Origin of the sequence: Kitasatospora phosalacinea (genome assembly GCF_030268885.1) — a bacterium.
GTDB lineage: Bacteria > Actinomycetota > Actinomycetes > Streptomycetales > Streptomycetaceae > Kitasatospora > Kitasatospora phosalacinea_C.
In genome coordinates this window covers 170,503-226,352 of record NZ_BSSA01000001.1, presented here as the reverse complement: position 1 = coordinate 226,352, position 55,850 = coordinate 170,503, and the positions used below count along the sequence as shown (strand labels likewise).

At 75.0% G+C, this 55,850-nt stretch carries 51 protein-coding genes (2 of these 51 only partly in view); 21 read left to right on the top strand and 30 right to left on the bottom strand.

Annotated elements, in window-relative coordinates:
- Together QSK52_RS00930 and QSK52_RS00925 are read right to left on the bottom strand one after the other, a co-directional pair.
- Positions 1-1,314: the 5' portion of a hypothetical protein gene (locus QSK52_RS00930; RefSeq protein WP_285732353.1), read on the bottom strand. The gene continues 570 nt to the left of window position 1, outside the view; only the first 1,314 of its 1,884 coding nucleotides appear in the window; it begins with the start codon at positions 1,312-1,314; its stop codon lies beyond the left edge, outside the window.
- Between the two features lie 268 nt (positions 1,315-1,582).
- A complete protein-coding gene (locus QSK52_RS00925; RefSeq protein ID WP_285732351.1) occupies positions 1,583-3,133 on the bottom strand; it encodes a lipase maturation factor family protein in 1,551 nt (516 codons plus the stop codon).
- Between the two features lie 241 nt (positions 3,134-3,374).
- On the opposite strand from QSK52_RS00925, the gene QSK52_RS00920 reads away from it, so the two are divergent.
- Both QSK52_RS00920 and QSK52_RS00915 read left to right on the top strand, forming a co-directional pair.
- Complete coding sequence (locus QSK52_RS00920) at positions 3,375-4,349, top strand: EamA family transporter (protein ID WP_285732349.1); 975 nt, start codon at positions 3,375-3,377, stop codon at positions 4,347-4,349.
- Between the two features lie 160 nt (positions 4,350-4,509).
- Positions 4,510-5,598 (top strand): sugar ABC transporter substrate-binding protein, encoded by a 1,089-nt coding sequence (locus QSK52_RS00915; RefSeq protein ID WP_285732347.1) that lies wholly within the window; start codon positions 4,510-4,512, stop codon positions 5,596-5,598.
- Here QSK52_RS00915 and QSK52_RS00910 read toward each other — a convergent pair.
- Positions 5,592-6,872, bottom strand: a complete 1,281-nt coding sequence (locus tag QSK52_RS00910) for an MFS transporter (protein ID WP_285732346.1) — start codon at positions 6,870-6,872, stop codon at positions 5,592-5,594. The two genes, QSK52_RS00915 and QSK52_RS00910, sit on opposite strands and share 7 nt — an antisense overlap.
- A gap of 236 nt (positions 6,873-7,108) precedes the next feature.
- On the opposite strand from QSK52_RS00910, the gene QSK52_RS00905 reads away from it, so the two are divergent.
- Positions 7,109-7,600: a hypothetical protein gene (locus QSK52_RS00905; RefSeq protein WP_285732344.1), complete on the top strand. Its 492-nt coding sequence runs from the start codon at positions 7,109-7,111 to the stop codon at positions 7,598-7,600.
- 42 nt (positions 7,601-7,642) lie between these two features.
- On the opposite strand, the gene QSK52_RS00900 is transcribed toward QSK52_RS00905, so the two are convergent.
- The gene (locus QSK52_RS00900; protein ID WP_285732342.1) at positions 7,643-8,554 is read right to left on the bottom strand and encodes a DMT family transporter; all 912 of its coding nucleotides are present in this window, start codon (positions 8,552-8,554) and stop codon (positions 7,643-7,645) included.
- Positions 8,555-8,598: 44 nt separating this feature from the next.
- Between QSK52_RS00900 and QSK52_RS00895 the strand changes: the two genes are divergently transcribed.
- From QSK52_RS00895 to QSK52_RS00885, 3 genes are all read left to right on the top strand, one after another.
- A complete protein-coding gene (locus QSK52_RS00895; protein WP_285732340.1) occupies positions 8,599-10,014 on the top strand; it encodes a PLP-dependent aminotransferase family protein in 1,416 nt (471 codons plus the stop codon).
- A gap of 269 nt (positions 10,015-10,283) precedes the next feature.
- Positions 10,284-11,216 (top strand): 1-phosphofructokinase family hexose kinase, encoded by a 933-nt coding sequence (locus QSK52_RS00890; protein ID WP_285732337.1) that lies wholly within the window; start codon positions 10,284-10,286, stop codon positions 11,214-11,216.
- Positions 11,213-11,938: an alpha/beta hydrolase family protein gene (locus QSK52_RS00885; RefSeq protein WP_285732336.1), complete on the top strand. Its 726-nt coding sequence runs from the start codon at positions 11,213-11,215 to the stop codon at positions 11,936-11,938. The genes QSK52_RS00890 and QSK52_RS00885 overlap by 4 nt, the downstream gene beginning before the upstream one ends.
- Positions 11,939-12,013: 75 nt before the next feature.
- Here the strand turns inward: QSK52_RS00885 and QSK52_RS00880 are convergent, their stop codons facing one another.
- On the bottom strand, positions 12,014-12,295 hold the full coding sequence (locus tag QSK52_RS00880; RefSeq protein WP_285733392.1) for a MerR family transcriptional regulator: 282 nt from the start codon (positions 12,293-12,295) through the stop codon (positions 12,014-12,016).
- Positions 12,296-13,012: 717 nt separating this feature from the next.
- On the opposite strand from QSK52_RS00880, the gene QSK52_RS00875 reads away from it, so the two are divergent.
- The 4 genes from QSK52_RS00875 to QSK52_RS00860 all read left to right on the top strand — a co-directional run bounded on the left by QSK52_RS00875 (position 13,013) and on the right by QSK52_RS00860 (position 16,292).
- Complete coding sequence (locus QSK52_RS00875; protein ID WP_285732333.1) at positions 13,013-13,231, top strand: hypothetical protein; 219 nt, start codon at positions 13,013-13,015, stop codon at positions 13,229-13,231.
- 145 nt (positions 13,232-13,376) lie between these two features.
- Positions 13,377-14,336, top strand: a complete 960-nt coding sequence (locus tag QSK52_RS00870) for an ROK family protein (RefSeq protein ID WP_285732331.1) — start codon at positions 13,377-13,379, stop codon at positions 14,334-14,336.
- A 303-nt stretch (positions 14,337-14,639) separates the two neighbouring features.
- A complete protein-coding gene (locus tag QSK52_RS00865; RefSeq protein WP_285732329.1) occupies positions 14,640-15,467 on the top strand; it encodes a helix-turn-helix domain-containing protein in 828 nt (275 codons plus the stop codon).
- Positions 15,468-15,527: 60 nt separating this feature from the next.
- Entirely contained in the window at positions 15,528-16,292 is a 765-nt protein-coding gene (locus tag QSK52_RS00860; protein ID WP_285732327.1) for a class I SAM-dependent methyltransferase, read from the top strand.
- Positions 16,293-16,384: 92 nt separating this feature from the next.
- Here QSK52_RS00860 and QSK52_RS00855 read toward each other — a convergent pair whose 3' ends face one another.
- The 5 genes from QSK52_RS00855 to QSK52_RS00835 form a co-directional block, all read right to left on the bottom strand.
- The gene (locus QSK52_RS00855) at positions 16,385-16,981 is read right to left on the bottom strand and encodes an NADPH-dependent F420 reductase (protein ID WP_285732325.1); all 597 of its coding nucleotides are present in this window, start codon (positions 16,979-16,981) and stop codon (positions 16,385-16,387) included.
- 42 nt (positions 16,982-17,023) lie between these two features.
- A complete protein-coding gene (locus QSK52_RS00850; RefSeq protein WP_285732324.1) occupies positions 17,024-17,857 on the bottom strand; it encodes an inositol monophosphatase family protein in 834 nt (277 codons plus the stop codon).
- A 248-nt stretch (positions 17,858-18,105) separates the two neighbouring features.
- The gene (locus QSK52_RS00845; RefSeq protein WP_285732323.1) at positions 18,106-19,026 is read right to left on the bottom strand and encodes a LysR family transcriptional regulator; all 921 of its coding nucleotides are present in this window, start codon (positions 19,024-19,026) and stop codon (positions 18,106-18,108) included.
- 95 nt (positions 19,027-19,121) lie between these two features.
- Positions 19,122-20,114 (bottom strand): YdcF family protein, encoded by a 993-nt coding sequence (locus QSK52_RS00840; protein ID WP_285732322.1) that lies wholly within the window; start codon positions 20,112-20,114, stop codon positions 19,122-19,124.
- Positions 20,115-20,186: 72 nt separating this feature from the next.
- Positions 20,187-22,250, bottom strand: coding sequence for an MDR family MFS transporter (locus QSK52_RS00835; RefSeq protein WP_285732319.1), 2,064 nt, complete (start codon positions 22,248-22,250; stop codon positions 20,187-20,189).
- A 110-nt stretch (positions 22,251-22,360) separates the two neighbouring features.
- Here QSK52_RS00835 and QSK52_RS00830 point away from each other — a divergent pair, with 110 nt between their 5' ends.
- A complete protein-coding gene (locus QSK52_RS00830) occupies positions 22,361-22,888 on the top strand; it encodes a SigE family RNA polymerase sigma factor (RefSeq protein ID WP_285732317.1) in 528 nt (175 codons plus the stop codon).
- Positions 22,889-22,952: 64 nt separating this feature from the next.
- Positions 22,953-24,173 carry a hypothetical protein gene (locus tag QSK52_RS00825; RefSeq protein WP_285732315.1) on the top strand — a complete coding sequence of 407 codons (1,221 nt, stop codon included), beginning with the start codon at positions 22,953-22,955 and terminating at the stop codon, positions 24,171-24,173.
- A gap of 22 nt (positions 24,174-24,195) precedes the next feature.
- Here QSK52_RS00825 and QSK52_RS00820 read toward each other — a convergent pair whose 3' ends face one another.
- Both QSK52_RS00820 and QSK52_RS00815 read right to left on the bottom strand, forming a co-directional pair.
- Positions 24,196-25,938 carry a serine/threonine-protein kinase gene (locus QSK52_RS00820; protein WP_285732313.1) on the bottom strand — a complete coding sequence of 581 codons (1,743 nt, stop codon included), beginning with the start codon at positions 25,936-25,938 and terminating at the stop codon, positions 24,196-24,198.
- Positions 25,939-26,129: 191 nt separating this feature from the next.
- Positions 26,130-27,059, bottom strand: a complete 930-nt coding sequence (locus QSK52_RS00815; RefSeq protein ID WP_285732311.1) for a helix-turn-helix domain-containing protein — start codon at positions 27,057-27,059, stop codon at positions 26,130-26,132.
- A gap of 91 nt (positions 27,060-27,150) precedes the next feature.
- Here QSK52_RS00815 and QSK52_RS00810 point away from each other — a divergent pair, with 91 nt between their 5' ends.
- The gene (locus tag QSK52_RS00810; RefSeq protein ID WP_285732308.1) at positions 27,151-28,164 is read left to right on the top strand and encodes a LacI family DNA-binding transcriptional regulator; all 1,014 of its coding nucleotides are present in this window, start codon (positions 27,151-27,153) and stop codon (positions 28,162-28,164) included.
- Between the two features lie 118 nt (positions 28,165-28,282).
- Here the strand turns inward: QSK52_RS00810 and QSK52_RS00805 are convergent, their stop codons facing one another.
- Positions 28,283-28,720 carry an ATP-binding protein gene (locus QSK52_RS00805; RefSeq protein WP_285732306.1) on the bottom strand — a complete coding sequence of 146 codons (438 nt, stop codon included), beginning with the start codon at positions 28,718-28,720 and terminating at the stop codon, positions 28,283-28,285.
- Between the two features lie 206 nt (positions 28,721-28,926).
- Here QSK52_RS00805 and QSK52_RS00800 point away from each other — a divergent pair, with 206 nt between their 5' ends.
- Positions 28,927-29,097 carry a hypothetical protein gene (locus tag QSK52_RS00800; protein WP_285732303.1) on the top strand — a complete coding sequence of 57 codons (171 nt, stop codon included), beginning with the start codon at positions 28,927-28,929 and terminating at the stop codon, positions 29,095-29,097.
- Between the two features lie 220 nt (positions 29,098-29,317).
- Complete coding sequence (locus tag QSK52_RS00795; RefSeq protein ID WP_285732301.1) at positions 29,318-29,797, top strand: hypothetical protein; 480 nt, start codon at positions 29,318-29,320, stop codon at positions 29,795-29,797.
- 84 nt (positions 29,798-29,881) lie between these two features.
- On the opposite strand, the gene QSK52_RS00790 is transcribed toward QSK52_RS00795, so the two are convergent.
- On the bottom strand, positions 29,882-30,364 hold the full coding sequence (locus tag QSK52_RS00790; RefSeq protein WP_285732299.1) for an Lrp/AsnC family transcriptional regulator: 483 nt from the start codon (positions 30,362-30,364) through the stop codon (positions 29,882-29,884).
- Between the two features lie 111 nt (positions 30,365-30,475).
- Between QSK52_RS00790 and QSK52_RS00785 the strand changes: the two genes are divergently transcribed.
- Positions 30,476-31,627 carry a trans-sulfuration enzyme family protein gene (locus QSK52_RS00785; RefSeq protein WP_285732298.1) on the top strand — a complete coding sequence of 384 codons (1,152 nt, stop codon included), beginning with the start codon at positions 30,476-30,478 and terminating at the stop codon, positions 31,625-31,627.
- A 5-nt stretch (positions 31,628-31,632) separates the two neighbouring features.
- On the opposite strand, the gene QSK52_RS00780 is transcribed toward QSK52_RS00785, so the two are convergent.
- The 5 genes from QSK52_RS00780 to QSK52_RS00760 form a co-directional block, all read right to left on the bottom strand.
- On the bottom strand, positions 31,633-32,451 hold the full coding sequence (locus tag QSK52_RS00780) for a DUF1028 domain-containing protein (RefSeq protein ID WP_285732297.1): 819 nt from the start codon (positions 32,449-32,451) through the stop codon (positions 31,633-31,635).
- Between the two features lie 224 nt (positions 32,452-32,675).
- Entirely contained in the window at positions 32,676-32,987 is a 312-nt protein-coding gene (locus QSK52_RS00775) for a GNAT family N-acetyltransferase (protein WP_285732296.1), read from the bottom strand.
- Between the two features lie 18 nt (positions 32,988-33,005).
- Entirely contained in the window at positions 33,006-33,635 is a 630-nt protein-coding gene (locus QSK52_RS00770) for an FMN reductase (protein WP_285732295.1), read from the bottom strand.
- Positions 33,632-34,723: an LLM class flavin-dependent oxidoreductase gene (locus tag QSK52_RS00765; RefSeq protein ID WP_285732294.1), complete on the bottom strand. Its 1,092-nt coding sequence runs from the start codon at positions 34,721-34,723 to the stop codon at positions 33,632-33,634. The genes QSK52_RS00770 and QSK52_RS00765 overlap by 4 nt, the downstream gene beginning before the upstream one ends.
- A gap of 66 nt (positions 34,724-34,789) precedes the next feature.
- The gene (locus QSK52_RS00760; RefSeq protein WP_285732293.1) at positions 34,790-35,341 is read right to left on the bottom strand and encodes a PadR family transcriptional regulator; all 552 of its coding nucleotides are present in this window, start codon (positions 35,339-35,341) and stop codon (positions 34,790-34,792) included.
- A 273-nt stretch (positions 35,342-35,614) separates the two neighbouring features.
- Here QSK52_RS00760 and QSK52_RS00755 point away from each other — a divergent pair, with 273 nt between their 5' ends.
- Positions 35,615-36,493 carry a S1 family peptidase gene (locus tag QSK52_RS00755; protein WP_285732292.1) on the top strand — a complete coding sequence of 293 codons (879 nt, stop codon included), beginning with the start codon at positions 35,615-35,617 and terminating at the stop codon, positions 36,491-36,493.
- An 82-nt stretch (positions 36,494-36,575) separates the two neighbouring features.
- On the opposite strand, the gene QSK52_RS00750 is transcribed toward QSK52_RS00755, so the two are convergent.
- A complete protein-coding gene (locus QSK52_RS00750; protein ID WP_285732291.1) occupies positions 36,576-38,582 on the bottom strand; it encodes an NADPH-dependent 2,4-dienoyl-CoA reductase in 2,007 nt (668 codons plus the stop codon).
- A gap of 97 nt (positions 38,583-38,679) precedes the next feature.
- Between QSK52_RS00750 and QSK52_RS00745 the strand changes: the two genes are divergently transcribed.
- Positions 38,680-39,072 (top strand): RNA-binding S4 domain-containing protein, encoded by a 393-nt coding sequence (locus QSK52_RS00745; RefSeq protein ID WP_285732290.1) that lies wholly within the window; start codon positions 38,680-38,682, stop codon positions 39,070-39,072.
- 26 nt (positions 39,073-39,098) lie between these two features.
- Here the strand turns inward: QSK52_RS00745 and QSK52_RS00740 are convergent, their stop codons facing one another.
- Positions 39,099-39,593, bottom strand: coding sequence for a hypothetical protein (locus QSK52_RS00740; RefSeq protein ID WP_285732289.1), 495 nt, complete (start codon positions 39,591-39,593; stop codon positions 39,099-39,101).
- Between the two features lie 176 nt (positions 39,594-39,769).
- Here QSK52_RS00740 and QSK52_RS00735 point away from each other — a divergent pair, with 176 nt between their 5' ends.
- Complete coding sequence (locus QSK52_RS00735) at positions 39,770-40,183, top strand: YchJ family protein (protein ID WP_285732288.1); 414 nt, start codon at positions 39,770-39,772, stop codon at positions 40,181-40,183.
- A gap of 43 nt (positions 40,184-40,226) precedes the next feature.
- Here QSK52_RS00735 and QSK52_RS00730 read toward each other — a convergent pair whose 3' ends face one another.
- Both QSK52_RS00730 and QSK52_RS00725 read right to left on the bottom strand, forming a co-directional pair.
- Positions 40,227-41,258, bottom strand: a complete 1,032-nt coding sequence (locus tag QSK52_RS00730; RefSeq protein WP_285732287.1) for a GNAT family N-acetyltransferase — start codon at positions 41,256-41,258, stop codon at positions 40,227-40,229.
- Positions 41,259-41,278: 20 nt separating this feature from the next.
- Positions 41,279-42,211 (bottom strand): polysaccharide deacetylase family protein, encoded by a 933-nt coding sequence (locus QSK52_RS00725; RefSeq protein WP_285732286.1) that lies wholly within the window; start codon positions 42,209-42,211, stop codon positions 41,279-41,281.
- A 245-nt stretch (positions 42,212-42,456) separates the two neighbouring features.
- On the opposite strand from QSK52_RS00725, the gene QSK52_RS00720 reads away from it, so the two are divergent.
- Together QSK52_RS00720 and QSK52_RS00715 are read left to right on the top strand one after the other, a co-directional pair.
- Positions 42,457-44,946 carry an ATP-dependent Clp protease ATP-binding subunit gene (locus QSK52_RS00720; protein WP_285732285.1) on the top strand — a complete coding sequence of 830 codons (2,490 nt, stop codon included), beginning with the start codon at positions 42,457-42,459 and terminating at the stop codon, positions 44,944-44,946.
- A gap of 98 nt (positions 44,947-45,044) precedes the next feature.
- A complete protein-coding gene (locus tag QSK52_RS00715; protein ID WP_285732284.1) occupies positions 45,045-45,689 on the top strand; it encodes a hypothetical protein in 645 nt (214 codons plus the stop codon).
- Between the two features lie 47 nt (positions 45,690-45,736).
- Here the strand turns inward: QSK52_RS00715 and QSK52_RS00710 are convergent, their stop codons facing one another.
- The 7 genes from QSK52_RS00710 to QSK52_RS00680 all read right to left on the bottom strand — a co-directional run.
- Positions 45,737-46,849: a PRC and DUF2382 domain-containing protein gene (locus QSK52_RS00710; protein ID WP_285732283.1), complete on the bottom strand. Its 1,113-nt coding sequence runs from the start codon at positions 46,847-46,849 to the stop codon at positions 45,737-45,739.
- A gap of 148 nt (positions 46,850-46,997) precedes the next feature.
- Positions 46,998-47,237, bottom strand: coding sequence for a hypothetical protein (locus tag QSK52_RS00705; RefSeq protein ID WP_285732282.1), 240 nt, complete (start codon positions 47,235-47,237; stop codon positions 46,998-47,000).
- A 40-nt stretch (positions 47,238-47,277) separates the two neighbouring features.
- Positions 47,278-48,630, bottom strand: coding sequence for a DUF2252 domain-containing protein (locus QSK52_RS00700; RefSeq protein ID WP_285732281.1), 1,353 nt, complete (start codon positions 48,628-48,630; stop codon positions 47,278-47,280).
- Positions 48,631-48,734: 104 nt separating this feature from the next.
- Positions 48,735-50,141 (bottom strand): dihydrolipoyl dehydrogenase, encoded by a 1,407-nt coding sequence (gene lpdA, locus QSK52_RS00695; RefSeq protein ID WP_285732280.1) that lies wholly within the window; start codon positions 50,139-50,141, stop codon positions 48,735-48,737.
- Positions 50,142-50,212: 71 nt separating this feature from the next.
- A complete protein-coding gene (locus QSK52_RS00690; RefSeq protein ID WP_285732279.1) occupies positions 50,213-51,538 on the bottom strand; it encodes a M1 family metallopeptidase in 1,326 nt (441 codons plus the stop codon).
- 37 nt (positions 51,539-51,575) lie between these two features.
- Positions 51,576-55,391, bottom strand: a complete 3,816-nt coding sequence (locus QSK52_RS00685; RefSeq protein ID WP_285732278.1) for a Pls/PosA family non-ribosomal peptide synthetase — start codon at positions 55,389-55,391, stop codon at positions 51,576-51,578.
- A 321-nt stretch (positions 55,392-55,712) separates the two neighbouring features.
- Positions 55,713-55,850, bottom strand: partial view of an APC family permease gene (locus QSK52_RS00680; protein ID WP_285733390.1) — the 3' portion only. Its footprint extends 1,824 nt past the window's final position; only the last 138 of its 1,962 coding nucleotides appear in the window; its start codon lies off the right edge, out of view; the stop codon is at positions 55,713-55,715.

Genomic DNA, 55,850 nt, shown 5'->3' with positions numbered 1-55,850 from the left:
CTCCGGCTCGTCCGCCGACTCCGGCTCCTCGGCAACCGGAGCCTCAACCGCAACCGCAGCAACCTCAGCAGCCGTCTCCTCGACGACCGCCTCAACCTCCGGCGCCGACTCCTCGGCAGCGACCTCGGCAACCGGCGCCGCAACGGCCTCCGGCTCGTCCTCGGCAGCCGGAGCCTCGACCGCCACCGCCTCCGCAGCAGCCTCAACAGTCGTCTCCTCGACGACCGCCTCAACCTCCGGCTCCTCGGCAGCGACCTCGGCCTCAGCCTCGACCTCGGCAACCGCCTCCTCGACGACCGCCTCGACCTCCGCCTCGTCCTCAACAGCCGGAGCCTCAGCCACAGCAGCCTCGGCCTCGACCGCCACCGCCGCGTCGCCCTGTCGCGGCCCCGCCGCCAGCGCGGCCTTCGCGGCGACGTGCCGGTCGTACGCGGCCAGCGCAGCGTCCTTGTCGGCCTGCCGCTCCTTCAGCTCCCCGAGCAGCTCGGTGAGCCCCTGCTCGGCGAGTTCCAGTCGCAGCTGGCGCAGCGCGGAGAGCCGGTAGAGGGTGCCTTCGTCGGCGGCGAGGCGGTCGACGAGGTCGGCGAGCTCGGTGAGCGGGAGGGAGTCGAGGGCGCGCTCGGGGAGGAGGCGGGCGAGGGAGCGGACCGCGTCGGCGAGGGACTCGACGACGTTGGCGGTCTCGGTGAGGAGGGCTCCGTCGACGGGGACGGAGGGGCGGGAGGTGCCGTTGGAGAGGGCGGTCCAGTCGCGGTGGGCGGCTGCGGCGGCGACCAGGGCGGCGTGCAGCTCGGCGCGGCCCGGGCGGGTGCCGGCCGCGGCGAGGGCGCGGGCCCGGCCGCGGAGCTGGCGGCGGCGGTTCCAGCCGAGCTTGGCGCCGTTCTCCTTGCGGTAGGCGGCGGTGCCGGTAGCGGCGGCGAGTTCGGCGAGGTCCTGCTCGTAGGCCTCGGTGCGCAGCGTCGCGGAGGTGGCGTGGACGCGCTGGAGGAGGTCGAGCAGGGTGGTCAGGCCGCCGAGGGTGTCGGGGATGTCGAGGCCGGCCTTGGTGGCGATGGCGTCGGCGGCCCGGCCGACGGCACGGGTGTCGCGGCTGCGGAGTTCGGCGAGGACGGTGGAGGCGGCGCGGGCGTCCTCGGGGCCGGTGACGGTCTCGGCGGCCTCCAGCCAGGGGTTGGTGTCCGCGGTGAGGGCGAAGCCGCCCTGCTCGGCGAAGCGGCCGAGTTCCTCACGGGTGCTCTGGCGGGTCTCGCCGTCCGTCGCGGACGCGGTCTCGGACGCGGCGTCGTCGGCGTCGTTCAGGGTGCGCACTGTCATGTGAAGTCCGGTTCGTGGCGTTTGGCGGGCAGTGGGACTTGCGGGGCGGGTGGGGTGGTTGCGGCGGCGGTGGCGTCGCGGGAGGCCAGAATACGGGTGCGCGTTCGAGCCGTGCACGCTCCGGACCTCCGTGGGTTCCGCCGGGCCGCGGTGGCCCGTGGCGGACCGCTGCCGGGGGGCGCGGGGCCCGTCCGCGCGGTCCGTACGGTAGGGAGCGGCACCGACAGTACGCCCCGGTCGGGTGGGGGCCGGGAGTTGGGTGGGGTCGTCACGCTCCTCCCCGCCCTTTCCGCCCCTCGCCGCGGTCCCTGCCCCTGCCCCGCTCCCCGGCGCGACGCTCGTCCCGCCGCTCGGCCCGGCGCTCGGCCCGGCGCTCGTCCTGCGGCAGGTACGCGCGCAGTTCGCCGATCCCGACCGGCCGCTGGTAGCTGCGGACGCGGCGGCGGTGCCACCAGGCCCCGGTGGCGCGGAGTTCGCGGGCGTCGGTGAAGCGGTAGTGGTGGAGTTCGGCGCGGACGAGGGCGGGCGGGGCGTCGGGGAAGGGGTTGCGGCGCAGCAGGCGCAGGGTGTCGGGGTCGTTGGTGAGCAGACGGGCGAGCAGCGGCAGGAACCAGGGGCGGGCGTAGGAGGGGGAGATCGCGGCGAACCACATCAGCCAGTCGAGGCGCAGGTGGTAGGGCGCGAACTGCCGTGGCAGCCGCCGCGGTTCGCCGGGCTTGCCGTGGAACTCGTACGCCTGCCAGCCGTCCGTGCCGTGCGCGTCGCGGGTGCCCTCGATGACGACCTCGTACCGGTCGCGGTTGACGGAGCCGAACGCGCCGTAGCTGTTGACCAGGTGGAGGCGGTCCCAGGAGCGGTTCATCTGCTGGCGCGGGGAGAGCAGGTTGCGCAGCGGCCGCCAGGACAGGGCGAGCACCAGCAGCACGTAGGCGGCCACCGTCCCCTGGTACCAGGCGGGTGGGGGCCCGTACGCGGGGTCGGGGCCCAGCGGCAGGAGGTGGCGCAGGGTGCCGGTGTCGAGGACGGACAGGGCGAGGGCGACGGTGAGCCAGTTGAGCCAGGCGAAGTTGCCGGAGGCGATCAGCCACAGCTGGGTGACGACCATCAGCAGGGCGGCGCCGGAGGCGATCGGCTGCGGGAGGAACAGGCCGAAGGGGACCACGAGTTGGACGACGTGGTTGGCGGCGGCCTCGGCCTTGTGCAGGGGCCGGGGCAGGTGGTGGAAGAACCAGCTGAGCGGTCCGGGCATGGGCTGGGTCTCGTGGTGGTGGTAGAGGCAGGTGAGCTTGCGCCAGCACGCGTCGCCGCGCCACTTGATCAGTCCGGCGCCGAACTCGACCCGGTACAGCAGCCAGCGCAGCAGCCACAGCAGGGGCAGCGGCGGGGCGACGCGGTCGTTGCCGAGGAACACGGCCAGCGCCCCGGCCTCCAGCAGCAGCGACTCCCATCCGAAGGCGTACCAGGTCTGCCCGGTGTTGACGATCGACAGGTAGAGCACCCAGAGCAGCGCCCACAGGGCCATCGCCGCACCGAGCGGCAGCGGGTTCGCGGCTCCGGCGAGCAGGGCGAGGGAGAGCAGCAGGCCGGTCCGGGCGAGGGCGGCGTAGAGGCGGTCGCCGTAGCGCCAGTGGAACAGGCTGGGGGCGCGGCGGAACGGGACGCGGGCCAGGAAGCGCGGGATCGGGAGCATGCCGTGGCTGCCGAGCAGGGCGCGGAACTGCCGGGCGGCGGCGAGGAATCCGCAGGCGTAGACGAGGGCGAGCAGGCGCAGGAACAGCTCGCGGGCGAGCCGGTACTCGGGGGCGGCGAACCACGCCATGCGGCCGCTCCTCCGGTCGGCTGCTCGGGCCGTCCCCATCCCTACCACTCGGCGCGCCCGGGACGGGGCGGCTGGGGGCGCGGTGGTGCGCCGGTTCATCCGGTCGGCCCTGCCCGGCGTGCGGCGGGCGGCGTTCACCGGTAGGTGCCGCGCCGGGGCGCAACCGGCTGTCGAGGGCCGGAGGGAGTGTGGTGTCATTCCGCCGTACGCCACCTGTCAGGACCAAGCAGAGGAGACACCCGTGTCCACGCCCGCCCCGCACTCCCCCGCCGACGCCGACCCCGCCTGTCCTCCCGCGGCGGCACCACCGCGGGCCGCCGCCGTCGACCGCCCGGCCGGGCTCGGGGCGGCGGTGTGGGCGGCGCTGGGCATCGTGTACGTGGTGTGGGGGTCGACCTACCTGGCGATCCGGGTGGTGGTGGAGACGATGCCGCCGCTGCTGTCGGGCGCGCTGCGCTTCGGCGCGGCGACGCTGCTGCTGGGCGCGGGCCTGGCGGTCCGCAAGGGGTGGGGCGCGCTGCGGGTGACGCGGCGCCAGTTCGGCTCCGCCTTCCTGGTGGGCGTGCTGCTGCTGGTCGGCGGCAACGGGATGGTGGTGCTGGCGGAGCGGACGGTGCCGTCGGGGCTGGCGGCGCTGATGGTGGCGAGCGTGCCGCTGTGGGTGGTGCTGCTGCGCCGGGCGTTCGGGGCGCGGACGGGCGGGACGACGCTGGCGGGCGTGCTGCTGGGCCTGGCGGGCCTGGTGGTGCTGACCGCGCCGGGGCTGACCGGCGAGGTGGGCCTGTCGGGGCTGCTGCTGGTGGTGGGCGCGGCGGTGGTGTGGGCGCTGGGTTCGGTGCTGGCGGGTCGGCTGCCGATGCCGGAGGACCCGTTCGTGGCGAGCGTGTACGAGATGCTGGCGGGTTCGCTGGGCGCGCTGGCGCTGTCGTTCGCCCGCGGCGAGCCGGGCGGTTTCGATCCGGGGGCGGTGTCGGCGGCCTCGTGGGGCGGACTGGTGTACCTGGTGCTGTTCGGCTCCATTGTCGCGTTCACGTCTTACGCCTGGCTGTTGCAGCGCGCACCGCTCCCACTGGTGGCCACCTATGCGTACGTCAATCCGGTGGTCGCGGTGTTCCTGGGCTGGTTGTTCCTGTCCGAAGCGTTGACCTGGCCGATCCTGCTCGGCGGCGCGATCGTGGTCGGCGGGGTGTTCCTGGTCGCGCGTAACGAACGCTGAACGCTCCGTGAGCGAACCTCCCGTTATGCATTCAAGAAGGTAACGACTTGGTCGAATCATCCCAACCAATGATTTACTTCTTGACGACATACGACGGGTGGGCTTGACTCCCTTCACCTCGCCGTAGGGACACGGCGCTGTCAGGGAGGCACCACCCACCATGAACTCGATGACGCGTCGACTCGTCATCGGCACGGCCGCCGTGTCGATGGCGCTGTCGCTCGCCGCCTGCGGGGACGACAAGCCCTCGTCGTCCACGGGCAACCAGTCCATCGGACTGCTGTTGCCCGAACGCTCCTCGTCCACCCGCTACGAGGCGTTCGACAAACCACTGATCGAAGCGTCCGTCACCGGGATGTGCACCAAGTGCACCCTCGACTACGCCAACGCCGACGGCGACGAGAAGGTGCAGAAGGAGCAGTTCGACGCGCTCCTCTCCCGCGGCGTCAAGGTGATCCTGCTCGACCCGGTGAACGCCTCCGTCACCGCGCCCTGGGTCGAGGAGGCCAACCGCAAGGGCACCAAGGTCATCGCGTACGACCGGCTGGCCGCCGGGAACGTCGCCGCCTACATCTCCTTCGACAACCAGCGCACCGGCGAACTCCAGGGCCAGGCGCTGCTGGAGGCGCTGGGCAAGCGCGCCGCCGACGCCGAGATCGTCATGATCAACGGCGCCGAGACCGACCCCAACGCCGCCGACTTCAAGACCGGCGCCCACAAGTCGCTGGACGGCAAGGTCAAGCGGATCGCGTACGAGCAGTCCGGCGAGTGGAAGCCGGAGGTCGCCGCCGCGAAGATGGACGAGGCGATCTCCAAGCTCGGCAAGAACGGCTTCCAGGCCGTGTACTCGGCGAACGACGGCATGGCTGGCGCGATCATCGACGAGCTGCACAAGGCCGGCCGCAACGACGTGCCGGTCGGCGGGCAGGACGCCTCGCTCGACGCGGTCCGCCGGATCCTCACCGGCGAGCAGGCGTACACCATCTACAAGCCGTACCAGCCGGAGGCCGACGCGGCCGCCAACATGGCGGTCTACCTGGTGAAGGGCATCGACATCACCGCGGTCGCCTCCACCATGACCGAGTCGAACGGCCTGCAGATCCCCTCGATGCTGCTCACCCCGATCGTCGTCACCAAGGCCAAGGTCGTCGAGACGGTCATCGACGGCGGCCTCTACAAGGCCGAGGAGGTCTGCACCCCGCAGTTCGCCAAGGCCTGCAAGGACGCCGGCGTCCCCGGCACCTACTGACCGGAGCGGGCGGCGCGGCTCCTTGTGCGGGGGTGCCGCCCCGCCCGCTCCTCCTCCGGCCCCGGCCCGGCCCCCGTCCCCGCCCGCTCGGCGGTGACCGCCCGCCACACCGGGACGGCCAGCACCACCATCGCGGCGCCGAACAGCAGGAAGGTGCCGGGCGTGCCCAACAGGCGCTGCAGCAGCAGGCCGACGGCCGCCCCGGCCGGCATCGCGCTCATGATCACCGCGCGGTAGGCGCCGCCGACCGCGCCGCGCACCTCCGGCGGCGTCAGCTGCTGGCGGAGCGTCACGGTGAGCACGCCCCACATGCCGCCCAGGCAACTGCCGACGGTCATCGCCGCGAACAGCGGCACCCCGCGCAGGAACACCGGCGCGACGAACACCAGCCCCCAGCCGAACCGGGTCGCGCACAGCACCGGCGCGCTGCCGAAGCGGCGTTCGGCCCGGTGCGCGGTGAGCGAGCCGACCGCGGTGCCGACGCCGACCGAGCTGAGCAGCACCCCGTAGCCCGCGTCGCCGAGGTGCAGCGGGCCGGTGGTCGCGTACACCACGAACAGCGCCAGGAAGGACGTGTTGGCGAGCGTCGTGAGCACCCCGGCGAGGGTGATCGTCCGGAGCGCCCGGTGCCGCGCCAGGAACACCAGCCCGGTCCACGGCCGCACCCGCTCCACCGGCTCCACCGGCTGCGCCGCCACCCGCTCCACCGGCTGCTCCGGCGGCGGGACGCGGCCGACGTCGCGCGGCAGGGCGGTGAGCCGGAACATCGAGCCGAGGTAGCCCGCACCCGCGACCAGGAAGGTGACCGGGGCGGCCAGCGCGGTCAGCCAGCCGGCCAGCGCGGGGGCGACGAACTGGCCGGTGACCCGGACGGTGGTGGCCAACTGCCCATTGGCCCGGGTCAGTTCCGCCGCGGGCACCACGGTCGGCAGGACGGTCTCGCTGCTGGTGTTGAACACCGTCTCGGCGACGCCGACCAGGAACGCGAGGCCCAGCAGCAGCGGCAACGACAGCACCCCGGCCCAGGCCGCCGCCCCGATCGCGAGGACCAGCGCCGCCCGCACCCCGTCCGCCGCCACCATCGACGCCTTGCGGCTGGCCCGGTCGGCGAGCATCCCGGCCGGGATGCCGAACAGCAGCCACGGCACCGTGGTCACCGCCATCACCAGCGAGGAGGCGTCCACCGACCCGGTCAGGTGCGCCACCACCAGCAGCAGGCCCGTGCGCAGCACCCCGTCCCCGGTGTTGGCCAGCACGGACGCCCCCAGCAGCACGCGCAGCGGCCTCGGGCGGCTCCGCGGCCTCGGACGGTTCGCCGGGCCCGGACGGTTCGCGGGGTTCCGCCCGGCGGTCGGCACAGGACTCACGACCGAAAGCTAGTACCCGAACTTCCCTGGTGGAACGCCCCGCTGACGAGTGCGAGGCAGGTCACAGGACGGCGACCCGGTACCCGCAGCCGCGCGGACTGTGATGCACTGGGCGCCTTGCCGAACGATGGGGAGCGTGCGACATGGACCTGCGGACCGACTACTTCCGGGCCGCCGACGAGGCCGCCGTGCAGCGGGCGATGAGGCACGGACAGCGGCCGCCCGCCGAGGTCTTCGAATCGGTGCAGGCCCGCGGCGTCGACCCGACCGTCTCGCTCCCCCACCTGGTGGCCGCCCTGCGCGGCGAGGGCTCCCCGGTCAAGGACGGCCCGGACCGCTCGGTGTGGCCCACCGGCCTGGCGCCCTGGCACCCGGAGGCCCCGGCCACCGCCGTCGACCTCGACGACCCCTGGATGACCGGCCCGTGGGTGGTCGAGCTCTCCGACGAGACCCGCGACGTCCTGGCGGGCGTCCAGCGCAAGCGACTGCCCCAGCTCACCAGCCAGTGGAACCGCACCGACGAGCTCAAGGGCGTGGAGCGGATCGAACTCATGCGCCTGATCCACCAGTTGGGCGTCCTGGCCCGCCGCGCCCAGCAGGACGGCCAGCACCTGTACTGCGCCATCGCCGAGTGACCCCCGCCCCCGTCCGCCACCGCCGCCCCTCCCACCCGGCTCCTACCGCCCCCGCCCCGCGCGTTGGGTGACCGCGATGCAGGCAACGACGGCGAGGGCGGTCGGGAGGGCGGTGGCGGGGAGCGTCTCGGCGAGCAGCAGGACGGCCCAGCAGAGCGTCAACAGTGGCTGGGCGAGCTGGAGTTGGCTGGCTCGCGGGACGCCGATGGCGGCCATGCCGCGGTACCAGACCACGAAGCCGCCGAACTGGGAGACCGCGGCCAGGTAGGCCAGTCCGGTGATGCCGTGCCAGTTCCCGTGCACGGGTTCGACGGTGAGGGCGAGCGCGCCCGTGAGCACGTTGACGGGGAGCGCGGCGACCACGCCCCAGCCGATCACCTGCCAGCCGGGCAGGCCGCGGGCCAGCCGCCCGCCCTCCGCGTAGCCGAAGGCGCAGAGCAGCAGCGCCCCGAACAGGTACAGGTCGGCGGTGGTCAGCCCGGCGCCGCCGCTCTGCTGGACGGTGAAGGCCAGCACGGCGGCCGCCCCGGCGGTCGCGGCGAGCCAGAACGCCCGGGGCGGCCGGGCCCCGGCCCGCAGGGCGCCGACCGCGGCGGTGGCCAGCGGCAGCAGGCCGATCACCACCGCGGAGTGCGCGGTGGAGGAGAGCCGCAGCGCGAGCGTGGACAGCAGCGGGAAGCCGACCGCGCAGCCCACCGCGACGGCCGCCAGGCCGGGCCAGCTGGAGCGGGGCGGGACGCGGGCGCCGGTGGCGAGCAGGCAGGCGCCCGCCAGCAGCGCGGCGAGGACGCCGCGCAGGCCGGTGACCGTCCAGGGGCCGAAGCCCTCCAGGGCCCAGGCGGTGGCGGGGAAGCTGAAGGAGAAGGCGAGCACCCCGAGGGCGGCCTGCGCGGTGCCGCCGAGCGGTCCGACCGCTATCGGGCGGAGTCCAGTAGCGCTATTCTGTGCTGTCATACAGGACGGTAGCAGTTGCCGCCCGCGCGCCGGAAGGGCCGTCGATGAGCGTGCAGGAGCTGACGGACGCGCTGCGCGCCACCGTGCTGCGCTACTCGCCCGGGGAGCGCATTCCCAGTAGCAGGGAGCTGGTGGAGCGCTACCGGGTCAGCCCGGTCTCGGTGGCGCGGGCGATCCGGGAGCTGGTCGCGGAGGGCGTGGTGGTGTCCCGGCCGGGCGCGGGGGTGTTCCGGGCCGAGCCGCGGCCCGCGCCCGTCGCACAGGGCGACTTCTCCTGGCAGGAGGTGGCGCTCAGCGCGGAGGCGGGCGCGCCGCCCGCCCGGGTGGTGGACGCCTCGGGAGTGCTGGCGGCGCTGGCGATGGCCCCGCCGGAGGTGGTCGACCTGAACAGCGGCTACCCGCACGCCTCGCTGCTGCCGGAGCGGGCGCTGGCGGCCGCGCTGGCCCGGGCGGGCCGTCGCCCCGGTGCGTGGGGGCGGCCGCCGCTGGAGGGGCTGCCGGAGCTGCGCGGCTGGTTCGCCCGCGAGCTGGGCGGCGGGGTGACGGCGGCGGAGGTGCTGGTCACCGCGGGCGGGCAGAGCGCGCTGACCTGCGCGCTGCGTTCGCTGGCGCCGCCCGGTGCCCCCGTCCTGGTCGAGTCCCCCACCTATCCGGGCCTGCTGGCGATCGCCCGGGCGGCGGGGCTGCGGCCGGTGCCGGTGCCGGTGGACGCGGACGGGGTGATCCCGGAGCGGCTGGCGGAGGCGTTCGCGGTGTCGGGGGCGCGGCTGTTCGTCTGCCAGCCGCTGTTCCAGAACCCGACCGGCGCCGTCCTGCCCGTCGAACGGCGGCGGGCCGTGCTGGCGGCGGCGAAGCGGGCCGGGGCCTTCGTGGTGGAGGACGACTTCGCCCGGCTGCTCGCGCACGCCGACGCGGGCGAACTGCCGCCGCCGCTGGCCGCGGACGACCCGGACGGCACGGTGGTGCACGTCCGTTCGCTGACCAAGGCGGCCTCGCCGAGCCTGCGGGTGGGCGCGCTGGTGGCCCGCGGTCCGGCGCTGGCCCGGCTGCGCTCCGTCCAGGCGGTGGACTCCTTCTTCGTCCCCCGCCCGCTCCAGGAGGCCGCCCTCGAACTGGTCACCTCCCCCGACTGGCCGCGCCACCTGCGCACGCTGGCAAAGGAGTTGGCCGAACGTCGCCGACTCTTCACCAGCGCCCTGGCCCGGCACGCCCCCACCCTGCTGCCGCCCGCCCCGCCCCGCGGCGGCTTCCACCTGTGGCTGCCGCTGCCCGCCCACCTCGACCCGACCGCCCTCGCCACCGCCGCCCTGCGCCACGGCGTCGTCCTCTCCCCCGGCCCCCACTACTTCACCGCCGAACCCGCCCCCCGCGTCCGGGCAGGCTTCGCCGCCGCCGAGACCCACACCCAACTCACCACCGCGGCGCGCCACTTGGGCGCCGCCCTGGAGTCCTTGAGCTGACCTCCCCGGTACACGGACTCCGGCAGCACGCCGCCCGTGCCACGGCGGTCGCGCCGGCCGCAGGACGGCGAACCTTCCGGCGGCGGCCGTGCTGCCGGTCCTGCTGGGCGCCCTTCCGCTCCGCTGCCCGCCACCGCCCCCGCCCCCCCGGACCTCCACAAATCCCCCATCGGTGCTCGAAGCTGCACGAAAACCGATATGATCACGCAGCTTCACTCATCCATCTCCGCCGATGACCGTTCCGACGCACACCCTGGGGGGCGTCCGCCGTGATCCTGACCGTCACACCGAATCCGGCGCTGGACGTCACCTACGCCGTCCCCGGCTTCCGCCCGCACACCAGCCACCGGGTCGCCGACGTGGCCGCCCAGGCGGGCGGCAAGGGCGTCAACGTGGCCCGGGTGCTCGCCGCGCTGGGGCGGCCGGTGCGCTGCGTCCTGCCGCTCGGCGGGCCCACCGGGGAGACGGTCCGCGCCGACCTGGCCGCCGCCGGGCTCGACCACGTCGAGGTGCCGGTCGGCGGCGACACCCGGCGCACCGTCACCGTCTCGGACGGCGCCGACGCCACCGTGCTCAACGAACCCGGCCCGGTGCTGACCGCCGCCGAGTGGGACGCCCTGCTCGGCGAGACCGCCCGGCAGTTGCCGCAGGCCGCCGTCCTGGTCCTGTCCGGCAGCCTGCCGCCCGGCGCACCCGTCGACGGCTACGGCCAACTCGCCGCCCTCGGACGGCAGTTCCACCTACCCGTGGTGCTCGACGCGGACGGCCCGGCACTGCTCTCGGCACTCCCCGCCCGCCCCACCGTGATCAAGCCGAACGCCGCCGAACTCACCGCCGCCACCGGCCTGCCCGACCCCCGGGACGCCGCCCGGGTGCTGATCCGCCGCGGCGCCGAGTCGGTGCTCGCCTCGCTCGGCCCCGACGGGCTGCTCGCCGTCGACCGCCAGGGCGCCTGGCGCTGCACCCCGCCCGCCGCCGTCGCCGGCAACCCCACCGGGGCGGGCGACTCCGTGGTCGCCGCCCTCGCCGCGGGCCTCTCCGGCAACGCGGGCTGGCCCGCCGTCCTGCCCGACGCGGTCGCCCTCTCCGCCGCCACCGTCCTCCACCCCAGGGCCGGCCGCTTCGACGCCCCCGCCTACCGCCGCCTGCGCGCCACCCTGACCGCCGTCCGGGTCGGCGGCCTGGCATCCTTCACCCCGTGACCCCGCCCACCGCCCCCGCCGTCACCACGACCACCCTCGTCCACGGTCCCGGGCGCAAGCCCGTCGACGTCCACCGCCCGAACCTCCCGGACGGCCCGGACGGCCCGCTGCCCGTCGTGCTGCTCTGGCACGGCCGCGGCCCCGACGAGCGCGAGGTGCTGGCTCCACTGGCCCGGGCCGCCGCCGCGCTCGGCGTGCTGGTCGTCGTCCCGGACTGGCGCTCCGACGCGGACGACGGCGGCCGGGCCCACCTGCTGGCCTCGGCCGCCTTCGCCCGCGACCTGGCCGGGCCCGCCCCGCTCGTCCTGGCGGGCTGGTCGGCGGGCGCCCGGGCCGCCGTCGCCGCCGCGCTCAACCCGGCCGCGTTCGACGGGGTGCGCCCGCACGCGGTGGTGGCCCTGGCGGGCTCGTACGGCACTCCCGCGGCGAGCACCGGCACCGTCCCGCTCGACGACCTGCGCGCCGCCGCCCGCGACGTCCCCGTCCACCTGCTGCACGGCACCGCCGACACCGTCGTACCCGCCGCCCGCACCCGCGACCTGCACGCCGCCCTGCTCGCCCGCGCCCACCCCGTCACCCACCGCGAACTCCCCACCGACCACGCGGGCCTGGTCCTCACCGCCTACTCCCCCGAGGCGGCCCGCTGCCTTCCCACCACCGTCCCGCACGCCTTGGCCGCCGGTCGCACCGCCGCCGCGACCCTGGCCGCCGCAGCCCGCTGATCCGCCCGGCGGGCCGGGCGCGGTGAGCGGGCGGCGCCCACCGCGGGCCCGTCCGGCGGGGCGGCGGGTGCGGGGTCAGGTGCCGGTGGCGGACTCCGGGCCCGCCTGACGGCTGCGCAGCTGCTCGTTGATGCGCAGGGCCTCTTCGAGCTGGTCCTCGAGGATGATGATGCGGCAGGCCGCGTCGATGGAGGTGCCCTGGTCGACGAGGTCGCGGGCGCGCATCGCGATCCGCAACTGGTAGCGGGAGTACCGGCGGTGGCCGCCCTCGGAGCGCAGCGGGGTGATGAGGCCCTGGTCGCCGAGGGAGCGCAGGAAGCCGGGGGTGGTGCCGGTCATCTCGGCGGCACGGCCCATGGTGTACGCGGGGTAGTCGTCGTCGTCGAACGAACTGCCTGGGTCCGGGGTGTGGGGCTTGTCGGTCGTCGGAGTCACTGCACCTCTCTTGGTTCCGGAGAACGCGTCGAGGGGCCCCGGCGCCGTGGCGGCTCCGGGGCCCCGAAGGGGAAACAACACCATCTACCGGCCTGGGCCGGGTTCCTTGTTCCGCACCGCCCCGGGGGAGGGGACCTGCGGGGATCGCGTATGCGTGACCGGAAACCACCGTCCTCGTGCTCAAAGGGGGTCTGCGGTGTCCGCCCGGGTGAAAGGCATCACGGGCCGGGCGATCCTGATGGCGCTCTGTCCCTCCGTTCTTCCTCTGCGTGTACTGGTACTGCGAACTGCTGGTACTGCCGGTACTGCTCGACGGCAGCCCCTGATCACTGCGGGCCGCCCGGCCCGGTCGTCGGCCCTGTCGCCTCACTGCACACACGCTGGCTTCAGGACCCCACAACCGTGCCGACCTGCGAACTTCTCAACTCCTCCCGGCAGTTCGTGTCTGCCGGGCCATCTCTTCACTGCGCTTACGAGAGAAACGCTAACTCCGCGATCGGCCAATGTCTACTCCAGCCACGATAGATTTTCCGGTGTTCGACAGGGAGGTAGTCTGCGCTCCGCAGGACACGACGGGACGGGCGCGCCGGAACCCGGCCGGGGCCACGAGCAGCAGCACGGACGAGAGGGCGACGACCGGTGGAAGAGCCGAAGGCGGCAGGTCAGGGGCACGCATCCGACCCGCAGGAGCGGACCTCGCTGGTGACCGCCCTCGCCGAAGCCGTCCGCGACCGGGACGAGCGGAGCCTGCGCCGCCTCCTGGCCCGCTTCGCCGAACAGGTCACCATCACCGACCTGCACGCCCTGCGCGACGCGCTCGACCCCCGCCGCCGCGGCCGGCGGCCGGACTCCCGGTAGGACCGGACACCACCACCCCGGCCCGCCCCGCCCCGGGCCGCAGCCGTCGGCCCCCGGCCCGCACCAGGCCGCCGACCTGCGGCTTCCGGTAGCCTGATCAGTCCGACAAGTCACCCCGAGTCGGACATGTCAGGAGCTCTGCGCCATGGCCGCCGTTCCGCCCCCGTCGTCCCCCTCCCCCCTGGTGGCCGCCGTCGACCTGGGCGGGACGAAGACCGCCGGTGCGATCGTCACCGGCGACGGCGAGCTGCTGGCCCGTGCCGAGTGCCCGACGGCCGCGGACGGGGACGCCGGGGCGGTGTTCGCGGGCGTCGCCCGAGTGCTGGACGACCTGGCCGGGCACCCGGCCTGGCCCGGCGTCACGGCGGTGGGCGTGGGCAGCGCGGGACCGGTCGACGCCGCGGCGGGCACGGTCTCCCCGGTCAACATCCCCTCCTGGCGCGACTTCCCGCTGGTGCGGCGCATCGCGGAACGGCTCGCGGAGCGGGGCGCGCTGCCGGTGCACCTGCTCGGCGACGGGGTGGCGCTCGCCGAGGCCGAACACTGGCTGGGCGCCGCCGCCGGGTACCGCGACGCGCTGTGCATGGTGGTGTCCACCGGCGTCGGCGGCGGTCTGGTCCTCGACGGCCGGGTGCGCCCGGGTCCGAGCGGCAACGCCGGGCACATCGGCCACGTCAGCGTCCAGTGGGACGGCGACCCCTGCCCCTGCGGCGGACGCGGCTGCCTGGAGGGGCTGGCCAGCGGCCCCGCGATCGTCCGCCACGCCCGCGCGGCCGGCTGGCGCCCCACCGAGGGCGGCCCGCTCACCGCCCGCGCCGTGGCCGACTCCGCCCGCACCGGCGACGGTGCCGCCCTGACCGCCTTCGACCTCGCCGCCCGGGCCCTGGCCGCCGCGATCGCGGGCACCGCCGCCCTGGTCGACCTCCAGGCCGTCGTGATCGGCGGCGGCGTCGCCCAGTCCGGCCCGCTCCTCTTCGACCCCCTCGCCCGCCACCTCACCCACTACGCCGGTCTCCCCTTCACCCGCGGCCTCCACCTCCACCCCGCCCGCTTCGGCCCCGACGCGGGCCTGATCGGCGCAGCGGCGGCCGCCCTCCGCGCATAGGCAGCGCCCCACCGGAGAGCCCCGTCAGAGAGCCCCGCCGGAGAGCCCCGTCAGGGGCTCGGGGAACGGCGAGTCCGAGCTGCTGCCGGCCGGAGCCCATCGATGTGTCCGTGCTGCTTCGGGCCGCCCGAACAGAACCCGAAGCCACCGCACGCAACGGCAGTGCACCCGCAGCAGCCCCGAGCCCGCCGTTCCCCGGGCCCCTGAGGTGCATGCCCGTGTGCCCGACAGTTCCCCGAGCCCCTGAAGACGCGCCCTCCGGGCCCCTGGTCCGTCCCCCCGTGCCTGCCTACCCTGGGAGTCATGCAGCCGCTCGCGCCCTCGGCGCTGTGGGAGATCGCGACGCCGTCGCCGTCCCGGCGGCTGCCCGGGGTGGCGATGGCCGGGTTCCGGGCGCGGGGCGCGGCGGACCTGGGGGTGGTGCCGTTCCCGGCGGTGACCTTGGCGATCGACCTGGGGACGGAGCCGCTGGTGGTCGCGGACGGCGGGCGGGGCGTGCGCGGCAGCGCGGTGGTCGGGCTGTCCGGGGGCGGCCTGCGGGGCGGCGGACGGGACGTGCAGTGCCTACAGGTGCGCCTGTCGCCGGTGGTGGCGCACGCGGTGCTGGGGGGTTTCGCGGTGGAGGGCGGCCCGCTGACCGGGCTGGACGAGGTGTGGGGCCGGGACGCCGTCCGGCTGGAGGAACGGCTGCGGGCGGCGGCCGACTGGGAGGAGCGCTTCGCCCTGGTGGCCCGGGCCCTGGCCGCCCGCCGCACGGAGGGCCGTCCGGTGGATCGGGAAGTGGCTTACGTGTGGGGAGAGTTGGCGCGTTCGCACGGCACGTCGCGGGTGGACGCACTGGCGGCGGAGGTGGGGTGGAGCCGGAAGCGGCTGTGGTCGCGGTTCCGGGCGCAGGTGGGGCTGGCCCCGAAGCAGGCGGCCCGGCTGGTGCGCTTCGACCACGCGGTGCACCGCCTGGCGGCGGGCGGCCACCCGGCGGCCGTCGCGGCGGAGGCGGGCTACGCGGACCAGTCGCACCTGCACCGGGAGGTCGCGGACTTCGCCGGGCTGACGCCGTCCGCGGTGGCCCGCGAGCCGTGGCTGTCGGTGGACGGGGTCGCCTGGTCGGCCCCCGGCTACCTGCACGGTTGACGCACCCCCGCGGAACATTCGTCCAAGACCCGGCCCGGCCCGCACCGCGAGACTGCGGGCATGACCGAGAACCTGTTCACCGCCCTGTCCCGGTACGGCGTCGACGCGCCCGGTTTCGTCGCCTCGACCTCCGCCCTCGGTGCGGCCTGCACGCTCGCGGCCGCCGCCCGCCCCTTCCGCGGCCGGACGGCGGTGGCCGCGCTGGGGGCGGGGCTGCTGGTGCAGGCGGGGATGTACCTGCACACCACGCTGCACGGCAAACTCCGGGTCTGGGAGCGCGAGTTGGACGCCCTGCAGCTGCGCGGCGACGAACGGCTGCTGGATCTGGGCTGCGGCCGCGGCGCGGTGCTGATCGGCGCGGCCCGGCGGCTGCCGCGCGGCCGGGCGGTCGGGGTGGACCTGTGGGCGACGAAGGACCAGAGCGGCAACACCCCGGCCGCGACCCTGGCCAACGCCACCGCGGCGGGCGTCCGGGACCGGATCGAGGTGCACACCGCCGACATCACCGAACTGCCCTTCCCCGACGGGGACTTCGACCTGGTCACCTCCGCCCTGGTGATCCACAACATCCCCACGGCGCCGGCCCGTCTGCGCGCCGTGGACGAGGCCCTGCGCGTCCTGCGCCCGGGCGGCCGGCTGCTGCTCGCCGACATCACCCCGATGGTCCGCCGCTACGCCGCCCACCTGGGCACGGGCACCGTCCGCGACCTGGGCCCGGCGTACTGGTACGGCGGCCCGTGGCTGCCGGTGTCGATGCTGGAGCTGCGCAAGGCCGACGAGGGGCTCTCCGGGGTGCGGAGCGGGATCGACGGCCCGTCGGGGTGATCAGGCGGTGTGGTGTCCGGATATCCGCGTGTTCACGTCCCGCCGCCCGGCACCGCGCGGTCGCCGTCCTCCGGCGGAACCGCCCCGGGCCCTCAGCGGCTGATCGAGAGGGCGAAGGGCGTGAATCCGCTGGTCCGGATGACGTGCGGGACGAACAGGACCGCGGCCTCCGTGGCGCGGGCGGTCTCGATCCCGCCGAGGTCCGTGATCCACTCCTGCTGCCAGCCGAGGTCGGCGAGCAGTTCGCGGACGGTCTGCTTGGCGTGCGGGTCGTCGCCGGAGAGGAAGGCGGTCGGCGTCCGGGCGAGGGCGGCGGGCGCGGTCATCACGGGAAAGAGCATCGTGTTGAGGGTCTTGACGACGCGCGTTCCGGGGAGTGCTTCCTGGAGTTGCTCGGCCAGGCTCGAACCGGGGTAGATCAGGTCGGCGGGCAGCCCGTCCGGTCCGTCGAGGGTCGCGTTGGAGACGTCGACGAGGATCTTGCCGGCCAGTTCGGTCCGCAGGTCCGCGAGGCGTTCCAGGGATCCGGCGCCCGGGGTGGCGTTGATGACGATCCGTGCCGACCTGGCGGCGTCGGCGGCGGCGCCCGGCGCGCGGTCCACCGCGGTGACGTGGTGGCCCGCGCGGGTGAGGGCCTGGGCGAGGTTGCCGCCGACGCGGCCGTTCCCGAGGACTGCGATCGTGGTCATGTCGTGCTGTTCCTTCCGTGGGGTGCGGTCTGTGACGGCCGGTCAGCGGGAGAGCGTGGCGACGGCCTGGGTGTGGACGCCGGGCGCGGCGGCCAGGAAGCCGTCGCTCTGCGGGGTCCAGGGGCGGCCCTCGGCGTCGGTGATCCGTCCGCCGGCCTCGGTGACGAGCAGCGCACCGGGCAGCAGGTCCGCGCGGGCGCCGGCGAACTGCCAGAAGGCGTCGATCCGGCCGGCCGCCACGTTCAACAGGTGCAGGGTCGCGGGCACGGAGGTGCGCACCACGAGCGCGTCGGAGAGCATCGCGGTGATGGAGGAGCCGATGCGCCGCACGACCTCCTCGTCCTCGTCCGGCCGGGCCTGGCTGGTGGCCACCAGGCCCAGGCCGAGGTCCGTGGTCGGGGAGACGTGCAGGGGCCGGCCGTCGAGGTGGGCGCCGGCGCCGGTGAGCGCGGTGTAGGTCTCACCGGTCAGCGGCAGGTGGACCGCGGTGAGCACCGGCCGGTTGTCGCGGACGAGAGTGGCGGTCACCGCCCACTCCGGCAGGGCGTGCAGGTGGTTGACGTTGCCCTCCGCCGGGTCCACGACCCACCACTCGCCGGACGGCAGCGCCCCGCCGTCCAACTCGTCCTCCACCCAGCCGGCGTTCGGGCGCAGCCCCGTGAGGGCGGGGCGCAGGATGTCGAGGGCCGCTTCGTCGTTGGCGGCGAGCGCGCTCATCAGCTCCTCGCGGGTGCGGTGGGCGACCACGTCGCCGAACCGCTCCCGCAGCACGGCACCCGCCGCGCGCACGGCGTCGGCGGTCCGCGCGAGCAGGTCGGTGTCGGACGCGGGGCCGGCGGGCGCGGCGACTTCAGTCGCCCGGAGGGTTTCGGACATGGTGGTGCTCCCGTCTGAGGAGGGGGTGGTCAGGCGGACCGGCGAAACCGTGTTCCCTTCGCGCCTGCATTTCGAAGGTAGAAGAGCCGGTCATTAACCTCAAGTGCATGTAACGCACGCCTGGAATGACTCTCGCGCAATTGAAATTGCCGCCCCCTCGCCGCACCCGGCGAGCTGCCGGGGAGAGGGGTCACCGGGTCGGACCGTCCGGCATCCGGCGTCGCCGGGCCCGTCGCCCGGGCGGGACGCTACTGGTCGGAGGCGTCCGGCGCGGTGAACAGGCCCTGGAGGGTGTGGGTCGCCAGGTCGAGCAGCCAGGTGTGGGCCGGGTCGTCGTCGTAGCGCTGGTGCCAGAGCAGGTGGAGGGGCACGGGCGGCAGGTCGAACGGCAGCGGCAGCGTGGTCAGACCCAGCTGCTCGCGGGCGGAGCGGGTGACCGCGTCGGGGAGGGTGACCACGACGTCGGCGTCCCGGGCGAGCTGCAGGGCGGTGTCCGTCGCGGGGGCGGAGACGACGACGCGGCGCTCGTGCCCGAGGGCGGCCACGACGTCGTCGACCCGGTCGCGCAGGCTTCCGCGCCGGGAGACGGTCACGTGGTCGGCCGCCGCGTACCGCTCGACGGTCAGCGGCCCTTCGGTGAGCGGATGCCCCGCCCGGACGGCGAGGATGATCCGGTCCCGGCCGATGAGGCGGTGACGGATGTCGGGCTGGAGCGGCGGTCCGGCGCTGGAGGCCACGTCGACCTCACCGCGGCGCAGCTCGGGGGTGTCGTGGCCGGGCTCGACCGTGAGGCGGATCCTCACCTTCGGGGCCTGGCGGCGGACCGCGGCGACGAGGGCGCTCCCGCAGGCGGTGGTGAGGGCGTCGTGCAGGCGCACGGTGAACACCCGCTCCAGGCCCGCCAGGTCGAGGTCCGTGCGGGAGGACAGCAACTGGTGGGCCTGCTGCACCAGGACGTGGACCTCGGTGCGCATGGCCAGCGCGCGAGGGGTGGGCGTCATGTGGCGTCCGGTGCGCACCAGGATCTGGTCACCGGTGGCCTTGCGGATGCGGCCCAGCGAGCGGCTCATCGCCGGCGCGGTGACGTGGAGCCGCTCCGCGGCCCCGGCCACGCTGCCCTCTTCCAGCAGCGCGTCCAGGGCGGTGAGCAGGTTCAGGTCCAACTGCATGGCGGCAACTATAGGAGTGACGACCGTGCACTCGTCGTTCACGGCGGGACTCGTCCTCACCGCAACGGCGCTAAGGAGCGATCGGGGTCGGCGGTTCAGAGGCTCAGCGACTCCAGCACCAGCAGCGCGCCCACCGCGAGGTTGGCCCAGCGGTAGATGACGAGCACGGCGACGAACTCGCGGATGGTGGCGCTGGGCCAGAAGTACGCGGCGGTGGGCGAGCCGACGACGTGGCCGCGGACGCCCTCGCGGCGGGCGAAGACGGCGGCGCGGAAGGCGTGGAAGTTGTTGGTGACGACGACGCAGCGGTAGTCGGGGTCGGCGGCGGCCATGATCGCGTGGCTGAAGCGGAGGTTCTCCTCGGTGGTGCGGGAGCGGTCCTCGCGGACGATCCGGTCGGCGGGGAAGCCGCGTTCGACCAGGTAGTCGGCCATCGCCTGGGCCTCGGGGAGCTGCTCGTCGGAGCCCTTGCCGCCGGAGGCCAGCAGCAGCGGGGAGCGGCCGCGGTCGACCTGCCGGTCGTACAGGCGGCGGCCGCGCTCCAGGCGGCTGGCGAGCAGCGGCGGGACGCGGCTGCCGTCGAGCAGGCCGGTGCCGAGGACGACCACGTAGTCGACGTCCTCGCGGGGGGTGAGGCGGCCGTAGAGGTAGGCGTAGCCGACGAAGCAGGCGAACAGGAAGGAGAGGTAGCAGGCGAGCACGAAGACGGTCCGGGCGACCACCACCAGCGCCTCGGAGTCGGCCCGGGTCGCGGCCAGCAGCAGGGCGATGACGGCCAGGATGCCGAGTCCGCACAGCAGGGCGAGCAGGTTGCCGAGGCTGCGGCCCTCCTTGCGGAGCATCTTGAGGCCGTTGGCGACGAGCAGCCCGGCCAGCACCACGCTGCCCAGCGCGGGGACGAGCACCACGACGACCAGGACGGTCTCGGCGGCGGCCGAGTCGGCCCGGTGGAGGGTGCCGAGCAGGGCGAGGGCGAACAGGGCGACGGCGAGTCCGAGGCAGACGGCGTTGCCGAAGCGCCGCCGGTCGCGCAGCACGCCGACGCCGAACAGCAGGAGGAAGAGGAGCGCGAGGGCGTACAGGAGCATGGGGGAAGCCTAGGAGAGGACGCCCCGCCCCGCCGCGGTTCGACGGGGCGGGGCGGGGCGGGTGACGCGGGGTCAGCGGCGGCCGGAGAGGACGCCGCCCTTCTCCGGGAGGCCCTCGGCGAGGTCCTCGGCGATCATGCGCTTGGCGATGGCGTCGGCGGCGGCGCGCAGTTCGGCGCTGCGCGGGCGGCCGCGGTCCTCCTCCAGGCGGTGGTTGAGCCAGTCGGACCAGGCGCGGGTGATGGTCGCGGCCTCCCGGGAGCCCGCCTCGGTGTGCTGGTAGAAGCCGTTGTGGGCCTCCAGGAAGCCTTCGACGACCATCCGGTCGAAGACCGGCTGGAGGACCTCCGGGGGGATCCGGCGGCGGGCGGCGATCAGGTTGAGGCTGGCGTGGCCGACAGTGCGGGTGAAGAGCTCGACCTGCATGACGGCCCAGGAGCCGGCCACGTCGAGCCGGGTGCCGGAGGTGTTGACGACCTGTCGGGCGGTGTCGAGCCCGGCGGTGCCGAGGAGTTTGGCGACGGCGAGTTCGAGGACCTTGGCGGAGTCGCCGGAGGACGGCTGGGCGAAGCCCTCGCCCATGTCGGAGGAGCTGGCCCGGGCCGAGTCGCGGAGCTTGACCTGCTTGAGGAAGAGCGCGACGACGAAGCCGACCACGGCGACCGGGACGGTCCACAGGAAGACGGTGTGCAGCGAGTCGGCGTACGCCTGGATGACCGGCGCGGCCTGCTCGGGGGGCAGTTGGTGGACGCCGTGCGGGCTCTGCGCGGCGGCGGCGAGCTGCTGCGGGTCGGCGCCGGTGGCCCGGGCGGTCTCGGCGACGGCGGCGGTCAGGTTGGTCTTCAGCGAGTTGGCGTAGATGGTGCCGAAGACGGCGGTGCCGAACGAGGAGCCGAGGGTGCGGAAGAAGGTGACGCCGGAGGTGGCGGTGCCCAGGTCGGCGTAGTCGACGGTGTTCTGCACGGCGATGGTGAGCACCTGCATGCACAGGCCGATGCCGGTGCCGAGCACGAACATGTAGATGCTGGCGAGCCAGGCGCTGGTGCCGACGTCCAGCAGCGAGAGCAGGTAGAGGCCGACGCCCATCACCACCGAGCCGATGATCGGGAAGAGCCGGTACTTGCCGGTCTTGGAGACCACGTTGCCGGAGAAGATCGAGGCGATCAGCAGGCCGAGCACCATCGGCAGGGTGCGCACGCCGGAGACGGTCGCCGAGTCGCCGTCGACGTACTGCAGGAAGGTCGGCAGGAAGGTCAGCGCGCCGAGCATGGCGAAGCCGACGATGAAGCTGAGGATCGAGCAGACGGTGAACACCTGGTTGCGGAACAGCCGCATCGGCAGGGTGGGCTGGGCGGCCCGGGTCTCTGCCCAGCAGAACAGGGCGAGCGCGACGACGCCGGCCACGAACAGGCCGATGATCACGGGCGAGCCCCAGGCGTACTCGTTGCCGCCCCAACTGGTGGCCAGGATCAGGGCGCTGGCGCCGATCGCGACCAGGGTGATGCCCAGGTAGTCGATGACCGGGCGGACGCCGGACCTGACCACCGGGATGTTCCGGGCCGCGGCGAAGACCACCACGATCGCGATCGGCACGTTGACGTAGAACGCCCAGCGCCAGGACAGGTGGTCGGTGAACAGGCCGCCGAGCAGCGGGCCGACCACGGTGGCCACGCCGAAGACCGCGCCGATCGCGCCCTGGTACTTGCCGCGCTCGCGCAGCGGGATGACGTCGGCGATCAGCGCCATCGAGGTGACCATCAGGCCGCCCGCGCCGACGCCCTGGACGGCCCGCCAGACGATCAGCAGCAGCATGTTGGTGGACAGGCCGCACAGGAAGGAGCCGAGGATGAAGACGATCGCGGAGACCTGGAAGACCACCTTGCGGCCGAACAGGTCGCCCATCTTGCCGACCAGCGCGGTGGTGACGGTCTCCGCGAGCAGGTAGGAGGTCACCACCCAGGACATGTGGGAGGCCCCGCCGAGGTCGGCCACGATGGTGGGCAGCGCGGTGCCGACGATGGTCTGGTCGAGTGCGGCCAGCAGCATGCCCAGCATGATGGTGCCGAACACGACGTTCCGCTGCCGCCGGTCGAGGACGGGCGGGGCTGCCTGGCTGACTTCGCTGGAGGTGGTCACCCTGGCATCGTCACATTTCGCCCGGTTCCGACCGATCCGACACCCCGACCGGCCGGTGCATGATCAGCCGATGGTGCGACAAGAAGACGGGGCCGTCGCGTTAGAGGGGCATGGAGAGCCCGACGAAGACCGGCACCGACAGCGGCCCCCTGGAGTTCCGGGAATTCGCCGCCGGCCGGTCCCGCCACCTGGTCCGCACCGCGTACCTGCTGACCGGTGGCGACGCCCACCTCGCCGAGGACCTCGCCCAGGAGGCGCTCGGCAAGCTGTACGCCGGTTGGCGCCGGGTCTCCCGGATGGAGAACCCGGCCGGGTACGCCCGCACCGTCCTGGTCAACACCTTCCTCAGCCACCGGCGCCGGCGCAGCAGCAGCGAGCACGTCACCGACACCTTCGTCGAGGCCCCCGGGCCCGGGGACGACCCCGCGCTGCGCGTCGCCCTGCTCGGCGCGCTCGCCGAACTCCCGCAGCAGGACCGGGCGGTGCTCATCCTGCGGTACTGGGAGGACCTCGGCGTCGAGGAGACCGCCGCCGCGCTGCGACTGACCCCCAGCGCCGTCCGCTCGCGCGCCTCCCGGGCCCTGGCGCGGCTGCGCGCCCGCCTCGGCGACCAGCTCGACGACCTCGCCCGGCCCTGAGCACCGCCCCCGCGCCCCGCCCCCGCGCTCCCGCCCCTTCCCGTCGCACGCCACGGAGTCCGCCATGCCCTCGCCCTCGCCCTCGCCCTCGCCCTCCGAAGAAGACTTCGCCCGCGCCCTGCGGGCCGGTGCCGAACTGGCGCCCCTGGTGCCCACCGAGGAGTTCGCCCTGGGCGCCGAGCGCCGCGGCCGCCGCCGCGTGCTGCGCCGCCGGGCGGGCCTCGCCGCGACGGCGGCCCTGGTCGCCGCCGCCGGGCTCGTCCCCGCCCTGCTGCCCGACCGGGCCGGGCCCTCCGGCCGCGCCCCGGCCTCGGCGCCGCCCCGGGTCGACGGCGCGTTCATGCTCGACACCCTGACCGCGATGCTGCCCGCGGGCGGCACCGTCAGCGACGGGCAGGGCGCCGGACCGGACCAGGACGGGCCCGGCCAGGCCCCGCAGGCGTTCCTGGACTACGACGACGGCCACGGCGGCAAGGCCCGGCTCCTGCTCACCACCGACCTGGTGGCCACGCCCGTCACCACCGACGCGCAGCGCCTGCTCTGCTACGAGCCGATCGTCCCCGGCAACGCCACCTGCGACCCCGCCGCCCGGCCGGACGGCTCGTACCTGCTGACCAGCGGCTACGGCGGCCCCGGCAGCGACACGCACAGCCTGGACGTGACGTACACCCTGCCCGACGGCCGCCAGGTGGCCGTCCAGGAGGTCGCCGCCGACCGGAACGTCCAGCAACTACCGCTGGACAGGGCCAAGTTGACCGAGATCGTGACCGCCCCGCAGTGGCAGTGGGTGTTCGGCTCGCTGGGCCCCGTCCCCTCCCGGCCCCCGGCCCGGCCCGCCCCCGGCGGGGAGCGGATGCTCGCCGCCCTGACCCCGCTGCTGCACGGCGCCCACCTGGACACCAGTCGCACCGGCACCGACCTGCCCGGCCGGATCCGGGTCGACGTCACGGTGAACGGCCGCACCAGCGTCCTGCTGCTCGGCGTCACCCCCGGCTGGCGGCGCAGCTACCCGACCGACCCGGCCGCCGCCTTCCCCACCGCCCACCGCGACGTCGACCGCCTGCCCGACGGCACCATGGTCAGCGCCACCCTGCTCGGCACCGCCCCGGGTACCGCCGACGGCGGCGGCTACCTCGCCGACGCCCTGCTCCCCGACGGCACCCGGGTGAACGTCCGCCTGTGGAACTCCACCACCGGTCGCGACGGGGAACGGCCCGGCGAACCCGTCCTCACCCTCGACCAGTTGTCCGCCCTGGTCACCGATCGGGTCTGGACGACGATCTGAACCGCCCCGCCCTCCGGCCCCGTCAGGAGTTGCGCTGGAGGTCGCCGGTGAAGCCCTGCTGGACGAAGTGCAGCGAGCCGTCCTTGTTCGGGGTGAGGACGCCGTCGCCGGTGAGCGGGGTGCAGCCCGCGCTGACGGTGCCGGTGACGGTCCGGGCGGTCAGCCGGGTCCTGGTCGCGGAGACCAGCGACGCCTCGTTGGTGCACATCACCTGGCCGGTGCCCAGGCCGCCGTCGGTCTCCACGTAGGCGATCGAGTCGCCGACCGCGCCCTGGTGGACGGTGAACCGCATGACGATCTGCAGCCCGTTGCCCCCCGAGCTGATCGTCCCCTCGAAGGTGCCCAGGAACGCGTCCGCGACCGCGTCGCCGCCCTGCTGCTCCGCCGAGGGCGAGGGCGAGGGCGGGGCCTCGGCCTTCTTGCTGTCGTGCCCGGCCGGCGTGGGGCTCGCCGGTCCGTCGCTCTTCCCGGTGGCCGGGGCCGCCGTCACGGTCGGCTTGTCCGTCGCCTCCCCCGACCCGCCCGGCCCGCCCGTCGCGAGCCACACCCCCAGCCCCGCCAGCACCGCCGCGACCACCCCGGTGGCCACCAGCGGCCCCGCCCGCCGCTTCGACGGCTGCTGCACCACGGGGTACGGGTACGCGCCCGGCGGCGTCTGCCCGGCGTACGGGTTCGCGCCCGGGGCCGGGTACGCACCCGCGGGCGTCCGCCCGGCGTACGGGTCCGGCGGCGGGCCGAAGGACGGCGGCGCCGGGTACGGGGCGGTGGGGGCGGTCGGCGGGGCCTGCGGGGCCTGGGTCGGGGCCTGCGGGGTCGGGGCGGCCAGGACGGTCGGCGGGGGCGGCTGCACCGGGTCGGGCCGCGACTCCAGGTCCAGCAGCGCGACGGCCATCCGCGCCACCTCCTCCGAGACCGCGCCCGGCAGCCAGCCCCGCTCGCCGAGCCTGGTCAGCCCCGCGGCGCTCCGCGCCAGCCGCTCCCGGACCTCCGCCGGGGTCGGCCTGCGCTCCGGCTCCTTGTCCAGGCACGCCCGCACCAGGCCCAGCAGGTCGCCGTCCAGGCCGCCGAGCTCCGGCTCCTCGTGGACGATCCGGTAGAGCAGCCCGGCCGCGCTGTCCTGCTCGCCGAACGGGGCCCGGCCGGTCGCGGCGAAGGCCAGCACCGCGCCGAGCCCGAACACGTCGCCCGCCGGGCCGGACGGGCGTCCCCTGGCCTGCTCCGGCGACATGAACCCCGGCGAACCCACCACGTACCCGGAGCGGGTCAGCGCGGAGGTCGCGTCCAGCGCGCGGGAGATGCCGAAGTCGATCAGCCGCGGCCCGTCCAGCGCCAGCAGCACGTTCGACGGCTTGACGTCCCGGTGCACCAGTCCCAGCGCGTGCACCGCCTCCAGCGCGTCGGCCAGGCCCGTGCCCAACGCCCGCACCGTGTCCGGCGGCAGGGGGCCGAACCGGTGCACCGCCTCCGTCAACGAGGGCCCGGCGACGTACCCCGTGGCCACCCACGGCTGCGGCCCCTCGGTGTCCGCGTCCAGCACCGGCGCGGTCCACCGCCCGCCGACCCGCTGCGCCGCCGCCACCTCCTGCCGGAACCGCTGCCGGAACTCCCGGTCCGCGGCGAACTCCTGGCGGACCGTCTTCACCGCCACCGTCCGGCCGCCCGCCGTCCGCCCGAGGAACACCTCCCCCATCCCACCGGCCCCCAGCCGCCCCACCAGCCGGTACGGCCCGACGACCTGCGGATCGCCCTCGCCGAGACTCTCCAACGTTCCGCGCTCCTAGACTGCTCGCCGCCCACCGGGACGTGCCCCGACAGCACGCACGGGATCTTCACGAGGCACCATAGGGCCTCCACCGCACCCCCCGTCACCGGTCGACCCGTTCCGGACCGGATCGGAACCTGACGGTTACTCGGCAACAGCCCACCACCCCCGAAGGCCCCCACCGGAGGCGCCCCTCACCCCGCCGAAAGCCCCTCCCCCGCCGTCCCCCGGACCGCCGCGCGGAAGGCGGTCGGAGTGGTGCCCGTGCGCTGGTGGAAGAACTTGGCGAAGTTGGCCGCGTCGGCGAAGCCCAGGTGGTCGGCGATGCGGGCGGCGGAGCTCTCGCTGTGGGCGAGCAGGCGCTTGGCCTCCAGGACGACGCGGCGGTCGACGAACTCCTTGGCGCCGACGCCCGCGGCGGCGAGGGTCGCACGGGAGAGGGTGCGCGGGGAGTAGCCGAGGTACTTCGCGTAGTCCTCGACCCGCCGGGTGCGGGTGAAGTGGTGCTCGACGGCCTGCCGGAAGCGCCGGTAGGTCTCGCCGGGTTCGGCCGCCGCGCTGCCGCACGGCGCGGGCGGGTTGGCGAGCCTGAGCAGGAGCGCGGCGAGCAGGTGCCGGAGCAGCGCGTGGTGGATCTCGGCGGGCAGGTCCGCGCCGGAGGCGTACTCGCGGTGGAGGTGCCGCACCGCGTGCCCGAGCGCTTCGCGTTCCGGCCCGTCGGTGTGCAGGACCGCGGCGGCGAAGGGGTCGTCGAGCCGGGCGGCGGCCACCGTCGCGGGGTCGGGGAAGCCGGGTTCGAACAGCACCAGGAGGCCGTCCGCACCGTCGAGCTCGCCCCACTGCTGGACCTGTCCGGGCCGGACCCAGAGCCAGCTGCCGGGTTCGACGGTGTGGGCGGTGAAGTCGACGGTGTGGTGCAGGGTGCCGCGGTCGAGGGTGAGCAGGTGGTGGAAGGCGGGGCGCTGCGGCCGGTGGAAGTCGCCGTTCGCGGCCGTCGCGGCGGCCCGGCGGGCGCGGAGTTCGGCGAGCGTCATGACTTCGACGCCGACCGGTCCGCCGGGTGGCGCGGTGAACGGGACCTCGGGGATCGCCGTCCCGGACGCCTGGGGTTCGTTCGCTCGCATCGTCACCACATCCGCTGTCAGGCTACCTCCGGTTGATCTTCCGCCGGGAGGACGGTTGTACGGTCAACAGCACCAGGCGGAGGGAGTCGGGATGGAGCGGCGGCCGACCTTGCACGACGTGGCGGGCGAGGCGGGGGTGAGCGCGAAGACGGTGTCGCGGGTGCTGAACGGGGACGGGCCGGTGGCGGCGGCGACCCGGGAGCGGGTGCTGGCGGCGGTGGGGCGGCTGGGGTTCCGGCCGAACCTGATGGCGCGCAGCATCCGCACCGGCGGGCCGGACTCGACGGTCGGGCTGGTGCTGCCGGACCTGGGCAACCCGTTCTTCGGGGCGCTGGCGGGCGGGGCGGAGGGGGCGCTGCGCGGGCGCGGGCTGACGGTGCTGCTGGGGTGCTCGGGCGGGGACGCGGCGCGCGAGGCGGAGGTGGTGGGGGCGTTCCTGGCCCGGCGGACGAGTGCGCTGCTGGTGGTGCCCTCGGGCGGCGGCGGGGAGACCGCGGCGGCGGCGCGGGCGGCGGGAGTGCCGCTGGTGTACCTGGACCGGCCGGGGCCGGGGGCGGACTGCGTGGTGTCCTCGAACCGGGCGGGGGCCCGGGAGGGGGTGGCGCACCTGCTGGGGGCGGGGCACCGGCGGGTGGGGTTCCTGGGCGACCTGCCCGCGTCGCTGTACACCCGGCGGGAGCGGCTGGCGGGCTGGCGGGAGGCGCTGGCGGCGGCGGGTCTGCCCGCCCCGGCGGAGCTGGTGGCGGGGGCGCGGACGGTCGCGGAGGCGGAGCGGGCGGCGCTGGCGCTGCTGGCCCTGCCGGAGCCCCCGACGGCGCTGTTCGCGTCGAACGTGATCGCGGCGACGGGCGCCCTGCTGGCCCTGGGCCGCTCGGGGCGGCGGGACGTGGCGCTGCTGTCCTTCGACGACCTGCCGCTGGCGGAGGTGCTGGACCCGCCGCTGTCGGCCGTCGCCCAGGCCCCGGCGCTGCTGGGCGCCACGGCGGCCAGGCTGGCGCTGGCCCGGCTGGACGGGGACGGCACGCCGCCGCGCACGGAGACCGTCCCGACCCGGCTGGTGCTGCGGACGCGGACGGGAGAGGCACGTCCGCCTTATTGCGAGTAACTTGCAATAACACTTCCTGTGCAGCAGAGTGGAGGCTGCGGGGTCGTCCGACGATCGTCTTCCCAACCGGCGTCCGCCGGGACGCGGCGCCGGCCCCGCGCCAGTCGCCCTCCACCCCTCAGGGTTCCAGCGGCAGCCGCACCAGCATGGTCTTGCCGCCGCCGTCCTCGTCGGCCACGGTCTCCGTGCCGCCGCCCGCCAGCGCGGCCAGCTCGTGCACCAGGGACAGGCCCCAGCCGCCGCTGCCGTCCTGGTGCGGCACCTCGGGGGGCCGCGGACAGTGCGGGTGGCGGTCGTGCACCCGGATCGTCAGTTCGCCTGCGCAGAAGTCGAGTTGGAGCGTGGTGCGGGGTGATCGTGGGGCCGCGTGGCGGACCGCGTTGGTGACCAGTTCGCTGACCACCAGCAGCACCGTGTCGGTCAGTGGGTGGTCCGCGTCCATTCCGCGGGCGGCCAGTTCGGTCCGCACTCCGCGGCGCGCCTCGGGCACGGACGCGGGGACGGTCGCCAGGCTCAGGCAGTAGCGCACGGTCTGGGGTGGGTCCGCGACAGCCATGGTCGGTCCCTTCACGAACGGGGGCGACCGGGCGGGAGCGGGAGGGCGCCGTCGTCCGGCCGCGTCGGGGCTCGGCAGCCCTGCCCCGTCCGAAGGAACCGGACAGATTACCGATACTCAGTACGGTAAGGCCGAACGGCCCCTCTTGCGGCGGCGGATGCTGGACAGTGGCCACAACTCGCCATGCCGGTCCCATCCCGGGGATCATGTCCGACGACCTGCTGGAACCCCTCGGCCTGGGTCCGCTGGAGAGCGCCCTGCACCTGCGGGTGCCGGCCGCCCCGCGCTCCGCCTCCGCCCGGCCGGCCGAGTCGGTGGACGCCGCCCCCAGCGCCCTGCGCACCGCCCTGCACCGGCTGGTGCCGCCGGACTGGTGACCGGGCTCGCGGGCAGCCCGACCCTCCCCCAGTCCCGAGGGGGCTGGGAGGTGCCCCCTCACCGCCGCCCCGCCGGAGGTCGCGGTGGACGCACTGGCCGCCCGGTGCCAGCAGGAACTGGACCAACTACCGGTGTGAGTGCGGGAGTTGGCGCTCCCCTGCGCCGACCTCGGGCCGTCCGTCTCCAGCAAGGGGGCACCTCCCGGCCGAAGGCTGGGGGATGGTCGAACCGGTCGAGGGCCAGGACGCCCTGCGGCACCGCGCCGAACAGCTCCAGCTCGGCGCCCAGCAGGAGATCCTGGCGATCGACTGCCCGCCGTACTTCGACAGCCCGACCGACAACCCGATCGAGTTCCACCTGCTCGCCCGGGGCGTGGAGTGCCGGGTGCTGCACGACGCGCCGGGCCTGGAGAGCTCCGACAGGCGGGAGTTCGTGCTGCGCTGCGTGGACGCCGGGGAGCAGGCCCGCAGCCTGCCCTCGGTGCGGATGAAGATGCTGGTCGCGGACCGGCGCTGCGCGATGGTCCCGCTGAGCTTCGAGGCCACCGAGTCGACCGCCGCGCTGTGGATCCGCCCCTCGCCGCTGCTGACCGCCCTGGTCACCTGCTTCGACCTGCTGCGGGAGCGCGCCACCCGCTGGCCGCCGACCGGCCGAGCGACGAACTGGACGACAAGGAACGGGAGTTGCTCGCCCAGCTGATGGGCGAGCTGAACGCCCGGACCCGCTTCCAGGCCGGGCTTCAGGTCGCCAAGCGCGGCTGTCTGTAGGAGGGTTGGTGCTCCGTCAGATGTCCGGGCCGCCGCCCGGGACGCGCTCGAACACCAGGTTGGTGCGGGTCTGCGCGACCGCCGGGTGGGTCGTCAGGTGGTCGACCACGAAGCAGCGCAGCGCCTCCGGGTCGGCCACCGCCACGTGCAGCAGGTAGTCGTCGCTGCCCGCCATGTGGAACACCGCCAGCACGCCCGGCAGTTCGGGAGCCGCGGCCCGGAAGCTGCCGTTCTGCTCCCGGGTGTGCGCCCGCAGCCGCACCGAGATCATCGCCTGCAGCGGCAGCCCGACCGAGGGCAGGTCCACCTCCGCGTGGTAGCCCGCGATCACCCCGCGCTCGCGCAGCGCCCGCACCCGCGCCAGGCAGGTGGACGGGGCGACCCCGACCTGCTCCGCCAGCGCGTTGTTGGGCGTCCGGGCGTTCACCAGCAGCGCCCGGACGATCGCCCGGTCGACGGCGTCGAGCTCCGCCGCACGGGCCCGTGGAATGTTCGGCACGCCCTCAGCGTGGCCGTCCGCGCCGAACATTCGCAAGAGGGCACCCGTCCGGGCCGAATCATCTGCCGCCGCCCTGGCCATTCGACGCTTTCAACTTCACCATCAACGGCCATGAGCCGACTCGACACCCGGGCCGTGCACGCCGGCCGCGACGACCTCGCCCGCCTCGGCGCGCACGTCCCCCCGCTCGACCTGTCCACCACCTACCCGGTACCGGACCTCTCCACCGGCGGCGACGCCTACCAGGCACTGGCCACCGGCGAACGGCCGCCCGCCGACGGCGGCCTGGTCTACCAGCGGCTGTGGAACCCCACCGTCGCCCGCTTCGAACAGGCCCTCGCCGAGCTGGAGGGCTGCGCCGAGGCGGTGGCCTTCTCCTCCGGCATGGCCGCGCTCTCCGCCTGCCTGCTCGCCGCCGCCGCGGACGGCCGACGGCACGTGGTCGCGCTGCGCCCGCTGTACGGCGGCTCCGACCACCTGCTGGACTCCGGCCTGCTCGGCACCGAGGTCACCTGGGCCGCCCCCGACACCCTGGCCGCCGCCCTGCGCCCGGACACCGGGCTCGTCCTGGTCGAGACCCCCGGCAACCCCACCCTCGACCTGCTCGACCTGGCCGCCGTCGCCGAACGCTGCGGCGGGGTGCCGCTGCTGGTCGACAACACCTTCGCCACCCCCGTCCTGCAGCGGCCCGCCGCGTTCGGCGCCACCCTGGTGCTGCACTCCGCGACCAAGTCGATCGGCGGCCACGGCGACGTGCTCGCCGGAGCGGTCGCCTGCACCCCCGACTGGGCGCGCCGGCTGCGCCGGGTCCGGGCCGTCACCGGCGCGGTCCTGCACCCGCTGGCCGGCTACCTGCTGCACCGCGGCCTGCAGACCCTGCCGCTGCGGGTGCGCGCCGCGTCCGCCTCCGCCGCCCGGATCGCCGACTGGCTGGCCGACCAGCCCGGGGTCGCCGCCGTGCACTACCCCGGTCGCTCCGGCTCGCCGCTGCTCGGGCGCCAACTCCTCGGCGGCGGAAGCACCCTGGCCTTCGAGACCACCGGCGGCTTCGAGCACGCCGCGGCGGTCGCCGAACGCTGCGAGCTGATCACCCACGCGGTCTCGCTCGGCGGCGTCGACACCCTGATCCAGCACCCCGCCTCGCTCACCCACCGCCCGGTCGCCGCCGCCCACAAGCCGGCCCCGGCCCTGCTGCGGCTGTCCGTCGGGCTGGAGGACCCGGACGACCTGATCGCCGACCTGGCCAAGGCCCTGCTGCGGTAGCCGCCTCAGCCCGCCGCCCTGGAGGCTGCCGTCCGCAGGTGGTCGAGGACCACCGGGTCGATCCGTCCCGCGGCGAGACGGCCCTCCAGGTTCTCCACCCCCGCCCAGCGCTCCAGCGAGTCGTACCCCAGCGCACCGAGCAGGTCCCGCACCTCGGACGCGAGTTCCCCCTCCAGCGGCAGCAACTGCGCCGGGTCCGAAGCCCCGTGCAGCACCTCGTGGACGGCCAGCAGCCGGTGCAGCTCGGCGACCGGCTCCGGGTGGTCGTCCACCCGGAGGTCGTAGGCGGTGTCGCCCCAGCCGCCGACCCCCCGCCCCGGCTCCACCGCGTACAGCGCGGCGCTCTGCCGCCCGCGGGCGTCCCCGCCCGCCGCGTCGCCCGCCGCGAGGGCGGCCACCAGTCTTTCTGCGAAGGGGAGTCGAGCGGAAGCCAGCCAGGCCGCCTGCATGTCCCGCACCACTTCGGGCCCGGTGAGGATGTTCCCCTGGATCGCGTACCCGTCCCCCGCGACGCCCCCGGCCCACGGCAGGCACTCCGCCCCCGTGTACGTCACCCCGTCCCCCGCGGGCCCGACCACCCCCACCTGCCGGTGCGCCCGCCCCTCGTCCGCCGCGAGCAGCGCCGCCACCGTCCCGGCCGCCCCGACCCCGCTGCGCAGCACCGCCATCCCCTGCGGCCGGTACGCGACGTTGGCCCACGCCTGCGTCGCCACCGCGCCCACGCCGGCCTCGGCCGCGGGCACCAGCGCCCCGACCGACAGGAACTTGCTCGCCACGGCGACACCGAACGCGGTGCCCTGTCGGGCCACGATGGAGAACGTCACGACCGGCGACGATAGCCCCCACCGGGCCGTTCGTCCACGCCCCGCACCAACCCGGCAAGGAGCGGCAAAGCGGGACCGGGGGCGCGGGAACTGCGCGCGGCGGAAGGCACACGTCAGCAAGATCGCCGGATGGTGCAAGCTCTCGTCCTGCCTCGCGATCCGGCTGTGCGTGCCCGCTCGGCCGCGCAGTTCCCCGCGCCCCCGGCTTCGCCCCTGCGGGCGTCTCAGAGGTCGAACTTGGCCCGCTTCCCCTCCGGCACCAGCTCCACGTACTCCGGGTGCTTGGCGATCCAGCCGCGGATGAACGGGCAGTACGGCAGGACGCTCGCGCCGCGCTCGCGGACGGTGTCCAGCGCGGCGCGGGCCAGCTTGCCGCCGAGGCCCTGCCCCTCGAAGGCGGGGTCGATGACGGTGTGCACGAAGGCCACGGTGCGCCCCTCGTCGCGGAGTTGGTACTCGGCGAAGCCGGCGGGTCCGGCGTCGGTGCTGATCTCGAACCGGGACTGCTCGGCGTTGTCGTGGACCTGGGGTTCCATCGTGGTGACTCCTCGGTGTCAGTGGGCGCGCAGCGCCGCGAGTTGCTGGGCGAAGGGGACGACCTGCTCGGGCTCGGCCGTCCGGGCGCGGGGGGCGGCGGGGCGGCCGGCCAGGCTCTCGGCGAGTTCGCCCGCCGCGCGGGCGATCCGTCCGGCGAGCGAGCCGTCGGCGCCGTTCGCGCCCCAGTCCTCGGAGGCGGCGAAGACCGCGGTGGGGACGACCACGGCGCGCAGGTAGGCGAACAGCGGTCGCATCGCGTGCTCGAGGGCGAGGCTGTGCCGGGCGGTGCCGCCGGTGGCGGCGACCAGCACGGGCTTGCCGGTCAGCGCGTCCCTGTCGAGCACGTCCACGAAGGACTTGAACAGTCCGCTGTAGGAGGCGGAGAAGATCGGCGTGACGGCGATGATCCCGTCCGCCTCCTCCACCGCCCGGACGGCGTCGCGCAGGGCGGGCGGCGGGAAGCCGGTGACCAGGTTGTCGGCGACGTCGCGGGCGAGCTCGCGCAGTTCGACGACCCGGACGTCCACCTCCCGCCCGGTTTCGCGCAGGTCGCGGGCGGTGGCCTCGGCGAGGCGGTCGGCGAGCAGCCGGGTGGAGGAGGGGACGCTGAGCCCGGCCGTCACCACGACGAGCTTGAGGGCGCTCACTTCGACGCCACCTCCGTCTCCTTGGCGGCCACCCGCGCGGCGTGGGTGGGCCCGTCCGGCACCTCGGCCGGGCGGTTCTTGGCGAACTCGGCGCGCAGCACCGGGACGACCTCCTCGCCGAGCAGGTCGAGCTGTTCCAGGACGGTCTTGAGCGGGAGCCCGGCGTGGTCCATCAGGAAGAGCTGGCGCTGGTAGTCGCCGAAGGTGTCGCGGAAGGCGAGCGTCTTCTCGATGACCTCCTGCGGGCTGCCGACGGTGAGCGGGGTCTGCGCGGTGAACTCCTCCAGCGAGGGGCCGTGGCCGTAGACCGGGGCGTTGTCGAAGTACGGGCGGAACTCGCGGACGGCGTCCTGGGAGTTCTTCCGCATGAAGACCTGGCCGCCGAGGCCGACGATCGCCTGCTCGGGGGTGCCGTGGCCGTAGTGGGCGTAGCGCTCCCGGTAGAGCTCGATCAGCCGCTGGAAGTGCTCCTTGGGCCAGAAGATGTTGTTGGCGAAGAAGCCGTCGCCGTAGTAGGCGGCCTGTTCGGCGATCTCGGGGCTGCGGATGGAGCCGTGCCAGACGAACGGCGGGGTGTCGTCGAGCGGGCGCGGGGTGGAGGTGAAGGACTGCAGGGGGGTGCGGAAGCGGCCCTGCCAGTCGACGTTCTCCTCGCGCCAGAGCTGGTGCAGCAGCGCGTAGTTCTCGACGGCGAGCGGGATGCCCTGGCGGATGTCCTTGCCGAACCAGGGGTAGACCGGGCCGGTGTTGCCGCGGCCCATCATCACGTCGACCCGGCCCTCGGCGAGGTGCTGGAGCATCGCGAAGTCCTCGGCGATCTTCACCGGGTCGTTGGTGGTGATCAGCGTGGTCGAGGTGGAGAGGATCAGCTTCTCCGTGCGGGCCGCGACGTAGCCGAGCATGGTGGTGGGCGAGGACGGGACGAACGGCGGGTTGTGGTGCTCGCCGGTGGCGAACACGTCGAGCCCGACCTCCTCGGCCTTGAGCGCGATGGCCACCATGGCCTTGATCCGCTCGTGCTCGGTCGGGGTCCGCCCGTTGGTGGGGTCGGTGGTCACGTCGCCGACGCTGAAGATGCCGAACTGCACCGCTCTCAACTCCTTCGAGGTTGATTCAACATTCAACCACTCGCGACAACGGCACGCCACCCGCCCCTATTCCCGCCCCTCCTCCACCGCCCCTTCCGCCGTCTCCCCCAGCGCCTCGTCCAGCCACGCCAGCCAGAACGACTCCAGCTGGATGCCGCCGCGCAGCACCAGGTGCTGCAGCCGGTTCTCCCCGGCCGCGGCCTCCGGCGGGAAGTCCCGCCGCTCGATCTCCAGGTACTCGGCGAGCTGCGCCCGGTGCAGTTCGCGGTGCCGGGCCAGCTCCTCCCCCAGCCCGTCCAGGCCCAGCACGGCGGCGGCCCGCAGCCGCAGCAGCAGCGGGTCGCGGACGGGCTTCGGGTCCTGCGGCAGGGCGGCCCACCGGGCCAGCTCGGCCCGCCCGTCCGGCAGCACCTCGTACTCCTTGCGCTGCCCGCGCCCCGCCCCCGGCCCCGACGCCCGGACCAGGCCCGCGCGCTCCAGGCGCCCGAGCTCGCGGTAGATCTGCTGGTGGGTGGCCGACCAGAAGAAGCCGATCGACCGGTCGAACCGCCGGGTCAACTCCAGCCCCGAGGACGGCTTCTCCAGCAGGGCGGTGAGGATCGCGTGCGGCAGTGACATGCGGCCGATCGTACGGGCAGGCCGGGCCCCGGCGGGGCGCTGACCTGTGACGTCGGCTCAGGAGGTGGGCCGCGCACCGGCGTTGCCGACCGACCGGTCGGATGGGAAAGCGCTTACGGGGTCTTGCGCAGCTCCGCCTGGCGTCCGCATACTCCCGGATAGCGCCTGTCAGGGTCAGATCAAGCGCCGGGCCACGAGCCGGTGCCGACCTCCCCTGCCCGCGCCTCACGGCCCCTACCCCAGGGCCTCTCCCACTCCCCCAGGAGGAGATCTGTGAGGACCACGCGCACCACCGACCGCCCGCGCCGCACCGGCGTCCGCCTGCTCGCCGTCGCCGCCGCCCTCGCCGCGGCGACCGCCCTCGCGGTGCCCGCCGCCGGGGCCGCCACCGCGGCGCCGGACGCCACCGCCGCCCTGGCCCGGGTCAGCGACTCGGTCGAGCTCAGCGGCGTCAACGGCATCGCCTGGCACACCGATCCGGCCTCCGGGAAGGTCGTGGTGACGGCCGACAGCACCGTCACCCCGGCCGCGCTGGCCCGCCTCACCGCGGCCGCCGGGGCGGACTCCGCCCGCCTGAAGGTCGAGCGCACCCCCGGCACCTTCAGCCCGAAGCTGTCCGCGGGCGCCGCGATCTACGGCGGCGGCTACCGCTGCTCGCTGGGCTTCAACGTGGTCAAGGGCAGCACGTACTACTTCCTGACCGCCGGGCACTGCGGCAACATCGCGAGCACCTGGTACACCAACTCCGGCCAGACCACGGTGGCCGGCACCACCGCCGGGTCCAGCTTCCCCGGCAACGACTACGCCCTGGTCCGCTACACCAACACCTCGCTCAGCCACCCGGGCGGCTTCACCGCCGCCAACGCGTACGTCGGCGAGGCCGTCAAGCGCACCGGCTCGACCACCGGCACCCACAGCGGCAAGGTCACCGCCCTGAACGCCACCGTCCGCTACTCCGACGGCGGCACCGTCAGCGGCCTGATCCAGACCACCGTCTGCGCCGAGGGCGGCGACTCCGGCGGCCCGCTGTACGACGGCACCAAGGCCCTGGGCCTGACCTCCGGCGGCAGCGGCAACTGCACCACCGGCGGCACCACCTTCTTCCAGCCGGTCACCGAGGCCCTCTCCGCGTACGGGGTCTCGCTCTACTGAGGACCGCGGGGATCCGCTGACGGCGGGCCCGCACCCACCGGCTCCCGCCCGTGCCGGTGGGTGCGGGCCTGCCGCCGTCCGGTCAGAGCGCGGCGGCCAGCCGGGTGCCCTGGTCGACGGCGCGCTTGGCGTCGAGTTCCGCGGCCAGGTCGGCGCCGCCGATCAGGTGGGGCTCGACGCCGCGCTCGCGCAGGGCGTCGAGCAGGTCGCGGCGCGGTTCCTGGCCCGCGCACAGCACGACGTGGTCGACGGGCAGGAGCTGCTCCTCGCCGTCCACGGTGACGTGCAGGCCCTCGTCGTCGATCCGGCGGTACTCGACGCCGGGGACGGTCACCACGCCGCGGTGGCGCAGTTCGGTGCGGTGGATCCAGCCGGTGGTCTTGCCGAGCCCGGCGCCGACCTTGCCGGTCTTGCGCTGCAGCAGGAAGACCTGGCGCGGGCTCGCGGGCCGCTCGGGGGCGGCGAGGCCGCCCGGGCCGCTGTGGGAGCGGTCGACGCCCCACTGCGCGAGGAAGTCGGGGGCGTCCGCGCCGGGGTCGGTGAGGTACGCGGCGACGTCGAAGCCGATGCCGCCCGCGCCGATCACCGCGACCTTCGCACCGACCTGCGCGCCGCCCTGCAGGACGTCGAGGTAGCCGAGCACGCTGGGGTGGTCGACGCCGTCGATCTGCGGGGTGCGCGGGGTGACGCCGGTGGCCAGCACGACCTCGTCCCAGCCGGTCAGCTCGTCCGGGCCGACGACCTTGCCCAGGCGCAACTCGACGCCGGTGCGGGCGAGTTCGTGCCGGTAGTAGCGCAGCGTCTCGTCGAACTCCTGCTTGCCGGGCACCCGGCGGGCGACGTTCAGCTGGCCGCCGATCTCGTCCGCGGCGTCGAACAGGGTGACCCGGTGGCCGCGGTCGGCGGCGGCGGTGGCGAAGGCGAGCCCGGCCGGTCCGGCGCCGACCACGGCGATCCGCTTGGCGCGGCGGGTGGGGGCGAGGACGAGTTCGGTCTCGTGGCAGGCGCGCGGGTTGACCAGGCAGGAGGTGATCTTGGCGCTGAAGGTGTGGTCCAGGCAGGCCTGGTTGCAGCCGATGCAGGTGTTGATGGCCTCGGGGGTGCCCGCGGCGGCCTTGTTGACGAAGGCCGGGTCGGCGAGCATCGGCCGGGCCAGCGAGACCAGGTCGGCGTGCCCGGTGGCGAGCAGCTCCTCGGCCAGCTCGGGGGTGTTGATCCGGTTGGTGGTGACCAGCGGGACGCCCACCTGCCCCATCAGCTTCTTGGTGACCCAGGCGTAGGCGCCGCGCGGCACCGAGGTGGCGATGGTCGGGATGCGGGCCTCGTGCCAGCCGATGCCGGTGTTGATGATGGTCGCCCCGGCGGCCTCGACCTCGCGCGCCAGGCGGACCACCTCCTCGAAGGTGGAGCCGCCGGGGACGAGGTCGAGCATGGAGAGCCGGTAGACCAGGATGAAGTCCGGCCCGACCCGCTCGCGCACCCGCCGGACGACCTCCACCGGGAAGCGCATCCGGTTCTCGTAGCTGCCGCCCCACTCGTCGGTGCGGTGGTTGGTCTGCGCGGCGACGAACTCGTTGATCAGGTAGCCCTCGGAGCCCATCACCTCCACGCCGTCGTACCCGGCCGAGCGGGCGAGTTCGGCGCAGCGGGCGAAGTCCTCGATGGTCTGCTCGACCTGCTCGGCGGTGAGCTCGTGCGGGACGTAGGGGCTGATCGGGGCCTGCAGGGCGGACGGGGCGACCAGGTCCTCGTGGTAGGCGTACCGGCCGAAGTGCAGGATCTGCAGGGCGATCTTCCCGCCCGCGGCGTGCACGGCGTCGGTGATGGTGCGGTGCTCGGCGGCCTCGGCCTCGGTGGTGAGCTTGGCGCCGCCCGACCAGGGGCGTCCGGCCTCGTTGGGGGCGATGCCGCCGGTGACGATCAGGCCGACGCCGCCGCGGGCGCGCTCCGCGTAGAAGGCCGCCATCCGCTCGAAGCCGTGCTCGGCCTCCTCCAGGCCGACGTGCATGGAGCCCATCACCACCCGGTTCGGCAGGGTGGTGAAGCCCAGGTCGAGCGGGGCCAGCAGGTGGGGGTACGCAGCGGTCATCGACGCCTCCGGTCGGGATTTGTTACCCAACGGTAGGACGCGGCCCGGCAGACGTGCAACTAGTTGCAAAAAGCCGGGCCCGACTAGAGTCGTCGGCATGAGTGCGGACGAGGTGAGCGTGCGGATCGACAGCTGGATCTGGGCGGTCCGGCTGATCAAGACCCGCTCGGCGGCGGGCGCGGCCTGCCGGGCCGGGCACGTGAAGGTGAACGGGGCAACCGCGAAGCCCGCGCAGCACGTCAAACCGGGCGACGACGTGCGGGTGCGGATCGAGGGGCGGGAGCGGATCGTCCGGGTGGTGCGCCCGATCGCCAAGCGGGTCGGCGCCCCGGTCGCCGAGACCTGCTACGTGGACCACAGCCCCCCGCCGCCGCCCCGCGAGGAGCGCCCGGCCGCCGTCGCCCAGCGCGACCGGGGCGCCGGGCGGCCGACCAAGCGCGAGCGGCGCGACCTCGACAGGCTCCGGGACGGCTACCGCCCGTACTTCTGACGGGCCGGAAGGGCTCCGGGCGCCCGTCAGTCCTCCAGGGCCTGCTCCTTGGCGATCCGGACCTGCTCGGCGAACTGCTCGGCGGAGATCCGCTCCACCGAGGCACCGTACTTGGCGGCCAGCTCGTCGGCGGGTCCGTCCTCGTGCTCGACCAGGTCGACGACCAGCAGCGCCCGGCCGTCGTCGACCCGGGAGGAGAGCACGATCAGCCCGGCGCCGCCGTCGGTCATCTCGCTCTGCTCGGCGGCGTTGCCGATCGCCGCGCCCGCGGCGAAGCCCAGCAGCACGCCGATCGGGCCGCCGAGCAGCCCGACCAGGCCGCCGACCAGGCCGGAGCCGACGGTGGGGACGCCCGCGCCGCGGATGTGGCTCTCCGGGATGTCGACGATGCCCTCGGCGTCGCGCTCCAGCACCGCCACCTGGCGCAGCCCGGGCAGGTGCATCGCGTCCTCGTAGGCCCGGCGGCAGTCCGCCCGGTCGGTGAAGCCGAGCAGCAGCACGTTGTGGTGGTGGTCGCTCATCGCGGTTCCCTTCGCCCTCGCCGACGGTCGTCCCCCTGGGTGCCGCGCCGGGCGCGCCACCCGCTCATCCTGCCCGCGCCGCCCGGAGGCATGCCCGCGCCGCGCCGGGACGAACCGGACAAAAGTCGACAATCATACTGCCGGGCCGGGGGGTCGGCCGCGCGATAATGGACCTCATGGCCCGCCGACGCACCCCCGCTCCCGCCGCCCCGACCGACTGCCCCTGCGGCCTGCCCGCCCGGTACGCCGACTGCTGCGGCCGCCTGCACCGCGGCGAGGCCGCCGCGGGCAGCGCCGAGCAGCTGATGCGCTCCCGGTTCAGCGCCTTCGCGGTCCGCGACGAGCCCTACCTGCTGCGCTCCTGGCACCCGGACACCCGGCCCGCCGCGGTCGACTTCGACCCCTCGCTGCGCTGGGAGCGCCTGGAGATCCTCGGCTCCGCCGAGGGCGGCCCGTTCCACACCGAGGGCACCGTCGAGTTCCGCGCCCACTACCTGGAGGGCGGCCGGGCCGACGCGCTGCACGAGCACAGCCGCTTCGTCCGCCACCGGGGCGAGTGGGTCTACCTGGACGGCGACGTCACGGCCTGACCCGGCGCCGGGGCCCGACCCGGTGCCGGGACCCGACGGGCCGTCAACCCCCGCCGCGCAGGCGGTGCTTGAGCGAGAGCAGCGCTCCGCCCACCCCGCGCGGCAGCAGCCAGCCGGTGTCGGTGCGGTCGACCGCGCCGAAGCGGTACTTGTACGGCTCCCGGCCGCGCAGGAAGTCGAAGGTCCGCACCCCCTCGGCGGCGCAGTTGCGGATCGCCGCGTCGACCAGCGCGGTGCCCAGCGACTCGGCGGCCCAGCGCGGGTCCCAGCCGGTCTGGTAGTAGGCGAAGCGGTCGGCCCAGCGGAAGCCGTACAGCACGCCGACCGGCTCGCCCCGGTGCCGGGCGACCTGGAAGGCCGGTCCGCGGCCGGGCGCGGCGGCGCTCAGCAGCTGGCGGTGCAGCGGCAACCGGTCGGCACCGAAGCTGCTGACCCCGCCCGCGACGGCTTCGCGGCGCAGCCGGTGCAGGCGCAGCAGGTCGTCCAGCAGCTCCGGCCCGGCCGTGCCCGGGGGCAGCCAGTGGAAGCTGACCCCGGCCGCGGCGAGGCGGCGGTGGGCGCGGCGGTTGGCGGCCCGGAAGTCCCGGGAGCCGAGCCGGTCGGGGCCGTCGGTGAGGTCGGTGCGCGGGCAGGCGGAGCGGGTGACCGGGCGGGCGCCGGGGGGCAGCAGGTCGGCGTGGGCGGGGTCGAGGCCGGGCAGCCACAGGGTGTCGCGGCGGGCCCGGTCGGCCAGGTGGGCGGCGACCTCGGCGCGCCGGTGCGGGCGGGCGGCGGGCCCGCAGTGGTCGGCGGCGCCCGCGCCGGTGCCGAGCAGGGTGAGCACGGGCGCGGCCGGCGGCAGCCGGGGGTGGGCCCGCAGCCGGACGGCGGTGAGCGGCAGCACGGCCTCGGCCCGGCCGTCCGGGCCGCGCCACACGGCGATCTCGCCGCGCTGCCCGGCGCCCAGGGTGCGCCACCAGGCGAGCACCCAGTCGGGCCCGGCGAACCAGGAGCCGTCCGGGTCGTCGTCGATCAACTCGCGCCAGTCGTGCACGAGTTCGCCGTCCAGCTCGGGTGTGCGTCGGATCTCCGGCATGCTCCGCCCCCCCTCCGCGTTCATCGGCCGCCGCGCAGTCGGTGCACGGCGGGGTGCAGACCGGACAGGATGGTGTCGAAGCGGTCGCGCCCGGTGTGCGAGTTGACCCGCAGGCGGCTGATCCGCAGCCGGTGGGCCGGGGCCAGTTCGGCGTGCCGGTGGTCGAACAGGAACCCCGTACGGTACCCGAGGGTGCGCAGCACGCGGTCGGCACGCGGGTCGTAGTTGCCGTTGGGGTAGGCGAAGGTGGTCGGCGGGCGGCCCATCCACTGGGTCAACTTGTCGTGGGCGCGCGCGAGTTGGGCGTCGACCTCGGTGTCGGTGCAGCGGTCCAGGCAGGGGTGGGAGGCGGTGTGGTTGCCGATCGCCAGCCCGGCGTCGGCCAGGGTGTGCAGCTCTTCGGGGCTCAACTGCCGCTGCCGGGGCGCCTGCCGGGCCGCGGTGGCGCGCAACTCGGCCAGGGCGCGCTGCCGTTCGGCGTCGGGCAGGGCCTTGAGCCGACGGACGGCGGCGGGCGCGTCGAGACCGTGCAGCGCCCGGGTGCGGCCGCCGTGGGCGAGCAGGTGGGCGGCCTCGGTCCACCAGTACGGCTGGTCGCCGCCGACCAGGTCGGTGATCACGTACGCGGCGGCGGGGATGCCGAGCCGGGCCAGCACGGGCAGCCCCCGGGTGAGCACGCTGCGGTCGCCGTCGTCGAAGGTGACCAGGACGCTGCGGGCGGGCAGCGGGCGGCGGTGCTCGGCGGCCCGGGCCACCTCCTCCACGCCGACCGGGCGGGCGGTGCGGGCCAGCCGCTCCATCTGGGCCCGGAAGGCCGCCGGGTCGTCGACGCCGTGGTAGGCGAGCACGGCGAGCCGCCGGGCGGCCCGGGCCCGGAAGACCGGTTGCAGCGGGGAGCGGCGCAGCAGGGCGTCGACGCCCCGTCGGCTGGCGGCGCGGTCCGCGGTCGGCATGGCCCGTCCCCCTCGGGTGGTGCGCGCGGGAGCCCGGACGGGTCGGCCCGGGGTGCCCGCTGGTTCCAAGGTCATCAGAATCCCATGGCGAGGTAATGCCTGTCCCAAGTTCCCGGAAGCCGGCCGGGAACCGGCCCCGCGCCGACCCCGCCACCTGTCCGGATCACCCCGCAGGGCGGTGATTGCCCGGAATTGGCATAGTTCGGGAGGACTGCTGCCCGTCCGCCCATGGGAGTGCCCTCACGATGACCGTGCCCGGCTTCGGCTCTTTCGGCTCCGACGACGCCTTCTCCGACCTGCTCAACCGCTTCTTCGGCCTGAACCCGGCCGCCTCCCCGCCCGCCGTCCAGCGCGTCCCGATCGGGCGGCTGCTGACCGAGTCCGCCCGCGAGCTGATCGCCCGCGCCGAGCTGCGCGCCCAGGAGGACGGCAGCACCGACCTGGACACCCCGCACCTGCTGTGGGCCGCGACCCAGGTCGAGCCGTCCCGCGGCCTGCTCGCCCGGGCGGGGGTCGATCCGGACCGGCTGGCCGCCGCGCTGGAGCGCAGCCTGCCCGCCGGTGCGGCCGACCCGTCGGTCGACCCGGGCCTGACCCCCGCCGCCAAGCGCGTCCTGATCGGCGCGCACGCCCGCTCGCAGGCCGCCGGGGTCTCCTACATCGGCCCCGAGCACGTCCTGGCCGCCCTGCTGGACGACCCGGACTCGGCGGCCGGCAAGCTGCTGAACGCCCAGGGCGCCGACCCCGCCCGGCTGCAGCGCGGCGCCGAGGCCGCCGCCCGCGGCGAGCGCGCGCCCGCGAAGGAGGAGAGCCGGACGCCGACCCTGGACGAGTACGGCCGGGACCTCACCGAGGACGCCAAGCTCGGCCGGCTCGACCCGGTGGTCGGCCGGGCCGAGGAGATCGAGCAGACCGTCGAGATCCTCTCCCGCCGCGCCAAGAACAACCCGGTGCTGATCGGCGAGCCCGGCGTCGGCAAGACCGCGATCGTCGAGGGTCTGGCCCAGCGGATCGTCTCCGGCGACGTGCCGTCCACCCTGAAGGACCGGCGGGTGGTCTCGCTCGACCTGTCCGGGCTGGTCGCGGGCTCCAAGTACCGCGGCGAGTTCGAAGAGCGGCTGAAGAACGTCATCGACGAGGTCCGCGAGGCCGCCGACTCCACCGTGCTGTTCATCGACGAGCTGCACACCGTGGTCGGCGCGGGCGCGGGCGGCGAGGGCGCGATGGACGCGGGCAACATGCTCAAGCCCGCGCTGGCCCGCGGCGAGCTGCACGTCATCGGCGCCACCACCATCGACGAGTACCGCAAGCACATCGAGAAGGACCCGGCGCTGGAGCGCCGCTTCCAGCCGGTGCTGATCCCGGAGCCCTCGGTCGAGGAGACCGTGCAGATCCTGGAGGGCCTGCGCGACTCCTACGAGGCGCACCACCAGGTCCGCTTCACCGACGAGGCGCTGCGCGCCGCCGCCGACCTCTCCGACCGGTACGTCTCCGACCGCTTCCTGCCCGACAAGGCCATCGACCTGATCGACCAGGCCGGGGCGCGGGTCCGGCTGCGCGGCCTGAACCGCTCCACCGAGGTGATCGGCCGCGAGGACGAACTGGCCAAGCTGCGCCGCGAGAAGGACGAGGCGGTGGCCGCCGAGGACTTCTCCCGCGCCTCCGAGCTGAAGACCCGGATCGCCGACCTGGAGGCGCAGACCGCCGAGATCGAGGAGCGCCGCGAGGGCGTGGTCTCGGTGACCGTCGACGACATCGCCGACGTGCTCTCCCGGCAGACCGGCATCCCGGTCTCCCAGCTCACCGAGGACGAGAAGGCCCGGCTGCTCAAGCTGGAGGACGAGCTGCACGACCGGGTGATCGGCCAGGACAGGGCGGTGGTCGCGGTCTCCGAGGCGGTGCGCCGCAGCCGGGCCGGGATGGCCGACCCGAACCGGCCGGTCGGCTCCTTCCTCTTCCTCGGCCCGACCGGCGTCGGCAAGACCGAACTCGCCAAGGCCCTGGCCGAGTTGATCTTCGGGGACGAGGACCGGCTGGTCCGCTTCGACATGAGCGAGTTCCAGGAGAAGCACACCGTCTCCCGCCTGGTCGGCGCCCCGCCCGGGTACGTGGGCTACGACGAGGCCGGACAGCTCACCGAGGCGGTGCGCCGCCGCCCGTACAGCGTGCTGCTGTTCGACGAGGTCGAGAAGGCCCACCCGGACGTCTTCAACGCGCTGCTGCAGGTCCTGGACGACGGGCGGCTGACCGACGCGCAGGGCCGCACCGTCGACTTCCGCAACACCGTGGTCATCATGACCTCCAACATCGGCTCGCAGCTGATCCTCTCGCACCGGGGCGAGACCGAGGAGATCCGCGACCGGCTGATGGAGGAGCTGCGCGGGCGCTTCCTGCCGGAGTTCCTCAACCGGATCGACGACATCATCGTCTTCGACGCGCTGGACGCCGAGGACCTGCTGCGGATCGTCGACCTGATGCTGGCCAACTCCGAACGCCGGGTGCGGGCCCAGGGGATGGAGCTGGAGGTCACCGCCGCCGCCAAGGACTGGCTGGTCGACAAGGGCCACCAGCCCGAGTTCGGCGCCCGCCCGCTGCGCCGCACCATCCAGACCCAGCTCGACAACCGCCTCGCCACCATGCTGCTCGGCGGCGACCTGCGCCCCGGCGACACCATCGTCGCGGACGCGAAGGACGGCGAGCTGATCTGCTCGATCGGCCGCCCCGACCGGTCCTGAGCCCGACCCGTCCCGCCCCCCGGAGCCCCGTCGGCCGACGCCCCGCCGACGGGGCTCCGGCGCGTCCCCCGACAGTGCCGCATGACACCCTCCGGGGCATGGACATCACTGCCGCGCCCACGAGTTGGGACGCCTGCGTCGCACTCTTCGACTCCCGCGCCCTGCCCGTCTCCAGCTACGAGAACCTCTACGAGGAGACGTACGACGTCCACTCCGGCGCACTGTCCGTCCCCGGCCCGCTCGACCTGGACGCGCTGGACCTGTACGGCACCGGGCTGGTCGTCGACGGCGACCTGACGGTGGAGGGCGCGGTCCTCAACGCGGACGACGGCTGCCCGGCGCTGGTGGTGCTGGGCGACCTGACCGCGGGCGCCGTGCACCTGGAGGGCGACGCCAAGCTGCTGGTGCGCGGCCACGTCCGGGTCGGCGCGTTCGTCGGCCACCTGACCGACAAGCTGGTCATGATCGGCGGCGACCTGGCCGCCGGGGTGACCGTCCTCTCCGCGGGCTTCCTCCCCGACCTGGTCGGCGGCGCCCTGACCGGTCCCGTCCTGGCCCCGCCGTACGCCCTGGCCGAACTCGACCGCCCGGTCACCGCCCCGCCGGCCGCCGAGGTGCTCGTCCCCGGGGTCCTGCTCGCCGACGGCGAGCTGGAGCAGGACGGCTGCTTCGACGCCCCGGGCGTCCACGGCGACCGCCTGTACGACCACCTGGCGGCGGGCCGCCCGGTGCTGCGGGCCTGACGCCCGTCGGCGGAGCCCGGCGCTGCGGCCGGGCCCCGCCGGGGGTGTCAGCGGTGGCGCCCCTGGCCGGGGGCGTCCTTGCCGGTGGTCGGCGGCAGCTTCTGCTGGCCGTCCGGCAGTTCGGCCTCGATGCGCTCCTTGCGCACCTCGCCGGTGACGGTCCGCTGCTCGACGTGCTCCTCGGTGACCAGGCGCACCCGCTCCACCGGGACGGCCTCGGTGCGCACCACCGGGCGCTCGCCGTGCAGGGTGACGTCGTACTCGGCCTCCGAGATCGGCTCGCCGGACAGGGCCTCGTGCCGGTTGGCCTCGGTGATCGGCTCGCGCTCGATCCGGACCTCCTCGTGCCGCACCGGCACGGTCTGCTGCTCCTCCTCCGTGACGACGTACTTGCGCAGCCGGGCGTGCCCGGTCTCGTAGCGCTCGATGCCGACGTGCATCCGCTCCTCCGAGCGGGTCATCGCGTCGTCACCGCGCTCCGAACGGCCGGTGCCCCGCAGGCCGGACGCGGTAGTACCGGCCGTGCCGGTGGTTCCGGCCATGCCCGCCGTCCCGGCCATGCCCGCGGTCCCGGCCGTGCCGGTGGTTCCGGCGGCCTTGGTGGTGCCGGTGGCGCCGGTCGTCCCGGGGATGCCGGGGGTGCCGGTCAGGCGGGTGTCGGAGGGACCGGTGCCGGTCCCGGTGGTGCGCCCCGCCGTGGGCCTGGTCGCTGCCGCCCCGGCCGCTCCTGCGGCACCCGCAGCGCCCGCGGTACCCGCTGTGCCCGCCGCGCCCGTCCCGCTCTGCGAGGAGTGGGCCCAGCCGCCCTCGCCGGGCTGGTTGGCGGCCTTCCAGGCGTTGTCCCAGGCGATGCCGTAGTGCTGGTACAGCCGGTGCTCCTCCTGCTCCGAGAGGTGCCCGCCGCCGTCCACGTCGACGTTCGGCGCGTCCTTGACCTTGTCCTTGTCGTAGGGCACCTGGAGGTGGCCGTCGACCACGTGGGCGTCGCGGAGCGGGACGAAGGTCTCGTTGGAGCCGAACAGACCGGTCTTCACGCTGACCCACTCGGGCTTGCCCGTGGCGTCGTCGAGGTAGAGGTGGTCGGCCTTGCCGATCTTGTTGCCCTGGGCGTCGTGGACGGGCTGGTGCAGTACGGAACGCATCTGTTGCTCGGTGATCATTTGCACACGCCTCCTTCACATTCCGGCACTGCGCGCCTGGCCGACCGGGCACGAACGAAACCCGCTCGCGGCGACATTCGTGCCGCACCCCCGGATCGGCATATGCCAGACCGGGGGTGCGGAGTCGACGTGCACGCAGGAAGGACGGCTACACCGCGCCGTCCCCGTCGCCGTCGCCCTCCCCGGGGCCGTCCCCGTCCCCGCCGGGTTCCGGCTCCAGGCCGACCTCCTCCCGGTCCTCCTCGGTGCGCTCCTCCAGCTCGGCCTCGTCGGGCCGCCGCGGCAGGCCGCGGCCGTGGCCGGTGTCGGGGTCGCCCTCGACCGCCTTGTTCGACTTGTGGTGGGTCACGGTTGCCTCCGGCAGTGGTGCGGACGTTCCTCCTCCCATCACCGCCCCGCGCCGGAGGGTCCGCAAACGGGGGGCGGGGTCAGGCGTCCTCGGCCTGCACCTCGCCGGAGGCGACGGCCCCGGCGAGCCGGGCGTGGTCGGCGGTGTTGACCCCGGCGTAGCGGTGGGCGAAGGCGGCCACCGCGCGGTCGAAGGTGTCGGTGCGGCCGAGGTAGGCGGCGATCGCGATCCGGTCGCCGGAGCGGGCGTGGGCGCGGGCCAGGACGGTGCCGCACAGGGCGGCGTAGGCGCGCAGGCCGCGGGTGGTCATCGTGCCGACCTCGGCGGAGCCCTTCATGTCGCGCAGCTGGCGCCAGTAGAAGTGCCGCCCCGCGGGGCCGGTCATCCAGCCGAGGAAGATGTCGCTCGCGGCCTGGGTGAGCCGCTGCCCGGCCACCACCCGCTGCCCGTGGTGGTCGTAGCGGCCGGGCCCGGCGTAGGGCTCCAGGACCGACGCCTGGGCCTCCTTGACCTGTAGGACCAGCGGGTCGTCGGCGTCCCGGCCCTGGAGCAGGACGACGAAGCAGCGGGTGCCTACGCTGCCGACGCCGACCACCTTGCGGGCGGTGTCGACGTACCGGTAGCGGTCGAGCAGCCGGCCGCGCTCCTCGGGGAGGGTGGCGCGGTAGTCGGCGAGCAGGGAGCGCACCTCGTCGGTGTCGAAGCCGACGTGCTCGACCAGCGGGGGCTGGTCCTTGAAGCGGCGGCGGCCGTCCGGGGCGGTCTCGGTGAGCTTGCCCGCGGCCTGCAGGCTGTCGCGGCGGCGGGCCGCGGCCAGGCCGGCTTCGGTGCGGCGGCGGCGCCCGCCCTTGAGGCTGGTGAGCAGTTCGTCGGCGTCGATCCGCCGGTACCAGACCGGGAGTTCACCGAGTCCGGCCAGCAGCCCGATGTGCTCGCGGTAGGCGCGGACGGCCTCCAGCACCACCCGGCGGACCTCCTCGGGGCCCTCGCCGTTTTCCTGCGCGGCGACGGCGAGGCTGGCGGCCAGGCGCTGGACGTCCCACTCGAACGGGCCGGGCAGCGTCTCGTCGAAGTCGTTGAGGTCGAACAGCAGGGCGCGCTCGGGCGAGGCGAACAGCCCGAAGTTGACCAGGTGGGCGTCGCCGCAGAGCTGGACGGTCAGCCCGCTGTTCGGGGCGGTGGCCAGGTCGCCCGCCATCACGGCGGCCGCGCCGCGCAGGAAGGCGAACGGGGACGCGGCCATCCGGCCGTTGCGGATCGGCACCAGGTCCGCCAGGCGGCTCTCGGCCTGGGCGCGCAGCACCGCGAGCGGGTCGGGGCGGTCGGCGGCGGGCCGCCAGTGCCCGAGGGTGGAGCGGGGGGCGCGCTTGCGGGCGGCGCGGCCGACCTCGGTGCGTTCGTCGACCGTCAGGTAGGGGGCGGGGGCGTCCATCGGCGGGCTCCTCACGGCTCGGGGGCCCCAAGACGTACCGCCCCGGCGCCCTCCCCTACCAGCGGGGGGCGCCGGGGCGGTGAGCACTCACCCGGACGGCGGTACTACATGTTGATCATGTGACCGGCGAGGCCGTGGACGGCCTCCTTGACGGCCTCGCCCAGCGTCGGGTGGGCGTGCACGTTGCGGCCGACCTCGTGCACCGTCAGGTCCCACTGCTGGGCCAGCGTCAGCTCCGGCAGCAGTTCGGTGACCTCGGGGCCGATCAGGTGGGCGCCGAGCAGTTCGCCGTGGGTCTCGTCGCAGATCACCTTGACGAAGCCGACCGGCTGGCCGAGGCCGTGCGCCTTGCCGTTCGCGGTGAACGGGAACTTGGCGACCTTGACGGCGTACCCCTGCTCGCGGGCCTGCGCCTCGGTCCACCCGAAGCTGGCGACCTGCGGCTGGCAGTAGGTGGCGCGCGGGACCATCACGAAGTCGATCTCCATCGTCTCGGCCCCGGCGATGGTCTCGGCGGCGATCACGGCCATCGCCTCGGCGGCGTGCGCGAGCATCAGCTTGGCGGTGACGTCGCCGATCGCGAAGATGTGCTCGACGCTGGTGCGGCCGCGCCCGTCCACGGCGATCGCGCCGCGCTCGGTGAGCTGCACGCCGGTGACCTCCAGGCCGTAGCCCTGCACCCGCGGCACGAAGCCGATCGCCTGCAGGACCTTGTCGGCCTCCAGCACCTCCTGCTTGCCGTCCCGGGTGACGGTGACCTTCACCGGGCCCGCCGGGTCGGAGTCGTCGATCGCGTCGACCCGGGTGGAGGTGAGCACCTTGATGCCCAACTTGCGGTACTGCTTGGCGAGTTCGGCGGAGACGTCGGCGTCCTCCAGCGGCACCATCCGATCCAGGAACTCGACGACGGTGACCTGCACGCCGTAGTTGTGCAGCACGTACGCGAACTCGACGCCGATCGCGCCCGCCCCCGCGATGACGATCGACCCGGGCAGCTGCTCGGTGAGGATCTGCTCCTCGTAGGTGACGACCCGTTCGCTGAGCGAGGTGCCGGGCAGCAGCCGGGTGGTGGCGCCCGCCGCGATGATGCAGTGGTCGAAGGTGACGACCTCGAAGCCGCCGCCGCTCAGCGCGACCTGCAGGGTGTGGTCGTCGACGAAGGTGCCCCAGCCGTCGTACTCGGTGATGCCGTTCTTCTTCATCAGGTAGTGGACGCCCTTGACCCGGCCGTCGGCGACCTGCCGGGAGCGGGTGAACGCCTTGCCGTAGTCGAAGGACACCTTGCCGTCGACCTCGATGCCGTACAGCTCGGCCTCGTTGAGGACGGTGTGCGCGAGCTCGGCGTTGCGCAGCAGGGCCTTCGAGGGGATGCAGCCGACGTTGAGGCAGACGCCGCCCCAGTACTTGGCCTCGACGACGGCGGTGCGCAGGCCGAGCTGGGCGGAGCGGACGGCGGCGGTGTAGCCGCCGGGGCCGGCGCCCAGGACGACCACGTCGTAGTGCGTGCTCATGTTCCTCGATCCTTCGGGAAGCGACGGACGGCCTCACGGCCCGTGCCCCCAGTACACCAGGACCGGACGGCTCACAGCCCGGGAAGCCCCGGCAACGCGCCCCGGTGCAGCCAGGCGTCGAGCAGCGGGCCGAGCGGACGGTCGGTGTAGCGGGCGGCGTGCGCGGCGAAGTCGGCGGTGGTGACGACGGCGTGCCGGTAGGCGGTGGCCCAGTCGCGCAGCAGCCGGAAGAACGCGGTGTCGCCCAGGGCGCGGCGCAGCGCGTGCACGGTCAGGCCGCCGCGCTCGTAGACCCGGTCGTCGAACATGTGCCGCTTGCCGGGGTCGCCGATCGCCAGGTCCTGCGGCAGCGCCCGCAGTTGCTCGTGGGCGCGGGCGGCCAGCTGCTGGGCGGTGGGGCCGCCGGTGCGCTCGGACCACAGCCACTCGGCGTACTTGGCCAGGCCCTCGTTGAGCCAGATGTGCCGCCAGTCGGCGACGGTGACGCTGTTGCCGAACCACTGGTGGGCCAGCTCGTGCGCGACGAGGCGCTCCCAGCCGCGCCGCCCGTCGACGTGGTTGCGGCCGAAGGTGGCCATGCCCTGCGCCTCGACCGGCACGTCGAGGTCCTCGTCGACCACCGCGACGGTGTACCCGTCGAACGGGTACGGGCCGAACAGCTCCTCGAACAGGCGCATCATCTGCGGCTGCCGGGCGAAGTCGTGCTCGAACCGGGCCACCAGCGGCTGCGGCACCCAGCCGCTCTGCGGGACGGTGCCGGGAGCGCGTTCGGCCAGCGGCACCCGGCGCAGCGGGGCGACCGCCAGCCCGACCAGGTAGCTGGCGGTGGGCGCGGGCTGCTCGTACACCCAGGTGGTGGCGGAGGAGCGGGTGGTGCGGCTGAGCAGGCGGCCGCCGGTGACCACGGCGTACGGGGAGGCGGTGGTGACGGTCAGCTGGTAGGCGGCCTTGTCGGCGGGACGGTCGTTGCAGGGGAACCAGGACGGGGCGCCGGTGGGCTGGGAGGCGACCAGCGCGCCGTCGGTGATCTCCTCGAAGCCGAGGCCGCCCCAGGGGCTGCGCACCGGCCGCGGGTTGCCGGACCAGTGCACCTCGCAGGTGAACACCGCCCCGGCGGCGGGGGCCTTGGCCGGCCTGATCCGCAGCTTGCCGTCCCGGTGGGCGTGGTGCGCGGGCCTGCCGTCGACCAGGACCTTGCCGATCCGGAAGTCGGCGAGGTCGAGGGTGAACTCGCGCAGCGGCTCGGGCCCGGCGATGGCGGCGATCCGGGCGGAGCCGGCCAGCCGGTTGGGGCCGGGCCGGTAGTCGAGCGCGAGCTCGTACCGGTGGGCCCGGTAGCGGAGGTCCCCGTGCCGGGGGAAGTACGGGTCGGCGGCGGGGGCCTGCTTGGGGCTCACCTGCGGGGTTCCTCCCGGCGCGGGGGCGGTCACGTGACTACTGCCAGGCTTCGATCGGGTTGCCGAGCCAGCGGGTGTCGGCGGGCACCGTCTCGGCGCGCATCACCAGGGAGGCCGGGCCGAGGGTGGAGCGCTCGCCGACGGTGCTGCCGGGCAGCACGATCCCGCCCGGGCCCAGGGTGGCGCCCGCGCGGAGCTCCACAGTATCCAGCCGCATGATCCGGTCGTGGAAGAGGTGGGTCTGCAGCACGCAGCCGCGGTTGACGCTGACGCCGTCGCCGAGGGTGACCAGGTCGGCCTCGGGCAGCCAGTAGCTCTCGCACCACACGCCGCGACCGATCCGCGCGCCGAGGGCGCGCAGCCACAGGTTCATCAGCGGCGTCCCGGCGGTGCGGCCGACCAGCCAGGGCACGGCGAGGACCTCGGTGAAGGTGTCGGCGAGCTCGTTGCGCCACACGAAGCCCGACCACAGCGGGTGCTCGACGGCCCGGAACCGGCCGACCAGCAGCCACTTGGCGGCCGCCGAGACCAGGCAGGCGATCAGGCCCGCGGCCAGCAGCACGAGACCCGACAGCAGCGGCTGCCCGAGGGCGCACAGCGCGGCGGCGGTGAGCACGGCGAGCGCGGCGGAGGCGAGCACCGGGACGATCCGGGCCAGTTCGGTCAGGCCGCGGGCCCAGCGCAGCCGGGCGGGCGGCTCGTAGGTGAGCGCGAGGTCGGCGGTGTCGGCGGCCCGGGGCAGCTTGACCGGCGGCATGCCCAGGTAGGAGCTGCCGCGCTTGGCCTTCTTCGGGGTGGCGGACAGTACCCCGACCAGGCCCCGGTCGGGGACGGCCCGGCCGGGCGCGGTCATCCCGGAGTTGCCGAGGAAGGCCCGCTCGCCGATCTCGGCCCGCCCGATCCGCACCCAGCCGCCGCCCAGCTCGTACGGGGCGATCAGGGTGTCGTCGGCGAGGAACGCGCCGTCGCCGACCTTGGTCAGGCTGGGCAGCGCCAGCACGGTGGACACCTCGGCGCCCTTGCCGACCCGCATGCCCAGCAGCCGCAGCCACACCGGGGTGATCAGCCCGGCGTACAGCGGGAACAGCGTCTCGCGGGCCAGGTCCATCAGCTGGCTGACCGTCCAGGCCTGCCAGCCGACGCGGCCGTGCAGCGGGTGGTGGCCGGTGCGCAGGCCGAGCGAGAGCAGCCGGACGCCCGCCAGGACGAGCGCGGCGTAGGCCAGCCCGTAGGCGAGGGTGGCGGGGACGAGGGCGGTCAGGGCGCCGCGGACGGCCTGGGCGAGGCCGTCGCCGGGGTGGACGAACCGCCCCGCGATCAAGAGGGCGGGCAGCGCGGCCAGCAGCGGCAGCAGGGTGAGGGCGAAGCCGGTGGCGCCGTAGGCGGCGGCCCAGCGAGCGGTGCGCGGCGGGCGCTGCTTGGGCCAGCCGCGTTCGGCCTTGCCGGTCTTGGCGGCGGGCGCACCGGCCCAGCGCTGGCCGGTGGGGACGGCGCCGGTGACGCCGGAGCCGGGGGCGACCTCGGCCCGCTTGCCGATCTTGGCACCGGGCAGCAGGGTCGAGCGGGTGCCGACCACGGCGCCCGCGCCGATCCGCAGCGCGCCGATCTCCAGCCGGTCGCCGTCCAGCCAGTGGCCGGAGAGGTCGACCTCGTTCTCGACGGCGCAGCCCTTGCCCAGGCGCAGCAGGCCGGTGACCGGTGGCAGGGCGTGCAGGTCCACGTCGGGGGCGACCCGGCAGCCGAGCGCCCGGGCGTAGCGGACCAGCCAGGAGCCGGAGAGCCGGACCGCGCCGGAGGCCTCGGCGAGCCGTTCGGCGGTCCACAGCCGCAGGTGGACGGAGCCGCCGCGCGGGTACGTGCCGGGGCCGACGCCGCGCAGCAGCAGCCGGGCGCCGCCCGCGGCGATCGCCAGCCGGCCGGGCGCGGAGTACAGCAGGACGGCGCCCGCGGCCAGCAGCCACCAGGGCGCGGTGGGGGCCCACGGGTAGTCGCCGAGCAGGTTCAGCACGGTGCCCAGCACGCCGAGGGCGAGGCTCCAGCGCAGGCCGGTGAGGGTGGCCAGCGGCAGGGTCAGCAGCAGTTGCAGGGCCTGGGCGCGGCGGGGCACGGGGGTGACGGCGCGGGCCGGGCCCTCGGCCTGCGCGGACTTCTCCAGCAGCCGGGCGAGCCTGCGCAGGGTGGGCTGCTGGTAGACGTCGAGGACGGAGACGGCCGGGTAGCGGCCGCGCAGCAGGGTGGTGAGCTGGGCGGCGGCCAGCGAGCCGCCGCCGATCGCGAAGAAGTCGTCGTCGGCGCCGCGGGGCGGGGCGCCGAGGATCTGCGCCCACTGCTCGGCGAGCCAGGCCTCGGTGCCGTACAGCTGCTCGGCGGGGCCCGCGCTCTCCAGTTCGGGCAGCGGCCAGGGCAGGGCGTCCCGGTCGACCTTGCCGGAGGTGCGGGTGGGCAGGTGCTCGACGGTGGCGAGCAGCGGGACGAGGGCGGCGGGCAGTTCGGCGCGCAGCCGGGCGACGGCGGCGTCCCGGTCGAAGCCGTCCTGGGCGACCAGGTAGCCGACCAGCAGCTGGTTGCCGCCGCGGGCGGTGCGGACGGCGGCGGCCGCGCCGGAGACGGCGGGCAGCGCCTGGAGGGCGGCGTCCACCTCGCCCAGTTCGATCCGGCGTCCGCCGAGCTTGATCTGCTCGTCGGCGCGGCCGAGGAAGACCAGGCCCTCGGGTTCGGCGCGCACCAGGTCGCCGGAGCGGTAGGCGCGCTCCCAGCCGAGGGAGGGCAGCGGGGCGTACTTCTCGGCGTCCTTGGCCGGGTCGAGGTAGCGGGCCAGGCCGACGCCGCCGATCACCAGCTGGCCGCTGCCGCCCATCGGGACGACCTCGCCCGCCTCGTCGACGACGGCGAGCTCCCAGCCGTCCAGCGGCAGGCCGATCCGGATCGGGGGCCGCCCGGTGAGCAGGGCGCCGCAGGCGACCACGGTGGCCTCGGTGGGGCCGTAGGTGTTCCACACCTCGCGGCCCTCGGTGACCAGGCGTTCGGCGAGTTCGGGCGGGCAGGCCTCGCCGCCGAAGATCAGCAGCCGGACCTCGTTCAGCGCCTCGGCGGGCCACAGCGCGGCCAGCGTCGGGACGGTGGAGATGACGGTGATCTCCTGCTCGGCCAGCCACGGGCCGAGGTCGGCGCCGGAGCGCACCTGGGCGCGCGGGACGGGCACCAGGCAGGCGCCGTGCCGCCAGGCCAGCCACATCTCCTCGCAGGAGGCGTCGAAGGCCACCGACAGCCCGGCCATCACCCGGTCGCCAGGCCCGATCGGCTCGTCCCGGAGGAACATCGCGGCCTCGGCGTCGACGAACGCGGCGGCGCTGCGGTGGGTGACGGCGACGCCCTTGGGCCTGCCGGTGGAGCCGGAGGTGAAGATGATCCAGGCGTCCTGCCCGGGGCCGGGCGCCTGCGCGTCGTGTCCGGACGGCTTGACCCGGTCGAGGGCGTGGTCGGCGCCGATCACGGCGTTGACGTCGGCCTCGCCGAAGACCAGTTCGGCCCGCTCGTCCGGGTCCTCGAAGTCGACCGGCACGTAGGCGGCGCCCGCGGCGAGCACCGCCAGGATCGCCACGTACAGCTGGTTGCCGCCGGAGGGGACGCGGACGCCGACCCGGTCGCCGAGGCCGACGCCCGCCACGGCCAGGCGGCGGCGGACCTGCTCGACCTCGGCGAGCAGCGCCGCGTAGCTGAGCGTCTCGCGCCCGTCGTCCAGCGCCGGCTCCTGCGGGTGGGCGGCGGCGGTGGCCGCGAGCACGTCGACCAGGGTGCGCGGGGCGGGCGCGGCCTGGGCGCGGAACAGCGCGGCGTCGGGGGCGGTGGTCATGGCGGCAGCGGTCCTCGTCCTCAGGTCCCCGGCGGCCGGTCGAAGGTGGTCTGCCGAAGGCGTCGAAAGCGCGACAACCTGGGCAAGTTTACCGGCCGGGGCGGGTCGACGGCCGGAGGCGAGGGCGCCCGGGACCGCCGGGCGACGGGGGCCCGGCGGGCGGCGCGGACCGACGCGCCGTCAGTTCGCGCCGCTACCGGGCAGGTTGCGGGGGTCGGACGGGCGCTTCGCCTGACGGGTGGTCAGCTCGGCGACACGCTGCCGTACGCCGGGAGTTCACCCACTGTTCACGCCCCCGCCGCCGTTCGGCCGCCGGGGCGGTCAGCGGCCCCGGGTCGGCTCGCCGCGGCGGACCGCGCCGGGGGCGCGGCGGGCCGGGCGGTCCGCGCGACCGGCCGAAGTCAGCTGCCAGGGAACGGAGATGACCATCACGCCGGGGGTGAACAGCAGGCGGCTCTT

Bases quoted from the DNA above. Each gene is read 5' to 3' on its own strand.
- QSK52_RS00925 (WP_285732351.1), bottom strand. From the start codon at position 3,133: ATGGCGTGGTTCGCCGCCCCCGAGTACCGGCTCGCCCGCGAGCTGTTC.
- QSK52_RS00915 (WP_285732347.1), top strand. From the start codon at position 4,510: ATGAACTCGATGACGCGTCGACTCGTCATCGGCACGGCCGCCGTGTCG.
- QSK52_RS00905 (WP_285732344.1), top strand. From the start codon at position 7,109: ATGGACCTGCGGACCGACTACTTCCGGGCCGCCGACGAGGCCGCCGTG.
- QSK52_RS00900 (WP_285732342.1), bottom strand. From the start codon at position 8,554: ATGACAGCACAGAATAGCGCTACTGGACTCCGCCCGATAGCGGTCGGA.
- QSK52_RS00895 (WP_285732340.1), top strand. From the start codon at position 8,599: ATGAGCGTGCAGGAGCTGACGGACGCGCTGCGCGCCACCGTGCTGCGC.
- QSK52_RS00880 (WP_285733392.1), bottom strand. From the start codon at position 12,295: ATGGGCCGTGCCGCCGAGATGACCGGCACCACCCCCGGCTTCCTGCGC.
- QSK52_RS00870 (WP_285732331.1), top strand. From the start codon at position 13,377: ATGGCCGCCGTTCCGCCCCCGTCGTCCCCCTCCCCCCTGGTGGCCGCC.
- QSK52_RS00865 (WP_285732329.1), top strand. From the start codon at position 14,640: ATGCAGCCGCTCGCGCCCTCGGCGCTGTGGGAGATCGCGACGCCGTCG.
- QSK52_RS00860 (WP_285732327.1), top strand. From the start codon at position 15,528: ATGACCGAGAACCTGTTCACCGCCCTGTCCCGGTACGGCGTCGACGCG.
- QSK52_RS00855 (WP_285732325.1), bottom strand. From the start codon at position 16,981: ATGACCACGATCGCAGTCCTCGGGAACGGCCGCGTCGGCGGCAACCTC.
- QSK52_RS00850 (WP_285732324.1), bottom strand. From the start codon at position 17,857: ATGTCCGAAACCCTCCGGGCGACTGAAGTCGCCGCGCCCGCCGGCCCC.
- QSK52_RS00845 (WP_285732323.1), bottom strand. From the start codon at position 19,026: ATGCAGTTGGACCTGAACCTGCTCACCGCCCTGGACGCGCTGCTGGAA.
- QSK52_RS00840 (WP_285732322.1), bottom strand. From the start codon at position 20,114: ATGCTCCTGTACGCCCTCGCGCTCCTCTTCCTCCTGCTGTTCGGCGTC.
- QSK52_RS00830 (WP_285732317.1), top strand. From the start codon at position 22,361: ATGGAGAGCCCGACGAAGACCGGCACCGACAGCGGCCCCCTGGAGTTC.
- QSK52_RS00825 (WP_285732315.1), top strand. From the start codon at position 22,953: ATGCCCTCGCCCTCGCCCTCGCCCTCGCCCTCCGAAGAAGACTTCGCC.
- QSK52_RS00815 (WP_285732311.1), bottom strand. From the start codon at position 27,059: ATGCGAGCGAACGAACCCCAGGCGTCCGGGACGGCGATCCCCGAGGTC.
- QSK52_RS00810 (WP_285732308.1), top strand. From the start codon at position 27,151: ATGGAGCGGCGGCCGACCTTGCACGACGTGGCGGGCGAGGCGGGGGTG.
- QSK52_RS00805 (WP_285732306.1), bottom strand. From the start codon at position 28,720: ATGGCTGTCGCGGACCCACCCCAGACCGTGCGCTACTGCCTGAGCCTG.
- QSK52_RS00800 (WP_285732303.1), top strand. From the start codon at position 28,927: ATGTCCGACGACCTGCTGGAACCCCTCGGCCTGGGTCCGCTGGAGAGC.
- QSK52_RS00795 (WP_285732301.1), top strand. From the start codon at position 29,318: ATGGTCGAACCGGTCGAGGGCCAGGACGCCCTGCGGCACCGCGCCGAA.
- QSK52_RS00785 (WP_285732298.1), top strand. From the start codon at position 30,476: ATGAGCCGACTCGACACCCGGGCCGTGCACGCCGGCCGCGACGACCTC.
- QSK52_RS00775 (WP_285732296.1), bottom strand. From the start codon at position 32,987: ATGGAACCCCAGGTCCACGACAACGCCGAGCAGTCCCGGTTCGAGATC.
- QSK52_RS00760 (WP_285732293.1), bottom strand. From the start codon at position 35,341: ATGTCACTGCCGCACGCGATCCTCACCGCCCTGCTGGAGAAGCCGTCC.
- QSK52_RS00750 (WP_285732291.1), bottom strand. From the start codon at position 38,582: ATGACCGCTGCGTACCCCCACCTGCTGGCCCCGCTCGACCTGGGCTTC.
- QSK52_RS00745 (WP_285732290.1), top strand. From the start codon at position 38,680: ATGAGTGCGGACGAGGTGAGCGTGCGGATCGACAGCTGGATCTGGGCG.
- QSK52_RS00740 (WP_285732289.1), bottom strand. From the start codon at position 39,593: ATGAGCGACCACCACCACAACGTGCTGCTGCTCGGCTTCACCGACCGG.
- QSK52_RS00735 (WP_285732288.1), top strand. From the start codon at position 39,770: ATGGCCCGCCGACGCACCCCCGCTCCCGCCGCCCCGACCGACTGCCCC.
- QSK52_RS00730 (WP_285732287.1), bottom strand. From the start codon at position 41,258: ATGCCGGAGATCCGACGCACACCCGAGCTGGACGGCGAACTCGTGCAC.
- QSK52_RS00725 (WP_285732286.1), bottom strand. From the start codon at position 42,211: ATGCCGACCGCGGACCGCGCCGCCAGCCGACGGGGCGTCGACGCCCTG.
- QSK52_RS00720 (WP_285732285.1), top strand. From the start codon at position 42,457: ATGACCGTGCCCGGCTTCGGCTCTTTCGGCTCCGACGACGCCTTCTCC.
- QSK52_RS00715 (WP_285732284.1), top strand. From the start codon at position 45,045: ATGGACATCACTGCCGCGCCCACGAGTTGGGACGCCTGCGTCGCACTC.
- QSK52_RS00710 (WP_285732283.1), bottom strand. From the start codon at position 46,849: ATGATCACCGAGCAACAGATGCGTTCCGTACTGCACCAGCCCGTCCAC.
- QSK52_RS00705 (WP_285732282.1), bottom strand. From the start codon at position 47,237: ATGGGAGGAGGAACGTCCGCACCACTGCCGGAGGCAACCGTGACCCAC.
- QSK52_RS00700 (WP_285732281.1), bottom strand. From the start codon at position 48,630: ATGGACGCCCCCGCCCCCTACCTGACGGTCGACGAACGCACCGAGGTC.
- lpdA (WP_285732280.1), bottom strand. From the start codon at position 50,141: ATGAGCACGCACTACGACGTGGTCGTCCTGGGCGCCGGCCCCGGCGGC.
- QSK52_RS00685 (WP_285732278.1), bottom strand. From the start codon at position 55,391: ATGACCACCGCCCCCGACGCCGCGCTGTTCCGCGCCCAGGCCGCGCCC.